At 63.1% G+C, this 55,634-nt stretch carries 58 protein-coding genes, 1 pseudogene and 1 riboswitch (2 of these 60 cut by a window edge); of the genes and pseudogenes, 21 read left to right on the top strand and 38 right to left on the bottom strand.

Features of this window, described 5'->3' with window-relative positions:
• The 3 genes in view from resB to ACP8LP_RS01760 are tightly spaced (each overlapping or abutting the next) and all read left to right on the top strand, a layout consistent with a single transcriptional unit that may run on beyond the window.
• A protein-coding gene (gene resB / locus ACP8LP_RS01750; RefSeq protein WP_252908282.1) for a cytochrome c biogenesis protein ResB crosses the window boundary here: on the top strand, window positions 1–323 show its 3' end. Its footprint begins 1,279 nt before the window's first position; 323 of the gene's 1,602 nt are visible here — the last part of the coding sequence; its start codon lies beyond the left edge, outside the window; it ends in the stop codon at window positions 321–323.
• Window positions 320–1,213, top strand: a complete 894-nt coding sequence (gene ccsB, locus ACP8LP_RS01755) for a c-type cytochrome biogenesis protein CcsB (protein WP_063279224.1) — start codon at window positions 320–322, stop codon at window positions 1,211–1,213. Before resB ends, ccsB begins: the two co-directional genes overlap by 4 nt.
• Complete coding sequence (locus tag ACP8LP_RS01760) at window positions 1,200–2,663, top strand: GerMN domain-containing protein (protein ID WP_484483246.1); 1,464 nt, start codon at window positions 1,200–1,202, stop codon at window positions 2,661–2,663. Before ccsB ends, ACP8LP_RS01760 begins: the two co-directional genes overlap by 14 nt.
• 3 nt (window positions 2,664–2,666) lie before the next feature.
• On the opposite strand, the gene ACP8LP_RS01765 is transcribed toward ACP8LP_RS01760, so the two are convergent.
• From ACP8LP_RS01765 to ACP8LP_RS01780, 4 genes are all read right to left on the bottom strand, one after another.
• Window positions 2,667–3,461, bottom strand: coding sequence for an SDR family NAD(P)-dependent oxidoreductase (locus tag ACP8LP_RS01765; protein WP_252908285.1), 795 nt, complete (start codon window positions 3,459–3,461; stop codon window positions 2,667–2,669).
• A gap of 23 nt (window positions 3,462–3,484) precedes the next feature.
• The gene (gene ilvA / locus ACP8LP_RS01770; protein ID WP_484483247.1) at window positions 3,485–5,008 is read right to left on the bottom strand and encodes a threonine ammonia-lyase, biosynthetic; all 1,524 of its coding nucleotides are present in this window, start codon (window positions 5,006–5,008) and stop codon (window positions 3,485–3,487) included.
• Window positions 5,009–5,019: 11 nt separating this feature from the next.
• Complete coding sequence (gene ilvD / locus ACP8LP_RS01775; RefSeq protein ID WP_147612083.1) at window positions 5,020–6,897, bottom strand: dihydroxy-acid dehydratase; 1,878 nt, start codon at window positions 6,895–6,897, stop codon at window positions 5,020–5,022.
• Window positions 6,898–7,087: 190 nt separating this feature from the next.
• On the bottom strand, window positions 7,088–7,531 hold the full coding sequence (locus ACP8LP_RS01780) for a hypothetical protein (RefSeq protein WP_051128992.1): 444 nt from the start codon (window positions 7,529–7,531) through the stop codon (window positions 7,088–7,090).
• A 578-nt stretch (window positions 7,532–8,109) separates the two neighbouring features.
• On the opposite strand from ACP8LP_RS01780, the gene ACP8LP_RS01785 reads away from it, so the two are divergent.
• The gene (locus tag ACP8LP_RS01785) at window positions 8,110–9,510 is read left to right on the top strand and encodes a mycothione reductase (RefSeq protein ID WP_202711753.1); all 1,401 of its coding nucleotides are present in this window, start codon (window positions 8,110–8,112) and stop codon (window positions 9,508–9,510) included.
• Window positions 9,511–9,628: 118 nt separating this feature from the next.
• On the opposite strand, the gene ACP8LP_RS01790 is transcribed toward ACP8LP_RS01785, so the two are convergent.
• The 15 genes from ACP8LP_RS01790 to ACP8LP_RS01860 form a co-directional block, all read right to left on the bottom strand.
• Window positions 9,629–10,399, bottom strand: coding sequence for a class I SAM-dependent methyltransferase (locus ACP8LP_RS01790; protein WP_016666947.1), 771 nt, complete (start codon window positions 10,397–10,399; stop codon window positions 9,629–9,631).
• A complete protein-coding gene (locus ACP8LP_RS01795; RefSeq protein ID WP_455768623.1) occupies window positions 10,396–11,415 on the bottom strand; it encodes an ABC transporter substrate-binding protein in 1,020 nt (339 codons plus the stop codon). The genes ACP8LP_RS01790 and ACP8LP_RS01795 overlap by 4 nt, the downstream gene beginning before the upstream one ends.
• 11 nt (window positions 11,416–11,426) lie before the next feature.
• A complete protein-coding gene (locus ACP8LP_RS01800) occupies window positions 11,427–12,185 on the bottom strand; it encodes an ABC transporter ATP-binding protein (RefSeq protein ID WP_016666949.1) in 759 nt (252 codons plus the stop codon).
• Window positions 12,182–13,207: a FecCD family ABC transporter permease gene (locus tag ACP8LP_RS01805; RefSeq protein ID WP_138237467.1), complete on the bottom strand. Its 1,026-nt coding sequence runs from the start codon at window positions 13,205–13,207 to the stop codon at window positions 12,182–12,184. The genes ACP8LP_RS01800 and ACP8LP_RS01805 overlap by 4 nt, the downstream gene beginning before the upstream one ends.
• A gap of 38 nt (window positions 13,208–13,245) precedes the next feature.
• Window positions 13,246–13,404, bottom strand: a riboswitch (cobalamin riboswitch).
• Window positions 13,405–13,552: 148 nt separating this feature from the next.
• Complete coding sequence (locus ACP8LP_RS01810; RefSeq protein ID WP_138237466.1) at window positions 13,553–14,359, bottom strand: ABC transporter ATP-binding protein; 807 nt, start codon at window positions 14,357–14,359, stop codon at window positions 13,553–13,555.
• Window positions 14,356–15,378, bottom strand: coding sequence for a FecCD family ABC transporter permease (locus ACP8LP_RS01815; RefSeq protein ID WP_138237465.1), 1,023 nt, complete (start codon window positions 15,376–15,378; stop codon window positions 14,356–14,358). The genes ACP8LP_RS01810 and ACP8LP_RS01815 overlap by 4 nt, the downstream gene beginning before the upstream one ends.
• A complete protein-coding gene (locus ACP8LP_RS01820) occupies window positions 15,375–16,370 on the bottom strand; it encodes a FecCD family ABC transporter permease (protein ID WP_138237464.1) in 996 nt (331 codons plus the stop codon). Before ACP8LP_RS01820 ends, ACP8LP_RS01815 begins: the two co-directional genes overlap by 4 nt.
• The gene (locus tag ACP8LP_RS01825) at window positions 16,367–17,431 is read right to left on the bottom strand and encodes an ABC transporter substrate-binding protein (RefSeq protein WP_016666953.1); all 1,065 of its coding nucleotides are present in this window, start codon (window positions 17,429–17,431) and stop codon (window positions 16,367–16,369) included. The genes ACP8LP_RS01820 and ACP8LP_RS01825 overlap by 4 nt, the downstream gene beginning before the upstream one ends.
• 174 nt (window positions 17,432–17,605) lie before the next feature.
• Window positions 17,606–18,382 carry a phosphate ABC transporter ATP-binding protein PstB gene (gene pstB, locus ACP8LP_RS01830; RefSeq protein ID WP_016666954.1) on the bottom strand — a complete coding sequence of 259 codons (777 nt, stop codon included), beginning with the start codon at window positions 18,380–18,382 and terminating at the stop codon, window positions 17,606–17,608.
• Between the two features lie 18 nt (window positions 18,383–18,400).
• On the bottom strand, window positions 18,401–19,333 hold the full coding sequence (gene pstA / locus ACP8LP_RS01835; RefSeq protein WP_016666955.1) for a phosphate ABC transporter permease PstA: 933 nt from the start codon (window positions 19,331–19,333) through the stop codon (window positions 18,401–18,403).
• On the bottom strand, window positions 19,330–20,334 hold the full coding sequence (pstC, locus tag ACP8LP_RS01840; protein WP_016666956.1) for a phosphate ABC transporter permease subunit PstC: 1,005 nt from the start codon (window positions 20,332–20,334) through the stop codon (window positions 19,330–19,332). Before pstC ends, pstA begins: the two co-directional genes overlap by 4 nt.
• Window positions 20,335–20,440: 106 nt before the next feature.
• Window positions 20,441–21,592 carry a phosphate ABC transporter substrate-binding protein PstS gene (gene pstS / locus ACP8LP_RS01845; protein ID WP_016666957.1) on the bottom strand — a complete coding sequence of 384 codons (1,152 nt, stop codon included), beginning with the start codon at window positions 21,590–21,592 and terminating at the stop codon, window positions 20,441–20,443.
• Window positions 21,593–21,763: 171 nt separating this feature from the next.
• Window positions 21,764–22,714 carry an NUDIX hydrolase gene (locus tag ACP8LP_RS01850; RefSeq protein ID WP_063279216.1) on the bottom strand — a complete coding sequence of 317 codons (951 nt, stop codon included), beginning with the start codon at window positions 22,712–22,714 and terminating at the stop codon, window positions 21,764–21,766.
• Between the two features lie 6 nt (window positions 22,715–22,720).
• Window positions 22,721–24,826 (bottom strand): RNA degradosome polyphosphate kinase, encoded by a 2,106-nt coding sequence (locus tag ACP8LP_RS01855; RefSeq protein ID WP_016666959.1) that lies wholly within the window; start codon window positions 24,824–24,826, stop codon window positions 22,721–22,723.
• 124 nt (window positions 24,827–24,950) lie between these two features.
• Window positions 24,951–25,595 carry a winged helix-turn-helix transcriptional regulator gene (locus tag ACP8LP_RS01860; RefSeq protein WP_249360329.1) on the bottom strand — a complete coding sequence of 215 codons (645 nt, stop codon included), beginning with the start codon at window positions 25,593–25,595 and terminating at the stop codon, window positions 24,951–24,953.
• 101 nt (window positions 25,596–25,696) lie between these two features.
• On the opposite strand from ACP8LP_RS01860, the gene ACP8LP_RS01865 reads away from it, so the two are divergent.
• A complete protein-coding gene (locus tag ACP8LP_RS01865; RefSeq protein WP_417033797.1) occupies window positions 25,697–26,590 on the top strand; it encodes an NADase-type glycan-binding domain-containing protein in 894 nt (297 codons plus the stop codon).
• A 9-nt stretch (window positions 26,591–26,599) separates the two neighbouring features.
• Here the strand turns inward: ACP8LP_RS01865 and dtd are convergent, their stop codons facing one another.
• Complete coding sequence (dtd, locus tag ACP8LP_RS01870) at window positions 26,600–27,037, bottom strand: D-aminoacyl-tRNA deacylase (protein ID WP_063279213.1); 438 nt, start codon at window positions 27,035–27,037, stop codon at window positions 26,600–26,602.
• Between the two features lie 193 nt (window positions 27,038–27,230).
• Between dtd and ACP8LP_RS01875 the strand changes: the two genes are divergently transcribed.
• From ACP8LP_RS01875 to ACP8LP_RS01885, 3 genes are read left to right on the top strand one after another with little or no spacing between them, the layout of a single operon-like run.
• A complete protein-coding gene (locus tag ACP8LP_RS01875; protein WP_016666963.1) occupies window positions 27,231–27,731 on the top strand; it encodes a nitrobindin family protein in 501 nt (166 codons plus the stop codon).
• Window position 27,732: 1 nt separating this feature from the next.
• Complete coding sequence (ygfZ, locus tag ACP8LP_RS01880; RefSeq protein WP_016666964.1) at window positions 27,733–28,677, top strand: CAF17-like 4Fe-4S cluster assembly/insertion protein YgfZ; 945 nt, start codon at window positions 27,733–27,735, stop codon at window positions 28,675–28,677.
• 41 nt (window positions 28,678–28,718) lie between these two features.
• Complete coding sequence (locus ACP8LP_RS01885) at window positions 28,719–30,104, top strand: sugar transferase (protein WP_016666965.1); 1,386 nt, start codon at window positions 28,719–28,721, stop codon at window positions 30,102–30,104.
• Window positions 30,105–30,129: 25 nt separating this feature from the next.
• Here the strand turns inward: ACP8LP_RS01885 and ACP8LP_RS01890 are convergent, their stop codons facing one another.
• The 3 genes from ACP8LP_RS01890 to ACP8LP_RS01900 all read right to left on the bottom strand — a co-directional run bounded on the left by ACP8LP_RS01890 (window position 30,130) and on the right by ACP8LP_RS01900 (window position 32,955).
• Window positions 30,130–30,867 (bottom strand): SDR family oxidoreductase, encoded by a 738-nt coding sequence (locus tag ACP8LP_RS01890; RefSeq protein ID WP_036976450.1) that lies wholly within the window; start codon window positions 30,865–30,867, stop codon window positions 30,130–30,132.
• Window positions 30,868–31,009: 142 nt separating this feature from the next.
• A complete protein-coding gene (gene ptsP, locus ACP8LP_RS01895) occupies window positions 31,010–32,683 on the bottom strand; it encodes a phosphoenolpyruvate--protein phosphotransferase (RefSeq protein ID WP_063279212.1) in 1,674 nt (557 codons plus the stop codon).
• 5 nt (window positions 32,684–32,688) lie between these two features.
• Window positions 32,689–32,955, bottom strand: coding sequence for an HPr family phosphocarrier protein (locus tag ACP8LP_RS01900; protein ID WP_016666968.1), 267 nt, complete (start codon window positions 32,953–32,955; stop codon window positions 32,689–32,691).
• A 349-nt stretch (window positions 32,956–33,304) separates the two neighbouring features.
• On the opposite strand from ACP8LP_RS01900, the gene srlA reads away from it, so the two are divergent.
• From srlA to ACP8LP_RS01930, 6 genes are all read left to right on the top strand, one after another.
• Window positions 33,305–33,901, top strand: a complete 597-nt coding sequence (gene srlA, locus ACP8LP_RS01905; RefSeq protein ID WP_036976452.1) for a PTS glucitol/sorbitol transporter subunit IIC — start codon at window positions 33,305–33,307, stop codon at window positions 33,899–33,901.
• On the top strand, window positions 33,898–34,932 hold the full coding sequence (srlE, locus tag ACP8LP_RS01910; RefSeq protein WP_016666970.1) for a PTS glucitol/sorbitol transporter subunit IIB: 1,035 nt from the start codon (window positions 33,898–33,900) through the stop codon (window positions 34,930–34,932). Before srlA ends, srlE begins: the two co-directional genes overlap by 4 nt.
• Window positions 34,933–34,991: 59 nt before the next feature.
• Window positions 34,992–35,375 (top strand): PTS glucitol/sorbitol transporter subunit IIA, encoded by a 384-nt coding sequence (locus ACP8LP_RS01915; protein WP_016666971.1) that lies wholly within the window; start codon window positions 34,992–34,994, stop codon window positions 35,373–35,375.
• A 1-nt stretch (window position 35,376) separates the two neighbouring features.
• Window positions 35,377–35,805 carry a transcriptional regulator GutM gene (locus ACP8LP_RS01920; protein ID WP_252908289.1) on the top strand — a complete coding sequence of 143 codons (429 nt, stop codon included), beginning with the start codon at window positions 35,377–35,379 and terminating at the stop codon, window positions 35,803–35,805.
• A 60-nt stretch (window positions 35,806–35,865) separates the two neighbouring features.
• The gene (locus ACP8LP_RS01925) at window positions 35,866–37,164 is read left to right on the top strand and encodes an NAD(P)H-dependent oxidoreductase (protein ID WP_016666973.1); all 1,299 of its coding nucleotides are present in this window, start codon (window positions 35,866–35,868) and stop codon (window positions 37,162–37,164) included.
• Between the two features lie 304 nt (window positions 37,165–37,468).
• Window positions 37,469–38,425 carry a sugar-binding transcriptional regulator gene (locus tag ACP8LP_RS01930; RefSeq protein WP_016666975.1) on the top strand — a complete coding sequence of 319 codons (957 nt, stop codon included), beginning with the start codon at window positions 37,469–37,471 and terminating at the stop codon, window positions 38,423–38,425.
• Window positions 38,426–38,490: 65 nt separating this feature from the next.
• Here ACP8LP_RS01930 and ACP8LP_RS01935 read toward each other — a convergent pair whose 3' ends face one another.
• The 3 genes from ACP8LP_RS01935 to ACP8LP_RS01945 are packed head-to-tail and all read right to left on the bottom strand — an operon-like array spanning window position 38,491 to window position 40,592.
• Entirely contained in the window at window positions 38,491–39,333 is an 843-nt protein-coding gene (locus ACP8LP_RS01935; RefSeq protein ID WP_063279211.1) for a class II fructose-bisphosphate aldolase, read from the bottom strand.
• A gap of 4 nt (window positions 39,334–39,337) precedes the next feature.
• Window positions 39,338–39,871, bottom strand: a complete 534-nt coding sequence (locus ACP8LP_RS01940) for a YjbQ family protein (protein WP_016666977.1) — start codon at window positions 39,869–39,871, stop codon at window positions 39,338–39,340.
• Window positions 39,872–39,902: 31 nt separating this feature from the next.
• On the bottom strand, window positions 39,903–40,592 hold the full coding sequence (locus ACP8LP_RS01945) for a triose-phosphate isomerase (RefSeq protein ID WP_016666978.1): 690 nt from the start codon (window positions 40,590–40,592) through the stop codon (window positions 39,903–39,905).
• A 237-nt stretch (window positions 40,593–40,829) separates the two neighbouring features.
• Between ACP8LP_RS01945 and ispD the strand changes: the two genes are divergently transcribed.
• Together ispD and ispF are read left to right on the top strand one after the other, a co-directional pair.
• Complete coding sequence (ispD, locus tag ACP8LP_RS01950; RefSeq protein ID WP_016666979.1) at window positions 40,830–41,645, top strand: 2-C-methyl-D-erythritol 4-phosphate cytidylyltransferase; 816 nt, start codon at window positions 40,830–40,832, stop codon at window positions 41,643–41,645.
• Entirely contained in the window at window positions 41,645–42,127 is a 483-nt protein-coding gene (gene ispF / locus ACP8LP_RS01955) for a 2-C-methyl-D-erythritol 2,4-cyclodiphosphate synthase (protein WP_015583259.1), read from the top strand. The genes ispD and ispF overlap by 1 nt, the downstream gene beginning before the upstream one ends.
• On the opposite strand, the gene ACP8LP_RS01960 is transcribed toward ispF, so the two are convergent.
• The gene (locus ACP8LP_RS01960; protein WP_065674297.1) at window positions 42,105–42,500 is read right to left on the bottom strand and encodes a PTS glucitol/sorbitol transporter subunit IIA; all 396 of its coding nucleotides are present in this window, start codon (window positions 42,498–42,500) and stop codon (window positions 42,105–42,107) included. The genes ispF and ACP8LP_RS01960 overlap by 23 nt on opposite strands.
• Window positions 42,501–42,698: 198 nt before the next feature.
• Here ACP8LP_RS01960 and ACP8LP_RS01965 point away from each other — a divergent pair, with 198 nt between their 5' ends.
• On the top strand, window positions 42,699–42,995 hold the full coding sequence (locus tag ACP8LP_RS01965; RefSeq protein ID WP_015583258.1) for a PTS sugar transporter subunit IIB: 297 nt from the start codon (window positions 42,699–42,701) through the stop codon (window positions 42,993–42,995).
• Between the two features lie 85 nt (window positions 42,996–43,080).
• Here the strand turns inward: ACP8LP_RS01965 and ACP8LP_RS01970 are convergent, their stop codons facing one another.
• Window positions 43,081–43,566 (bottom strand): CarD family transcriptional regulator, encoded by a 486-nt coding sequence (locus ACP8LP_RS01970; protein WP_004810600.1) that lies wholly within the window; start codon window positions 43,564–43,566, stop codon window positions 43,081–43,083.
• Between the two features lie 196 nt (window positions 43,567–43,762).
• Between ACP8LP_RS01970 and ACP8LP_RS01975 the strand changes: the two genes are divergently transcribed.
• Window positions 43,763–43,993, top strand: a complete 231-nt coding sequence (locus ACP8LP_RS01975) for a hypothetical protein (RefSeq protein WP_016666981.1) — start codon at window positions 43,763–43,765, stop codon at window positions 43,991–43,993.
• Window positions 43,994–44,029: 36 nt separating this feature from the next.
• Window positions 44,030–44,615 (top strand): annotated as a pseudogene (locus ACP8LP_RS01980) (hypothetical protein).
• 73 nt (window positions 44,616–44,688) lie between these two features.
• Here ACP8LP_RS01980 and ACP8LP_RS01985 read toward each other — a convergent pair.
• Complete coding sequence (locus tag ACP8LP_RS01985) at window positions 44,689–45,369, bottom strand: response regulator transcription factor (protein WP_016666983.1); 681 nt, start codon at window positions 45,367–45,369, stop codon at window positions 44,689–44,691.
• Window positions 45,366–46,547: a sensor histidine kinase gene (locus ACP8LP_RS01990; protein ID WP_484483248.1), complete on the bottom strand. Its 1,182-nt coding sequence runs from the start codon at window positions 46,545–46,547 to the stop codon at window positions 45,366–45,368. The genes ACP8LP_RS01985 and ACP8LP_RS01990 overlap by 4 nt, the downstream gene beginning before the upstream one ends.
• A gap of 160 nt (window positions 46,548–46,707) precedes the next feature.
• Here ACP8LP_RS01990 and phoU point away from each other — a divergent pair, with 160 nt between their 5' ends.
• A complete protein-coding gene (gene phoU / locus ACP8LP_RS01995) occupies window positions 46,708–47,376 on the top strand; it encodes a phosphate signaling complex protein PhoU (RefSeq protein WP_004810611.1) in 669 nt (222 codons plus the stop codon).
• Between the two features lie 152 nt (window positions 47,377–47,528).
• Here phoU and ACP8LP_RS02000 read toward each other — a convergent pair whose 3' ends face one another.
• On the bottom strand, window positions 47,529–47,717 hold the full coding sequence (locus tag ACP8LP_RS02000) for a hypothetical protein (RefSeq protein WP_147612111.1): 189 nt from the start codon (window positions 47,715–47,717) through the stop codon (window positions 47,529–47,531).
• 46 nt (window positions 47,718–47,763) lie between these two features.
• On the opposite strand from ACP8LP_RS02000, the gene ACP8LP_RS02005 reads away from it, so the two are divergent.
• Window positions 47,764–48,597: a polysaccharide deacetylase family protein gene (locus ACP8LP_RS02005; RefSeq protein WP_484483249.1), complete on the top strand. Its 834-nt coding sequence runs from the start codon at window positions 47,764–47,766 to the stop codon at window positions 48,595–48,597.
• 92 nt (window positions 48,598–48,689) lie between these two features.
• Here the strand turns inward: ACP8LP_RS02005 and ACP8LP_RS02010 are convergent, their stop codons facing one another.
• From ACP8LP_RS02010 to ACP8LP_RS02040, 7 genes are all read right to left on the bottom strand, one after another.
• Window positions 48,690–49,439, bottom strand: a complete 750-nt coding sequence (locus tag ACP8LP_RS02010; RefSeq protein ID WP_334354761.1) for a phosphoglyceromutase — start codon at window positions 49,437–49,439, stop codon at window positions 48,690–48,692.
• Between the two features lie 33 nt (window positions 49,440–49,472).
• On the bottom strand, window positions 49,473–49,937 hold the full coding sequence (locus ACP8LP_RS02015) for a PTS sugar transporter subunit IIA (RefSeq protein ID WP_016666987.1): 465 nt from the start codon (window positions 49,935–49,937) through the stop codon (window positions 49,473–49,475).
• On the bottom strand, window positions 49,930–50,235 hold the full coding sequence (locus ACP8LP_RS02020; RefSeq protein ID WP_015583254.1) for a PTS sugar transporter subunit IIB: 306 nt from the start codon (window positions 50,233–50,235) through the stop codon (window positions 49,930–49,932). The genes ACP8LP_RS02015 and ACP8LP_RS02020 overlap by 8 nt, the downstream gene beginning before the upstream one ends.
• Before the next feature lie 204 nt (window positions 50,236–50,439).
• Window positions 50,440–51,432 (bottom strand): asparaginase, encoded by a 993-nt coding sequence (locus tag ACP8LP_RS02025; RefSeq protein ID WP_484483250.1) that lies wholly within the window; start codon window positions 51,430–51,432, stop codon window positions 50,440–50,442.
• Between the two features lie 3 nt (window positions 51,433–51,435).
• Entirely contained in the window at window positions 51,436–52,875 is a 1,440-nt protein-coding gene (locus ACP8LP_RS02030; protein ID WP_016666989.1) for an amino acid permease, read from the bottom strand.
• 398 nt (window positions 52,876–53,273) lie between these two features.
• Window positions 53,274–54,749, bottom strand: a complete 1,476-nt coding sequence (locus ACP8LP_RS02035) for a glycine hydroxymethyltransferase (RefSeq protein ID WP_484483251.1) — start codon at window positions 54,747–54,749, stop codon at window positions 53,274–53,276.
• 125 nt (window positions 54,750–54,874) lie between these two features.
• Window positions 54,875–55,634, bottom strand: the 3' portion of a protein-coding gene (locus ACP8LP_RS02040) for a sugar kinase (protein ID WP_016666991.1). It continues 341 nt past the right edge of the window; only the last 760 of its 1,101 coding nucleotides appear in the window; the start codon falls outside the window, past its right edge — the gene reads right to left on this strand; the stop codon is at window positions 54,875–54,877.

Genomic DNA, 55,634 nt, shown 5'->3' on the forward strand with positions numbered 1-55,634 from the left:
GATACAAGCTGCCCGACGGCAGAGGATCGATCCAGTTCAACGGCTGGCAGCGCTGGGCCAAGATCCAGGTGTCCCAGACCCCTGGTCTACCGCTGACCTTCCTGTCCGTGCTGCTCTCAGTGGCCGGTCTGTGCTTGAGTCTGTTCTCACGGTCGCGACGGGTGTGGATGAGAATGACGCCCGTCGAGGAGGGCTTGAAGGTGGAAATCGGTGGCCTGGACCGCAGTGACTCCCGATCCGGTGCGGTGGACGATGTAAACTCTCTGCTGGCTGCGGTACACGGAGATAGCATGTCAGGCGACATCAAGGAGGCCCAGTCGTGAGTGTGGAGAATCTGTCGGCCGTCGGTATCGTCACCGCGGCGGTGCTCTACATGCTTGCCTTCCTGGCTCACGTCGTGGAATGGGCCAGTGTGCGCGGGGTCGAGCACCCCAGCCACAAGGCGCGGCTGCGATCCGAGACGTGGGGGAGGATGGGCCTCAACCTCACCGTCCTGGGTGCCATCTGCGCGACCATCGGCGTCGTCTGCCGCGGTATCGCGGCACATCGGTTGCCCTGGGGCAACATGTACGAGTTCGTCACCTCGGCGCTGCTCTTCGTCGTCATCGCGTACCTTGTCCTCGTCGCCGTCCGTCAGGTCAGGTGGATGGGCATTGCCGTCACCCTGTTGCTGGCTGTTGGTAACGGCCTGGCAGCCACCGTGTTCTACGTGGCTGTCGCGCCGCTGGTCCCGGCCCTGCATTCGGTGTGGTTCGTCATCCACATTGTCGCGGCTTGTATTGCTGCTGCTGCGCTCAACGTCGGTGCTATTGCCTCGATCATGTATCTCATCTCGATGAACGCCCGGGCGAAGGCTGAGCGGACTGGAATTCCCGTCAGGGGATTGCTCGCCAAGCTTCCTTCCCCGGAGTCCATGGACACCCTGGCCTACCGTGCACATGCCATCGGCTTTCCGATCTGGACCTTCACCATCGCGGCCGGCTCAATCTGGGCTGACTACGCATGGGGCCGGTTCTGGGGATGGGATCCCAAGGAGACCTGGTCCCTGGTGACCTGGGTGGTCTACGCGGCCTACATGCACGCCCGCTCCACAGCCGGATGGCGCGGACGCCCGGCTGCCGTCATCGCGATCATCGGTGTGGCCTGTTTCTGGTTCAACTTCATCGGTGTCAACCTGATCTTCAACGGCTTGCATTCGTATGCCGGCATCTGACATGAAGGGTTCCTTCTCCGAATCCCGCGATGATTGGCTTCCCCAGCTCTACCAAGAGAAGTGGGACGCCTTCGTCAGGTTGGCCACCCTGTTGCTGGCAGACCAGCGGGCGGCCGAGGATGCCGTCGTCGCAGCCTTTGTCACCAGTTACCGGCGCGATCCGCGGTTGCATTCCCACCAGCATGCTGTGTCGTATCTGCGCACCGCCGTCGTGAACAAGGTCAGGGGTCGACAACCGGCAGAACGAGACACAACTCCTCCCCAAGCCCCCGACGAGTTGGCGTACTGGTGTCTGCGGGGGCTGCCGGCCCGACAGCGTGAGGTGCTGGTCCTCAAATTCGCGACAGCAGATCTGTCAGACGACGAGATCGCCGAGACCCTGGGCATGAGCGTCAATGGCGTTCACAACAACGAGACGAAGGGTCTGACTGCCATCGGTGAGACGCTGCGGCCTGGTTCCCACACGAACCCCGGCCATGCCGATCCCAGGGTCGAGGCGGTCGTGCGCTCGGCCCTGGAAACCATCATGGAGTCGATCCGTCCGAACTCCGGCTATGACGCCATCACCTCTCAGATTTCCCGGAAACCGCGTCGTGGCCTTCCCGCCAACTGGATCGTCGCCCTGGCCTGTCTGGTGGCACTGGGACTTGGCATTCTGTCTCCCCTGCTGGGCTCGAATCACAATTCGACGACGAGTGATTCGGAGGCGGCACCGGCTGCCCGAACCCCGCAGGCCAGCGACCAGTCCCTGCCGACCGTTCAGACTGGGTTGGATGTCTTCTACCTGGGCCGTGACGACGGGCTCATCCACCGTGAGCTGCGTGACCTGCCGACCCTCGGCGACCTGTTGGGAACGGCAGTTGGGGCGGTTCTCAACGTCGCGCCCCTCGACCCGAATTACACATCCGGGTGGGCAGCTGGCCAGGTGAACCGGGCATCGGTCAAAGGAAAACGCATCACCATCGACCTGTCGGCATCCGCCTTCAGCCAGTTCAAGAATGGCGAACAGGTGCAAAGGGCCATCCAGCAGCTCGTCGTGACCGCCACGGCGGCCGTCGGTGACCGCACCGGTGACAAGTCGGTGCGCATCCTCGTTGATGGTTCGCCGAACCTGCCGATCATTGGCAAGCCCGCCACGGATTTTGTCGACGAAGGTCTTGCTCAGTGCGCCCGGGTGTGGGTCGACACGCCACAGGCCGGTGCCGATGTGTCGTCGGGCAAGATGACCATCAGTGGTTTCGCCCAGCCGACGGTTTCCGTCATGACATACGAAGTGAGATCTCCCAAGGGCGGTCACATGGTCACCAGCGGGCAGATCAACATCTCCGCCACCGACGGTGACAACTGGCGCCCGTGGAGCGCCACCGTCATCATGCCCAAGGGGGAATATGACGTGGTGATCCGGGAAGGGAACCGCATCGCTGACGAGAAGGTTGTGACGGCGAAGTAGCCGTCAGATCTTGAGGTACTTCTCCGCCTCAGTCATCACCAGACGCGGTGGCAGGTGTGGAGCCAACCGTGCGACGGCGCGGTTGATGAATCCGTCGATGGCGTAGGGACGATGACGGGCCAGAGCGTCGAAGGCAGTACGCACCACATCGTCGGGCTGACGACGCATTCCAGCTCCCATCCTCGGCACACCGGCGACGTCGAAGAATCCGGTCTCCGTCGGGCCAGGACAGACCGCCGTGACTCGCACCCCGGTGCCGTTGGTCTCGGCCCACAGCGCCTTCGTGAAGGACAGCACGAAAGACTTCGATGCCGCATAGGTGGCGAACTGGGGGATGGGCTGGAAGGCAGCGGTGGAGGCGACATTGATGATCGACCCCTGCTTGGCCGCGATCATGCCCGGCAGCAGCAGACCGCACAGATGGACGACGGCCTCACAGTTGACCTCCACCTGAGAGGTCTGACGAACCGGGTCGGTCTCGGCGATCCGGCCAGCTGCACCGAACCCAGCGTTGTTGATGAGGGTGTCGACGATGATGCCGCGCCCGGCGATGTCCTCCACCAGGGTCAACCGCTCGGATGCCGAGGCGATGTCGCAGGGACGGACGATGGTGCGGATCCCGTATCGGGTGGTGAGTTTGGTGGCAAGGTCGTCGAGGGCGTCTTGACGGCGTCCGGTCAGGACGAGGTTGGCTCCGCAGCTGGCCAGGTGACGGCTGAATGCCTGCCCCAGACCACCACTGGCCCCGCTCACCAGTGCCCACGGGCGTTCGTCGCGAGTCGCATCCTTCTCAGTCATGTCACAAGTCTTCCACGTAGCTCTCAACGCTCCCGGAGGAACATCTGATACGAGGGGGAGTCCGAGACGTCACTCCACGGGCACCCGATGTCGTCGAGGTGAGACGACAGGTCCGGGTCGTCAGCCGCACCCTCGAACCCGGCCAGCACGCGACCGGTGTCCATTGCGAAGGAACGGTAGTGGAACAGGGAGATGTTCCACCGGGTGCCCAGGGTGGTGAGGAAGTGGGTCAGTGCTCCTGGCGACTCGGGGAAGACGAAGGAGACGACCTTCTCCCCGACGGAACGTGACGGGTGCCCACCGACCATGTAACGGACATGGGTCTTGGCCGCCTCGTCGTCGGACAGATCGACGACTCGGTGTCCGGCACTGCTCAGGATCTCGACGATCTCGGAACGTTCGTTGCGATGGGCTAACTGCACGCCGACGAAGATGGCCGCGGAGTCGTCGTCAGCAAGTCGATAATTGAACCCGGTGACCATGCGGCCACCTAACAGTCGGCAGAAGTCCAGGAAGGCTCCCGGACGCTCGTCGATGATGACTCCGAACATCCCCTCGCGACGCCCACCGATCTCGGCGCGTTCTGCGATGTGACGCAGCGACCCGAAGTTGAGGTTCGCCCCGCTGAGGACGGTAGCGAGCTGCTCTCCGTGGATGTCGTGGGCGCGGACGTACTTCTTGAGCCCGGCCAGCGCGACGGCACCGGCCGGCTCGGCGACGGCACGCACGTCGTCGAAGAGATCCTTGACGGCAGCACTGATCTCGTCGGAGTCGACGGTGACGACGTCGTCGAGATGGTCCTTGAGGATGCGGAAAGTCTCGTCACCGATCCGGGCAACGGCAACACCCTCGGCGAACAGCGAGACCCGATCCAGGGTGACGGGTTCACCGGCCTCCATTGCGGCTGCCAGACAAGCCGACTCAGCTGGCTCCACACCGATGATCTTGACCTGGGGCATGAGCTGCTTGACGAGGACGGCGATCCCTGCGGCAAGACCACCACCACCGACCGGTACGAAGATCCGGTTGACGTCCGCTGCGTCCTGGATGAGCTCCAGGCCGATGGTTCCCTGACCAGCGATGACCATCGGGTCGTCGAAGGGGGCGACGTAGGTCAGTCCCTCGTTCTCGGCCAGTTCGAGGGCGTGAGCCTTGGCTTCGTCGAAGGAATCCCCGGCCAGGACCACCTCGCCGCCGAGCTGGCGCACCGCGTCAACCTTGATCGTCGGAGTGGGTCTCGGCATGACGATCTTGGCCTTGACCGCGAGCCGGGCACTCGAGAGGGCGACGCCCTGGGCGTGGTTGCCGGCCGACGCCGTCACCACCCCGGCGCAACGTTCCCCCTCGGTGAGGTTGCGCATCCGGTTGTAGGCGCCGCGGATCTTGAAGGAGTGGACTGCCTGACGGTCCTCCCTCTTCACCAGCACGGTGTTGTCGAGGCGTTTGGAGACGTTGGGCATCGGTTCGAGCGGGGTCTTCTCGGCCACCTCGTAGACCGGTGCTCGCAGGACGGCTCGCAGATATTCCTGGTCACTCCTGACGGACATTGGCGATCCCCTCAGTCAGCCACCGGACGGACCTGGGACAGGTCACGTACTCCACCGCGATCGGCGGAGGAGGCGAGCATCCCGTAGGCGCGCAGGGCGGTGGAAACGTGACGCGAACGGGCAGCGTGTGGCGTCCAGGCGTCGATTCCGCGGGCTTCCTCCTCCTCGCGGCGACGGGCCAGCTCGGAGTCATCGACGTCAAGGCTGATGGTGCGGTTGGGGATGTCGATACTGATGGTGTCCCCGTCGCGGGCCAGGCCGATGAGACCACCGGAGGCGGCCTCGGGGGAGACGTGACCGATTGACAGGCCCGACGTGCCACCGGAGAACCGGCCGTCGGTGAGCAGGGCGCACTCCTTGCCCAGGTGCATCGACTTCAGGTAGCTCGTCGGGTACAACATCTCCTGCATACCGGGGCCACCCTTGGGGCCCTCGTGGCGGATGATGACGACGTCCCCGGCCCTGACCTCCTTGCCCAGGATGCCGGTGACGGCGTCGTCTTGGGACTCGTAGACGACGGCAGGCCCGGAGAAGGTGAGGATTGACTCGTCGACGCCGGCGGTCTTGACGATGCAGCCGCGCTCGGCGATGTTGCCGAACAGCACTGCCAGGCCGCCGTCGGCGGAGTAGGCGTGCTCGATGTCGCGGATGCAGCCGTTCGTACGGTCGGTGTCGAGGCTCTCCCAGCGCGAGGACTGGGAGAACATCTCGGTGGTGCGCACCCCGCCCGGGGCGGCCGCATAAAGCGTGCGGACGTCCTCGCCGGGGGCGGACATGAGGTCGTGACTGGCAATCTCGACGGCCATCGTCGTCGGGCTGCCGTCGGGGGACCACACCGTCGAGGTGGCGGTGTCGAGCAGGCCGCCACGATCCAGCTCGGCGAGGATGCTGAGCACACCGCCGGCGCGGTGGACGTCCTCCACGTGGAACACGGTGGTCGACGGTGCCACCTTGCACAGGTGGGGAACCTTGCGTGACAGGGAGTCGATGTCAGCCATGGTGAAGTCGACCTCGCCCTCCTGGGCGGCGGCCAGCAGGTGCAGGACGGTGTTCGTCGAACCTCCCATCGCGATGTCAAGGCTCATGGCGTTGTTGAACGCCGCCTTGGTGGCGATGGAGCGTGGGAGGACGGAGGCGTCGTCCTCGTCGTACCAGCGCTTGGCCAGGGAGACGACGGTGCGTCCGGCTGTCTTGAAGAGTTTGCGACGATCCGAGTGGGTGGCCAACAGGGAACCGTTGCCGGGCAGGGAGAGGCCGAGGGCCTCCGTCAGGCAGTTCATCGAGTTGGCGGTGAACATGCCCGAACACGACCCGCAGGTCGGGCAGGCATTGGCCTCCATGATCTCGACGTCGGAGTCGGCCGCGGTCTCGTCACCGGCGGCGATCATGGCGTCGATGAGGTCGAGCTTGTGCTCCCCGTCGGTCAAAGTCGCCTTCCCAGCCTCCATCGGGCCACCGGAGACGAAGACGGTCGGGATGTTGAGGCGCATGGCGGCCATCAACATGCCGGGGGTGATCTTGTCGCAGTTGGAGATGCACACGAGGGCGTCGGCACAGTGAGCGTTGACCATGTACTCCACGGAGTCGGCGATGAGCTCACGGCTGGGCAGGGAGTAGAGCATGCCGTCGTGGCCCATGGCGATGCCGTCGTCGACGGCAATGGTGTTGAACTCCTTGGGGACGCCACCGGCGGCGCGGACCTGCTCGGCGACGATCATGCCGACGTCACGCAGTCCGACGTGTCCGGGGACGAACTGGGTGAAGGAGTTCGCGATCGCCACGATGGGATGTCCGAATTCATCGTCCTTGGTACCGGTGGCACGCCAGAGAGCGCGGGCTCCGGCCATGGCGCGTCCGGTGGTGCTGGTGGCGGATCTCAGCGTGGGCATCGTGTTCCCCCTCGGCAATTGCGTACACATGACGACGCCCTCCATCCGGAAGAGGAAGGAGGGCGCGCGGTTGGATTCCGGTGCGTGGTCAGACCGCGCGCCGGGTAATGAGACTCCAACCGTTCATCATGGGTGTGACGCTAGCAATGATCAGAAAGATGAAACGCCGGCCCATATCCTGAGACGCTGCTCAGGGGTGCAAGTGCTCCATGAACGGCATGATCGGTGTGAGCAGACCGGTGCTCATCCAGAACATACCGAAGGCCATCGCGAAATCAGCCAGGCCGGAGAGGCGAATCGCCAGTGGCTCGGTGGCCACCACATGGCAGGTGGGAACCTTGCGTGGATTCTCGGCCTTGCCGCTGATGGCTCGACACAGGCCGGCAATGGCCAGGGCCAGCAGGGCGACCATGAGAGGGATCCCGACGACGGCGAAGTCATGCATCGCGGCATTCATGGCCGTCTGCATTCCATGGTCCATGCTGCCGTTCATACCGTGGCCCATACCGCCATGGTTCATGCCGTGATCCATTCCGCCGTGATTCATGGTTCCCATGCCGGAGTGCTTGGACGCCGTCATGACGGAGGACATCTTGCGCATCGCGGCGAGGTGCCAGACCATCGCGGCGAACATGGCGGCATGACCCCATGACGACCACGAGGACCGCCAGGCGGCCATGAAGACCATCCAGGCCGTACAGATGGCGAAGATGACGACCGGGGTGGTTGGTCCGCCAATGGCGGAGACGAGGGGTTTCCACCATGACTTGGGCACCATGAGGATCATGGTGACCGCCATCACGACGTGTACCCATGTGGAGATCTTCGTGACGACGGTGGGCGCCTTGATAGCGTCCCGCACCGACCACACGAGTGACCATGCAAAGAGGATGAGAAGCCCGACGAAGGTGACGGGCGTTGAGGTGAGGGTGAACATTCCGCTCCTGGGTTGGGATCCGGCATCGTGCCAAATCGCGGCATGTCACCGGACCCGCAGGGGAGCCAGTGGGCAGCCCCGGGGTGGGTTCTACGAACATGTCCCCGAGGGGACGGGACCGCGGGGGATGGTCCGGTGAATCCGGCGGATCCTGGGTGCGATCTGGCGATCACCATACATGCCAGATGCGAGAATCAGGGATCCGTAAGGTTGTCATGCGACGCCGGCGGCGGGTTGAGGCGATCCGTCATAGCTCGGGATGACAGACTGGGGGCATGGAGCACTACGACATCGTCGTCATTGGTTCGGGCTCAGGAAACACGATCCTGGACGAGGAATTTGCCGACCGACGCGCCGCCATCATCGACTCGGGCACTTTCGGGGGTACCTGCCTCAATGTCGGCTGCATACCGACGAAGATGTTCGTGCTCCCGGCGGACCTTGCGACCTCGCCGTCCGAGGCAGCCAAGCTGGGGGTCAGGCTGCAGTTCCGCGGGGCATCCTTCACCTCCATTCGTGACCGAATCTTCGGACGCATTGATCCCATTTCTCGAAGTGGGCTTGAGTACCGCCAGGGGCTGGAGAACATCGACGTCTACACCGACGAGGCGAAGTTCGTCGATCCCCACACCATCGAGGTCGGGGACACTCGCATCACTGCGGACCAGATCGTCCTGGCGGCAGGGTCGCGCCCGCGTGTCCCTGATGTCCTCGGTCTCGACGACCCGAGCCTGGCGGGGTCGATCCACACCTCCGACACCATCATGAGGTTGGAGGAGTTGCCCCACCGTCTGGTGATTCTCGGTGGTGGATTCATTGCCGCCGAGTTCGCCCACATCTTCTCCGCGCTGGGATCCAGCGTCACTGTCATCAATCGGTCCGGGAGGATGCTGCGTCATGAGGACCAGGAGATCTCGCAGCGGTTCACCGATCAGATTGGTCACCGCGTGAGGCTGCGGATGTCCGAGGGCTTGGTGGGCATCGATCGTGATCCTGGTGGTCACCTCGTGGTCTTGACGGTTGACGGTGACGGGGTCGACTACGACTATCCGGCCGACGTCGTCCTCAATGCCATGGGTCGGGTGCCCAACGGTGACCGTCTCAACCTTCCAGCTGCCGGGGTTGACGTCGATGACGATGGATTCGTGGTCGTCGATGAGCACCAGCGGACCAATATCGAACACATCTGGGCCCTCGGCGACGTCTGCTCGCACTGGGAGCTCAAGCACGTCGCCAACCACGAGGCCCGAGTGGTGCGCCACAATCTGCTACACCCTGATGACCTGGCCAGTTCTGATCATCGATTCGTGCCTCATGCGGTGTTCTCGGACCCGCAGGTCGCCTCGGTGGGTGCGAGCGAACAGAGTCTGTTGCAGTCCGAGATCCCGTACACCAAGTACGTCCAGGAGTACGCGGACGTCGCCTATGGCTGGGCGATGGAGGACGAGGGACACTGTGTCAAGCTGTTGGGTGACCCGGGGACGAGGACGCTGCTGGGCGCCCACATCATCGGCCCGCAGGCATCGACCCTCATCCAGACCTGCATTCAGGGGATGAGCGCCGGCCAGACAGTCGGGGAGATGGCGCGGGGACAGTACTGGATACACCCGGCACTGCCTGAGGTCGTGGAGAACGCCCTGCTTGGCCTTGACAAGGAGTTTGACCGACTCGGGTGATGCTGAGGGTGACATCGGGGGCGGTTCTTGGTCAGCCCCTGGGATGGGAGCGAGGGCGACAGTAACCCTTGACCAGAGCAGAACGGTGGGCGGGGGGTACCCCCGCCCACCTCCAGCGTCACATCGGCATCCGCCCCATCAGAATCCGGTCGTCGAACCACTGCCAGACCTGAGCAGTCTCGGTGAATCCGGCCGCGCGCATTGAGGCGAGATGGAACTCGGCGCTGACCTTCCGAGAGATGTCCTTGTCCGCCCAACGGCGTCGGAACTCCTCGGCCTCGGACTCCCATCCAGGCATGGCCAAGGCTGCGTCCCACCATTCCTGCCAGGACATTGCCCCGTCGTCTCGCATCTGAGCCTCGGTGCGGTCTCGTTCTGCCGGGGCCAATTCAGCCAGGAAAGGCTCAGTGGCCTTGTCGAAGAAGAGATGATCGGCATTGAGCAGGATCCCGCCAGGGGTCAGCACCGAGGCGATGTCCTGGTGCACCCTCGTCAACTCATCGGGCTCGAACCAGTGCAGGGCCGTCGCGCTGACAGCGGCATCAAAGGGTTCCTCAGCCCACCGGGCCGCCCATCCGGGCTCCCGTAGGTCGACATCGACGATCTCAATTCGATCCGGGTGTGGCGTCGTCTCGCGGAACAACCGCATGAGCACCGGGTCGCGATCGATCCCCACACAGCTGGCGTCACCAAATCTCTGTGTGACGGCGTTTGACAAGGATCCAGGTCCACAGCACACGTCGAGGACGCGCAATGGGTGGTCGAGTTTCTTGGCCAGCCCGGCCAGGATGTCCATCATGCAGCGGGTGCGATTCTCGCGGAACTCGATGTACATCTTCTGCTGGGCGTCCCATGCCTGTAGAAGTTGTCGTGGTGTCAGTGAGGTCACTTTTCCGCCATGAGCTCGTGCAGCTTCTCGACGCCCGTGATGGACGACGGGGACGGTGGATCAATCAGAGAGAACGGCAGCACGACAACGTGACCATTCTTGACGGCGTCGAGTTCCTTGGCTCCCTTGAAGCCGAGGAATGTTGACTCAACCTTCGAGGCATCTCCGGTACCGGCAAGTAGCACTATCCATTTCGGGTTCTTGTGCAACACGTCCTCCATGGAGGCGTCGAAGACGCGTTTGGAGTTGTTGCCGTAGAGGTTCTTCAATCCGTTCGCGTCCAGAATGGGCTGAACCATGCTGGACGATCCGTAGGTGTAGAACTCGGTGCTACCAGGAGTGATGTACAGGGCAGCTGCACCGTCCTTGGTACCCGATCCTGCCTGGGACTCGATCTTCTTGATCTTGCCCTCGAGGTTTTTGTTGACCTCCTTGGCCTTGTCCGCGACGTTGAAGATGTTTCCGATTTTCGTCACCTCCTGGGTGACGAGGGAGAAGGTGGCCGGTGATGCGGGAGCCTTGTCAGGACACATGGCGTCAGGGCTGTACGTCTTGACTCCGGCCTTGCGCAGAGCTGCGCGGTCGACGCCGGTGTCGTAGCCGATGACCAGATCCGCATGCTGGTTGAGGATGGTCTCGGTGGACACCTTCGCGCCGCCGGTGTCGAGCTCCTGGGAGGCGATCTGCGGAATGGCCTTGATCTTGGCAAGCGTGCCGGCGTCAAAGGCGTCTTCCTTGATCTGCCCGGCGCGACCAATGACGTGGTCAAGTACGCCGAGGGCAGCCATGGTCGAGGCATCGATGTCTCCCAGCATGATGACCCGCTTGGGGGAATCGGTGAAGCTGAGCTTCTCGGTGCAGCTCAAGACCGTCCTGGGCAGTGCCGAGGACGCCGAGGCCGACGGAGAGGACTTATCGGTTGAGGAACCAGCGCAGGCGCTCATGGACAGGGCGCACAGTCCCGCGAGGGTTGCCGCCGCTGCGCGAGTCGTGCGGCGGGTGCGGAGGGCTGACATGGTGTTCTCCTTCATCGTGGTGGGTTGAACAGAAGATGGATGTGTCCGTCGTGGGAAATGCGGTCCACGTCGACCCGGTAGATTCGCGACAGCAGATCGGGTTGCAGGACCTCCTCACAAGGGCCGGAGGCGACGAGGCGGCCTTGATCAAGCAACACCAGTCGGTCGCATGCTCGAGCTGCCAGGTTGAGGTCATGGAGCACGATCACGGTGGTGGCGTCAATGGTTTTGACGAGGTCGAGCAGGGCGAACTGATGGCCGATGTCGAGGTGATTGGTGGGCTCGTCGAGCAGCAGATGGCCGGCCTGCTGGGCGATGGCTCGGGCGACGAGAACCCTCTGACGTTCCCCGCCGGACAACTGGGTGACGAGTCGATCCGCGAGACCTGTCAGGTCCGTTCTCGTCAGGGCATTGTCGACGATGTCACGATCGGTCGCATCCCCGTATCCCATGAGCGATCGGTGGGGGAGTCGTCCCAGGGAGACGGTGTCGCGAACCGTCAGCGGCAGGGCTTGATCGGGAATCTGAGAGACGACGGCGACCTCGCGCGCAATCTCGCGGCGATTCATGGCTGAGAGATCATGGTCGCTGACGGTGACTCGTCCGGAGGCAATCGCGACGTTGCGGTACAGCGCAGACAACAAGGTTGACTTTCCTGCGCCATTGGGGCCGACGACCCCGATGGTCACGCCCTGATCCGCTGAAAGATCGACGCCGTCGAGGACAACCCGCTGTCCTCGGTGAATGACTAAGTCGGAAGCGGTGATCATGCCATCGCCTCCCGTCGCACCAACACGAGGAGGAACGGCGCGCCGAGCAGACCCGTGATGACTCCGATGGGCAGTTCGGCTGGGCTGAACACGGTGCGTGAGAAGGTGTCGGCCCACATCAGGAAGATGGCTCCGGCTATCGCTGAGGAGACCACCAACCGACGGTGGCCATGACCGATGAAGGATCGCATGAGGTGGGGGATGACCAGTCCGACGAAACCGATGCCGCCGGAGATAGCCACCGCCGTGGCCACCCCAGCCGATACGGGGACGAGAAGCAGCACACGGATGACGGTCGGGTCGATCCCGACCGCGGTGGCCGTGGAATCCCCAGACGCCAACGCGTCGAGCCATGGGGCACATGCCCACAGCAGTACAGTCAGAACGATCGCGACGACAACGTTCGTCCATCCCTGCCCCCAGCTGGCTCGAGACAGGTCACCGAGGGTCCAGAACATCACCGCGCGTGCAGTCTCGGCCGAGTCGGAGGAGAAGATGATGAAATTGGTGACGGCTTGAAAGATGAATCCCACCGCGAGACCGGCGAGGACGAGACGCAGCGTCGACGAGTTCCGGCCGCCGCCCATGAACAGCACGATCGCGGTCGACAGCAGCGCTCCCAGGAAGGCCATGCCGGCTACTGCGAATGATGAGGTGACGCCGACGATGATGATCGCCGCGGCAGCTCCCGAGGAGGCTCCCGCGCTCACACCAAGTACGTAGGGCTCAGCGAGGGGGTTGCGAACCACGGCTTGGAGGGCGACTCCGGCGACACCGAGGGTCGCGCCGACGCCGAGCCCGGTGACGATGCGAGGCATGCGGTTCTGCCAGACGATCGCGTCGGTAATGGAGTCCCAGGTCACGTGAATGGGAATGCCACAATGGTCGGCGAGTACCCCCAAGACCTGACCGATGGGTACCGGTGCGGCACCAAAGGCAATCGAGAGTACCGGCGTGAGCACGAGGAGAGTCACGAGTAGGAAGAAGTGAGCCGGGGTACGGCGGTGAAGGAGTCGAGCCAAGGGAAAGCCGTCCTCGTCAGGGCCGAATCGCGCGGCCGTCGGTCAGATACGGTCCAGGAGGTTTTCGGACTTGGCCTCAACCGAACGGGCGCCTTCCCGGTTTCCCAGTGGCTTGTCTGCCCGTTCGTCCGCCTTACCGCTGCGCGTCAGCCCCCGATTCACACGGGGTTCCCTACGCCGGACGCAATCATCTTAGCAGTGCCTCACAACTGGAATTCGGTTACCCTCACATCCCAGCGTTGTCCTGTCTCCAGTACCTCATGAAGACGATGTGGCGACGGTCGATGCCATACCCATCGGCGAGGGCCCGACGTCAGTGACGCACCATGGAGGGCTTCTCGCGAGTCAGCCGTCATCGACCCCCACGGTGTCGATCGGGATGACGATGGGCGTCCCGACATCCGGGGCATGGATGATGTGCGTGTGCACGCCAAAGACTTCTCGCATGACGTCGGCGGTGATGACCTCGGTCGGGGTTCCGTTCGCTCGAATCTCCCCGTCACGCATGGCCACTAACCAGTCGCAGTAGCGCGCCGCCATGTTGATGTCATGGAGCACCATGACGATCGTCACCCCGTCACGGCGGTTGAGGTCACGCAACAAGCTGAGAACGTCGATCTGATGGGCCAGATCAAGGTAGGTCGTCGGTTCGTCGAGGAAGAGCACGTCGGTGTTCTGGGCCAAGGCCATGGCGATCCACACTCGCTGGCGCTGACCTCCGGACAGCTCGTCAACCGGTCGTCGGGCCAGCTCGACGATTCCAGTGCGTTCCAGCGCCGACGCCACCGCCTGCTCATCGGCGGTGGTCCATCGTCCGAAAATTCCTTGGTGAGGAGCGCGTCCGCGCGCCACCAGATCTGCGACGGTGATCGTCGTCGGAGCTGTCGGGGACTGCGGCAACAACCCGACGACACGGGCGAGTTGCCGGGTCGGCACAGTGGGGAGCTCCTGACCGTCCAGGACGACCTGACCGCTGCTGGGGCGGATCAACCGTGTCATCGCCCGTAACAGGGTGGATTTGCCACAACCGTTCGGGCCAATGATTGCCCCGATCCTTCCGGTCGGGATGCTGAGGTCGAGGTGGTCCAGGACGGCGCGGTCTCCGTACCCAACCGATACCGCGTCGGCCTTCAGATGATGACTGGTTCTCACGCACTCTCCTTTCGAGACTGACGAGCCATGACGATGAGCAGGTACACCCCGCCCAGAATCCCGGTGACCAGCCCCACCGGATAGGTGTGTGACATGAGGTTGGCGCCGACGAAGTCGCACACCAGTACCAGGACCGATCCAGTGAGCGCGGAGGCCATGAGTGGGGCATCTCCTGGGCCACACAGTCGAAATGCAATCGGTCCGCACATCAGCGACACGAAGGCGATCGGTCCTGCAACGGCAGTGGCGCAGGCCAGCACGATGACCCCGACGATCATGAGCAGAGCACGAGTCCGCTCCACGTGTACCCCCAGCCCGGTGGCCAGGTCATCCCCCACGTCCATGGTCCCGAGGTGGCGAGAGTTGGCCAGCAGCACCGGTAGGCCGATGACAAGGACGACGGCGAGAGTGGCGGATTGGTCAGCGGAAGCCACGGCAAGGTTGCCCGCGAGCCAACGAGCAGCCCCAGCCGCATCATTGGGATCGGCGCGGACCATCAGCCACATCGTCCCTGCGGTCGCCATAGCCCCCGTCGCAATGCCCATGAGGATGAGCCGCTCGCCACCTGATGTGTCGTGGCGCGCAAGCCCGACGACGATGCCGGCCGTTACGATCGCTCCCGCGACGGCCAGACACGTCAGCTGCAGGCCGGACCATCCGAGCACGATGATTCCAGCTACCGCGGCAGTGTTGGCCCCGGCCGTGATCCCGATGACGTCAGGGCTTGCCAACGTGTTGCGCAGCAGGGCCTGGAACAATGCTCCGACAAGGCCAAATGCAGCGCCACAGAGAAGTCCGGCAATGGTGCGTGGGAGACGGAGGTCACCGATGATAAAGGATGCCGGGCCGACCTGCCCGCGGAGAGCGTCGACGACTTGTGACGGCGAGTACATCTGCTCGCCAAGGCACAGGCTGGCAATGAAAGCGGCGACAGTTGCCACCGACAAGATGGTCACGACCAGACCACGACGCAGGCGGCGGTGCCGTCGCCCTTGCCGCACGAGAGCAAACGCGCTCATCGTTGTCTCACCTCCCGGCAACGGATCAGGGCGATGAACACCGGAGCTCCGGTGATTGCGGTGACGATTCCCACCGCGACGTCGGCAGGCCGAGTGATGACGCGTCCCAGGACGTCGGACGCCAGCACCAGAACGGGTCCGCAGATGGCACACCATGCCAGCACCCGCCGATTGTCCGGGCCGACGACGGCCCGCACGGCGTGAGGGGCGATGAGCCCCACGAACCCGATGGGACCCGTCAGCGCTGTGGTTCCAGCTGCCAGCAGGACGGCGGCCACCGATGACGTCACCCGGACGACAGCCACTCGCGTCCCCAGGCCCGCTGCCAGGTCTTCTCCCAACGCGAGGGTGTTCAGGCCTGGGGCGCTGATGGCAGCCAGCACCACTCCGACGAGGAGCAGAGGAGACACCGTCGCGATCTGTCCCAGATTGGGTCCGCTGAGGGATCCTGCCTGCCAGGTTCGGAAGGATTGCAGCAGGTTCGGGTGAGGTAACAACACCATCTGAATGAAACCGGTGAGGACGGCGGTGACGATGGCTCCGGCCAGTGCCAGTCGGACGGGAGCTGGCCGGCTGCGGTATCCGGCTCCGATGAGCCAGACCAGGGCGGCAGCTGCGGCAGCCCCGGCAACGGCCAGCCAGACGTACTGGATTGGTGCCGTCAGGCCCAGGTGGGCGATACCGACGAGGACAGCGAGAGCGGCCCCGGAGTTGATGCCGAGAATTCCTGGATCGGCCAGGGGATTGCGGGTCAGCGCCTGCATGAGGACGCCGGAGAGTGCGAGGGCGGCTCCGGACACCAGGCCGAGGACCGTGCGTGGAACGCGTGAGCGGATGACCTCGGCGACAAAGGGGTCAGCGGACGGCTGTCTCAGGGTCGTCCACAGATCATGGAGCGGGATGGATCGTGAACCCACCATCACCGAGGCCGCGCACAGACAGGCGAGCAGGACGGTGACGACGAGCAGGGTCCATCCCCTCCGTGGTGTCACGCCTTCGCCTTCGTGGCCGCTTCGGCCAGTCGCTCGACGAGCGGTCCCACCTGACCGGGGATGGACAAGGCACTGGCAGACATCGATGCCGCGAGCGGGGAGTTGTCCTCGAGAACGGCCACTGCTCCCTTGCGCACAGCGGTGATCTTCGAGAGCAACGGGTGCTTGGCGAGCAGACCGGGAAGGGTTTTGGGATCTCCGTAGCAGACGATGAGGTCGACGTCATTGAACATGTCGGCCTTCTCCGCCGAAGCCGTGGTGTAGAACTGCTTCGACTCCGCCGACAGCTTCTGGATTGATGACGGCGCCTTGAAGCCGAGGTCGGTGAGGTAGTCAGCACGAGAGTCGCCCTTGGTGTAAACCGAGATCTCCGAGAGCTTCTTGACGTCGAAATAGAACATTCCGGCGGTGAGTCCCTTGACGTCGGGGTGCGCAGCCAAGGCGTCAGCGATCGACTTCTCGCAGGACGTGATGACCTCTTCGGCCTTGTCGGTCTTTCCGACGACCTCGGCGATGGTGCGCAGGTGGGTACGCCAGTTGATGCTCCACGCCTTTTCGAGGTAGGGAAGGGTGGGGGCGATCTTGGAGAGCTTGTCGTACTGCTCCTTGGTCATCCCGGAGTTGAGGCCGCTGACGAGATCAGGTTGGGTCGCTGCGATGGCGGCGGCGTCGGTGTCGCTGGTCTCGTCGTAGAGCTTGGGCGCCTTGTCGCCGGTCGCATTGAGCTTGGCCAGGGCATCAGCCACCCATGTGTGCATCCCCTTTCCGGAGGGATCGCCATAAGTGGCTTTCGGCATGCCGACGGGAACCAGTCCGATGGCCAGGACGGCATCCTGACCAGCCCACCCAGTGGTGGCAATGCGGGTTGCAGGAGACTTCGCCACAGTCTCGCCCCAGGCATGCTTGATCCTCACCGGGAACCCCTTGGTGGCTGACGAGTGCTGGTTCGCGCCACTGGGCGAGGTGTCAGTGTCCTTGCTGCAACCGGCCAGAGCTGCGGCGGCACCGAGGCCGAGAGACGATGCGAGGATGGTGCGCCTCGATATGGGGGACGGGAACATGAATTCTCCTTGGTACCGTGACAATGCCTTGTTAGGTTAGTCAACCCTGAGAAGGAAAATCCAGCAACGTAAGGACCATGTGTCATTGGGCGTACAACCCCTTGCCAGCAGGAGGAAGACGGCAAAGCCCCGGGGCGTGTTGCCTCGGGGCTTCGAGATAACGGGTGGGTCGACTCAGCCGAAACGACCGGAGATGTAATCCTCGGTGGCCTTCTCCTTCGGGTTGGAGAAGATCTTGTCGGTGCGGTCGATCTCGACGAGGCGGCCAGGTTCTCCCTGGGCCTTGAGGTTGAAGAAGGCGGTCTGGTCGGAGACACGAGCGGCCTGCTGCATGTTGTGGGTCACGATGACCACGGTGAAGCGCTCCTTGAGCTCTCCGACAAGGTCCTCGATGGCCAGGGTCGAGATCGGGTCCAGGGCCGAGCAGGGCTCGTCCATGAGTAGAACCTCCGGCTCGACGGCGATGGCGCGGGCGATGCACAGACGCTGCTGCTGACCACCAGACAGGGAGGCACCGGAGCGCTCCAGGCGATCCTTGACCTCGTCCCACAGGTTGGCGCCGCGCAGTGACTTCTCGCAGGCCTCGTCGAGCAGCTTGTTGTCGCGTACGCCATTGAGCTTCAGACCGGCCACGACGTTGTCGCGAATTGACATCGCCGGGAACGGGTTCGCTCGCTGGAAAACCATGCCGATATTGCGTCGCACGGCCACCGGGTCGACGCCCTTGCCGTAGAGATCGACGCCGTCGAGCTCCACCTTGCCGGTGCAGTAGGCACCGGGGATGACCTCGTGCATGCGGTTGAGGGTCCGCAGCACCGTCGACTTGCCACAACCGGACGGGCCGATGAAAGCCGTCACGGTACGGGGCTCGACGGTCAGGTTCACCGACTCAACGGCGTGGAAGGAGCCGTAGTAGATGTTGAGGTCCTTGACCTCGATCCGCTTTGCCATATTCAGCTCTCTTTCGTGTCACTTGCCCATGCGACGCATGTAGCGGCGGGAGATGCCACGGGCAATGAGGTTGAGTCCCATGACGAGGATGATCAGGGTGATCGCAGCGCCCCAGACGACCGGGGTGTCCACGCCGCCCTGGGTGTAGGCGTTCGTGATGACGGTTGGCAGGGTTGCGAAGTTCGGGGTCGACGGGTTGAAGGTCAACTCAGTGTTGAACTGCAGCAACACGATGAGCGGTGCCGTCTCTCCCATGACTCGGGCCAGGCCGAGCACGACGCCGGTAAGAATGCCGGTCATCGAGGTCGGCAGAACGACCTTCATGATCGTCTTCCACTTGGAGACGCCCAGGGCGAAGGAGGCCTCGCGCAACGAGTCCGGCACCAGCTTGAGCATCTCCTCGGTGGATCGCAGCACCGTCGGCACCATGAGGATCATGAGGGCCAGGGAGGATGCCCAGGCCGACTGAGTTCCGCCGAGGGTGGTGACGACCATGGCGAAGATGAACAGGGCCGCGACGATGGACGGTACACCCGTCAGGACGTCGACGGCGAAGCTGACGACCTTGGCGATCTTGGTGCCCCGCGCGTACTCCACCAGGAAGATGGCGGTCAGCAGAGCGATCGGCACGGAGATGATCGAGGTGATGAGACCGATCTCGATGGTTCCGACGAGGGCGTGGATGGCCCCCTGCTCGACGAGGTCCCAGGCCGGGTCCATCGAGTGGGTCCACCAGGAGGCATGGAAGAGGGAGCCGATACCGCGTCGGACGGCCGCGAACAACAACCAGACCAGCGGGATGACGGCAAGCAGGGTGGCGACGATCATGAAGACCGAGGCGCAACCGCTCTTCGTGGTCCGCTTGCCGGACGGACGGGAGAGGTCCAGCTTGCCGACCTCGGGCACCCCCTCGGAGTGTGCGGGGATGTGATCAGGGGTGGTGGCGCTCATCGCTTGACTCCCTTCGCCGCGATCAGGCGGGCAGCCGCGTTGACCACGAAGGTGATGACGAACAGGGCCAGGGCCGACGCCACCAGGGCACCCAACGAGGTGGGGTCGCTGATGGCCTCGGAGAAGTTACCGGCGATCTTCGAGGCGAAGGTCTCGCCGCCGACGAAGATCGACAGGTTGAGCTTCTGCTTGAGGGCCATGGGGCTGATCGTCTGCAGGATCAGGGTGACGGCCAGTGTCTCGCCGAGGGCACGTCCCAGACCGAGCATGGCTCCAGAGATGATTCCGGAGCGGGAGTGGGGGAGCACTGCGAGCTTGATGACTTCCCAGCGCGTCGACCCCAGGGCCAGCGCAGCCTCGATCTGATCGTGCGGGGTCTGGGCCATGACGTCGCGGCTGACGGCGGTGATGATCGGCAGGATCATGATGGCCAGCACCAGGCTGGCGAGGTAGACCGTGCCGGTGGCGGAGGACCAGGCCGGGTCCTCCGAGAAGATCGGGATCCAGCCGAGTACCGCGATGATGGCGTGACGCAGACCATTGACGATGCCCGACGACCCGAAGACGATGCCGCCCCACAGGCCGAAGACGATCGAGGGCACAGCGGCCAGCAGATCGACGACGAAGGCGACGGGGCTGGCGAGTTTCTTGGGTGCCAACTGGGTGATGAACAGGGCGATGCCCACCGAGAGGGGAACTGCGATGAGCAGTGCGAGCAGGGACGAGATGACCGTCGTCCACAGCAAGGCCTGAATACCAAAGGCCGGTGGATTCTGGTCGGTCGTCCAGGCACGAGAGGTGAAGAAGTTGTCGGTGTTGGCCGACAGGGTCGGTGCCGCCGTCTTGATGAGGAAGATGAACATCAGGATGACGATGATGGCCAGCGCAATGGCGATGACCGACGAGGCGCCGGCGAAAATCCTGTCCCCGACCCGGGACACCGGCTTCATGCGAGACGCGGCTGTTGGCTTCCGCTGCGCCGTCGATGTGGTTTCAGCCATGGGCTTCCTTCGTCGCGTTCATGGTTGTTTTCGTGGGTTGGGGCGGGAGGGCGTCGTGCGTCCTCCCGCCCCAGAGCACCGGGACCAAATTACCCGGCGAAGTCGATCAGGAGAGAGCCTGAGCGGCGGTCAGAACCTTCGAGGCAACATCGGAAGGTAGCGGAGCGTAACCGAGGTCCTGGATCTTCTTCTGCTCCTTCTCGGAAGCGTAGAAGGAGAGGAAGTCCTTCAGGAGGGCGGTCTTTTCGGCATTCTGGCCCTTGGAGCAAGCGATCTCGTAAGTCACCAGAACGGCGGGGTACACGCCAGCCGGGGTGTCCTTGTACTGGAGCTCGAGCTGCAGGTCGTTGCCCTGGCCAGCGACCTTGGCGGCCGAGATGGCCTTACCAGCGGACTCACCGGTCAGCTTGACCGGGCCGTTGCCGTTGTCGATGGCAGCCATGTCGAGCTTGTTCTTGGTGGCGTAGGACCACTCGTCGTAGGAGATCGAGTTCTTGGTCTCCTTGACAGCCTGAGCGATGCCGGCCGACTTGTCAGCACCCTTGCCAGCGCCCTTCCAGGTCTTGGAGTGCTTCTCGGTCCAGATGTCACCAGCGGCCTTGTTGAGGAACTTGGTGAAGTTGTCAGTGGTGCCCGACTCGTCCTTGCGGTAGAAGACCTCGATTTGGGCGGACGGCAGCTTGGCGGAGGGATTCTCCTTCTTGATGGCCGGGTCGTCCCACTTCTTGATGGCGCCGGAGAAGATCTTGGCGAGGGTCGGGGTCGAGAGGGTCAGATCCTTGACCCCGTCAACGTTGTAGACCACGGCAATCGGGCCGGCAGCCATCGGGAGGTGCCACGGATCGGCGTTGCAGCGCTGCTTGGCCTTGTCAGGCTCGCCCTTGTCCTTGTTGAGGACGGAGTCGGAGCCGGCCCAGTCGGTCTGCTTGCCGATGAAGGACTTCACACCGGCGCCGGAGCCGGTGGGGGAGTAGTTGATGGTGGCCGAGGAGCAAGCGGCCTTGTAGTCAGAGATGACCTGGTTGATGGCGTTCAGCTGAGCCGAGGAGCCAGCGCCGGAAATGTTGCCACCGGGGCAGGCCGGCTTGAACGAGGCGGCGTCAGCGTTGTTCGCCGAGCTGGCGGAGGAAGCAGCAGCCGAAGTGGCCTCGGATGACGAGGCAGAGCTGGAGCCCTTGTCGCCGTTGGCGCCACAAGCGGTGAGGGAGATGGCGCCAATAGCAGCCAGGGCAGTGATTTTGGCGAGACGGTTCGTCACGGCACATCCTTTTCGAGTGATCTCCTGGAGCCGCCGTTGCGGTCCTTGGTACAGGGATGACGCTAGGGTTTGAAAATGTCGCAACAACCGCGTCAAGGTGAACGCAAGATGAATACCGGCGGCATCCCGATTGAAGGGAGTCACTCAGGGGCCCGAAGGTGACCTCCTGTGTCAGTATTTTGAGGAGTACCACTCCTGGCTGATTGTGTGTCCCGCCTCATCCAGGTGAACGATCAGGCATTCTGCGGTTGACATGGGGTGATTCGCCCCACCGAGGGCGTCCCGCATGGTCGGTAGGACTGGTCGGTGGCCGCACACCGCGACTGGACGTGACGGGTCGGAGAGGGCACGACCAGCGATTTTTCTCATGGCGGACACGGTCTTGGCTGAATCGGCCGCGTGAGCCTCCTCGCTCAGCGCGTCGATCGCGACGATGTCGGCCCCAATGTTCTCGGCGTACGGCTTGAGGGTTTGCATGCATCGAGTGGACGACGAGCTGACAAGGTGAGACACCCCAAAGGCGCCGAGCAGGTCAATCAACGCCCTGGCCTGACGACGGCCACGCCTTTCCAACGGACGCTTGGCGTCCGTGGCCGTCTTCTTCTTGCGAGAACTCCATTCCTTGCGCGACACGGCCTTGCCATGGCGCACCAGGATGATCGTCGAGGTCGACGGTAGCTCGAGGGCTTCCTTGAGGACTTGGACGTCAGTGGGATAACTGAGTTGTTCCAGAGCTTGGTCCGTGGGCATCCAAAAAGCACCGTCAATCTCTTCCGGGCTGGCGGTTGCCTCCTCGATTGATCCGCCGACGGCAACCCCAAGCCACCATGACACCACCTTTGCGCGTCTCTTCGGTTTGCCGCTGGCAGTGGAGTACTTGACGGTGTACTCGGTGGGTTGCAGGGGCATCGACAACCGAATGTCGATTCCGGTTTCCTCGGCCACCTCGCGGACGGCGGTGATGGGGAGATCCTCTCCCCGTTCGACCTTTCCCTTGGGCAGGGAGAGGTCGTCATAGTCGGGACGATGGACGACGAGCACCTCGCGGGCGCCCTCGGTGCCGTCGATGTCACGAAACACGACGGCACCAGCGGCCTGGATAGGCCCCTTGTGCCCTCCCATCTCGGCTCATCGCCTCCTGTCGCGGGTTCGTCGGATGAGTTCTTCCTGAAGGTCGGCCAGCACCGTGCCGTCGGGCCCGCGGGAGACCTCGGTCCAGGTGCGGTCCTGCAGGTGCCAGGACACCGTCCCCGGGTCGAAGGCCCTCACGAACAACTCTTCGACCTCTGCCACGTGTTGCTTGTTCGACAACCCGACGAGGGCTTCCACGCGGCGGTCGAGGTTGCGGTGCATGAGATCGGCCGACCCAATGGCGACCATCGGACGACCACCGTTGGCGAACCAGAAGACACGAGAGTGTTCGAGGAACCGTCCCAACACCGAGACGACGCGAATGTTCTCGCTCAAACCGGGCACCCCAGGACGGATGGCGCAGATGCCGCGTACCCACAGGTCCACCGGCACCCCGGCGCGAGAGGCCCGGTAGAGGGCGTCAATGACGCGCTCGTCGACGATCGAGTTGACCTTGATCTTCACACCGGCAGGCAGACCAGCCTTCTTGTTCTCGATTTCGTGCTCGATGGCGTCGATGATGCCGCTGCGGATGCTCTCAGGGGCCACCAGCAGTCGGCGGTAACGCTTCTCGGCGGTCATCCCGGACAGGTGGTTGAAGAGCCTCGCGACGTCCTCGGTAATGATCGGATTGGACGTCAGCAGTCCCAGGTCCTCGTACTGACGAGCGGTCTTGGGGTTGTAGTTGCCAGTGCCGATGTGGGCGTAACGACGCAGTCCCTCGCCCTCGTCACGGATGGCCATAGCCAGCTTGCAATGGGTCTTGAGGCCGACCATGCCGTAGACGACGTGGACTCCGGCACGTTCCAGTACCCGCGCCCAGGTGATGTTGGCCTGCTCGTCGAATCTGGCCTTGATCTCCACGACGGCCAACACCTGCTTGCCGGCCTCAGCGGCGTCAACGAGGGCGTCGATGATGGGGGAGTCGCCAGAGGTGCGGTACAGGGTCTGCTTGATGGCCAAGACCTGAGGATCGTGGGCGGCCTGCTCGATGAACCTCTGCACGCTGGTGGCGAAGGAGTCGTACGGGTGGTGCACCAGGACGTCACGACGACGAATGGCCGCAAACATGTCTGCCGGGCGAGCTGTCTCGACCTCGGCCAGGTGCGGATGGGTGATGGGCAGGAAGTTCGGGTAGGACAGGTCGTCACGGTCGACGTCGGCCAGGGAGAACAGGCCGGTGAGATCAAGTGGGGAAGGAAGCCGGAAGACCTCCTTGTCCTTGATGTCGAGCTCACGGGTGAGCAGGGTGAGCATCTCGTCGGTGATGTCGTCCTGCACCTCGAGGCGTACCGGGGGACGTCCCACCTTGCGGCGCAGCAGCTCCTTCTCGAGGGCGAAGAGCAGGTTTTCGGCGTCGTCCTCCTCGACCTCGAGGTCCTCGTTGCGTGTGACGCGGAAGGTGGTGTGCTGCAGCACATGCATGCCGGTGAACAACTGGTCCAGGTGACGGCTGATGATCTCCTCGAGGGGGAGGAATCGTCCTGCACCCAGGTTGACCAGACGAGGTAGCACCGACGGCACCTTGACCCGGGCGAACTGCTCGGCCCCGGTGATGGGGTTGGCCAGCATGACGGCCAGGTTGATCGACAGGCCGCGGATGTAGGGGAAGGGGTGCGACGGATCGACGGCCAGCGGGGTGAGAATCGGGAAGATCCGCTCCGAGAAGAGGGTGCGCATCCGGCCCTTCTCGTCGTCGGTCAGCTCCGACCAGCGCAGGATCTCGATGCCCTCGGCGGCCAGGCCTGGACGGACTTCCTCGGCGAAGACGCGGGATTGCTCAGCGACAAGCTCGTGGGTCCGAGCGAGGATCGCGTCATGGAGTTCGCGCGGCAGCAGACCGGCAACTGATGGGACGGCGACCCCGGCGTCGATACGGCGTTTGAGGCCAGCGACGCGCACCATGAAGAACTCGTCAAGATTGGACGAGAAGATGGCCAGGAACTTCGCCCGTTCCAGCAGTGGAATGCGCTCGGCATCTCGGGCAAGATCCAGCACCCGCTCGTTGAAGGCGAGCCATGACAGCTCGCGATCGCTGTACCGATCCTCCGGCAGCTCGTCGGTAGGAGTCGGGGACACTCCGGGGTTGGACTTCTTGGCCATGGACACACTCCTTGGAGACCTGTCCGCCCGCGACGTGGTGGGCGTAGCAGGACACAATCTATCTGACGATAGCTGTCCACGGCGGATGCAACCCGGCGTCCGCTCCGAGAACATGCGAATGAACTCAGCGTTCAGCCTGGAATCGGTACCCGACAGATCGCACCGTCTGGATGTGTCCCTCGTACTCCGGGCCGACCTTGGCTCGCAGACGACGGATGTGTACGTCAACAGTTCGGGTGCCGCCGTAATAGTCGTATCCCCACACGTCCGACAGCAAGATGTCGCGAGTGAGCACTCTCCCGGGGTGACCGACGAGGTATTTCAAGAGCTCGAACTCGGTATAGGTGAGGTCGAGATCCTTGCCTCCGACGGTGGCGGTGTAACCGTCCTCGTCAACGGTGAACGGTCCCGCGACAAGCTGGTTGGTCACCTGGACGGTGAACAGGCAGCGCAGTCGGGTCTCTGCCTCGAGTGGGGTGGCCGAGTCACAGAGGAAATCGTCCATCCCCCAGTCGGGACTGATGACCGACAGGGTGTCCGGGCCAGCGAGCAAGAGGATCGGGACTCGTCTCTCATGACATGACAGCCGCAGGCACGCCTCCCGGGCCTTGGCAGGTTCGTGATGGCAGTCGACCAGGACGATGTCGACTCCCTCCAGATGGGACAGACATTCCTGTATGTCGTCGTAGCGGATGATGCTGTGTGGAAGCAGTTCCAGGGCCTGGGGAAGCGGGGCGTCCAGGGGACCAAGCAGGGACAGTCGTGCCATCCGGATGCCCTCCATGTCGTCTAAGAGCCAGAGCCGTGATGCACCCCATCATCCCACGGCCATCTAGGCCGTCTCATGATGTCAGCACTACCATGGCTGGAGTGACGAGGATGCCTGACGAGTGGTTCCGTCCGGACGAGGAGAAGTCCGGACCGGATGAGCCTCGCCGTGCGGACGAGTCCGAACCGTCGTCCGAGTCGTCAGATTCAGCCCCGCGGCACGCTGCCACAGGGGACAGTTCTGCCAGCACGACGACAAGTGGGTCGGTTCGTGTCATCAACGATGACACTGGACCAAGCGTCGTCGTCGGTCACGCCCGCGTCACCGGAGCGGCCGCAGCTGTACGGCGGCATCGGTTCCCCGTCTGGACATTGATGGTCGCGGCAGCCCTCGTCGTCGGTTTGGTGCTGGGCACCTTCATCACCCAGTCCCGCGACGGTACCGGCGCGGTCAAGGCGGCGCCGACCCAGTCCTCGCCTGCGGCGACGATCTCGGCAGCGATGCCCTACCAGGGTCCGGGCAGGCCCATTCGTGGTCTCAAGGCGACGGCCTCGTGCGTGTCCGATCCGGCCGTCGACTCCGAACATCACCTGGTGAGGTACGACTCCGAGTACGTGGTCGACGACAAACCGCAGACGGCCTGGCGATGCAATGGATCCGGCGAAGGTCAACAGATCACCCTGACCATGCCGCGGCCGTCCCGGATAGTGGGGGTCGGATTGATCAACGGCTATGCCAAGGTCTACGGCGACGTCAACCTGTATCCGCAGTACCGGCGGGTGCGGACGGTGCGCTGGAAGCTGCCGGACGGCACGTGGTTCGACCAGGATTTCACCGATGACGATGAGTCGATCCAGAAGGTCATGATCCCCCCACACGCCGTCAAGGGGGACATCACTCTGACCATCATTGCCACGACCGAGCCGGGGCTGCTTGGGGAGCCAACTCGCGACTCCGTCCTCATCTCCTCAGTCCAGGTTTACGAGGAGGGCTGACAGGCAGGTTCAGCGCCAGTCGTCGGTGTCGATGAGGATCGTCATCGGGCCGTCGTTGACCAGGCTGACCTTCATGTCGGCGCCGAAAACACCGGTCTCGACATGCGCACCCAGCCCGCGCAAGTGGGAAACGAAGTGGTCGATCAGAGGCTCCGAGACGGGGCCGGGCGCGGCCGCGTTCCACGACGGCCGACGCCCCTTCCGCGTGCTTGCATAGAGGGTGAACTGGCTGACGACAAGGACCGGAGCATCGATGTCGCTGGCTGACTTCTCGTCATCAAGGATACGCAGACCCCAGATCTTCTCGGCGAGTTTCTCGGCGTCGGCAGCGGTGTCGGTGCCGGTCACTCCCACCAGCACGACGAGTCCGGGACTGGGCAGGGCTCCGACCGCTTGGCCCTCGACGGTGACCTCTGCACTGTTTGCTCTCTGAATGACGACTCGCACGGAATCGAGTCTACGGAGCGAACCTCGTAGAATCAGTGTGTGGCTGTAGCTGATCTCGTGGTTCTGGTGACTGTCGCCGTGATAGGCGCCGTGTTGCCGCTCGTTGCTGTGACGCGAGTTCTCGTTGCAGCCTGGCGCGGCTGAATCCGCAGCTTTCAGTACCTGACGAAACTCCTACCCGACACGAGGACCCATGCCCTTCCAGATTCCTGACGACCTGAATCGTGATCTCATGCCCGTGGCCTGGATGATCGGCCACTGGGAAGGTGAAGGACACGGCAGCACCCCCGAGGACGGTGAGTTCAGCTTCGGGTGTCAGGTCGACTTCACCGAGAACGGCGGGGATTACCTGCACTACATCTGCCAGACCTTCACCACGAACCCCGACGGCACCCCGGCTGCTCCGCTGCGTATGGAGACCGGTTTCTGGCGTCCCAACGTCGACACCCGCAAGATTGACGTCCTGATGGTCGCCCCGGAGGGCTGGGCCGAGGTCTGGACCGGAAACATCGACGGAGCCAAGATCGAGCTCGTTACCGACGCCGTCGCCCGCACCGAGGACGCCCTGGTGCCCTACACCGGTGGTCAGCGTCTCTACGGCCAGGTCGAGGGAGACCTGCTGTGGACCTTCGATCGTGCGACCACGGAAGCTCCGCTGCAGCCCTACATGTGGGCTCGCCTCAAGAGGGCCTGAGATGGCTGCCCCCGTGCTGCTGACCGACGGACCCGACGCCGGTCTGGTCTCTCACGTTGCCAATCCAGTCGCCGAGCAGCGGTTGATGACTGACGGTGGCGGATGGTTGGAGCTGTCCAACCGTGAGGTATTCACGGTCACCGGAGCTGACCGACTGGGATGGTTGCACTCGTTGACCTCCCAATACCTCGACGGTCTGGAGCCTGGGCTCACGACGACGAGTCTGGTGCTGTCACCGACCGGTCACGTTGAGCATGTCATGCACGGTGTTGACGACGGCGAAACCTTCTGGGGTTGGACCGAGCCTGGACGGGGAGCCGATCTGGTCGCCTGGCTGGACTCGATGCGTTTCATGATGCGCGTCGAGGTGGTTCTGCGACCGGACATGACCGTTCGCTGGTTCGCCTCGCGGGTTACGACGCCGACGGATGCCGTCATCCTTGATTCCGAGGTGGCTGGTGGACACGAAGTCATCCTCCCGTCTGATACTCCCGCCCCCGACGAGGTCGAACAGGTCGGTGTGCTGGCATGGGAGGCGCTGCGCATCGCCGCTGGGATTCCTCGTATCGGCATCGACACGGACGAGCGCACCATCCCCAACGAGATCGGCCTGTACGGTACCCATCTCGACAAGGGGTGTTACCGCGGTCAGGAGACCGTCGCCCGGGTGTACAACCTGGGACGTCCGCCGCGGCGGCTGACCTTGCTGCAGCTTGACGGCTCCCGCGCCGAGCTTCCGGCCATCGGCTCTGAGGTCCACGCCGGTGGGCGTCGTGTCGGTGTCATGGGATCGTCTGCAACTCATCATGTTGACGGCCCCATTGGCCTTGCCCTGGTGCGTCGCGGAGTCGATGTGAACCTGGATATGGAGATTGACGGGATCGCTGCTGGTCAGGAACCACTTGTCGACCCGGAGGTCGGCTTGCATGTTCGCCCGGTAGTGTGAGCCCGTGCCCCCTGTAATCAGCAGGGTCGAGGAGGAAATACGTGAAGACGGATTATTTCAACCGCACGCAGAAATTGGTGACGGTCCTTGTTGACGTCATCGTCTTCGTGGCTGGAATTTTCCTGTCGTTCTGGATGCGTTTCGGGATGGTTATTCCGCAGCGTAATTTGGACGACGGAAAAGCTGCACTGATGGCGTCGGTGATCGCATTCCTCATTGTCAACGTTCTGTCTGGCGTTTATGTTCTGTACAACAAGACGCTCCTTGACATTGGGATCATCACTGTCGTGGACCAGGTCATGGTGACGATCATCATCATGGCGCTGACCTTCTTCGGGCGCTGGTTCGCCTTCCCGCGCTCGGTCCTCCTCATCAACCTGCTGGTCGGGATAGTTCTGCTGTTCCTGTGGCGCAGCATCGAGTTTGTTGCCTATCGCCGCTTGCGAGGGGCTAAACGGGTGATGCTGCTCGGTCCGCCGGAGATGCTCAATCGGGCCGTCATGAACTACATGGCCAACAAGGCGACCCGTCATCGCCTCACCCATGTGGTGCGTGGTCACTACCTGGGGCAGATTCGGACTCATATTGATGAATTCGACACCGCCCATGTCTCCGATGACATTCCTGCTTCCGAGCGAGTTGCCATTTACGACTTGCTGCTGAGCGAGGACAAAGAGATCTTCATGTCGACCTCGTTCGAGCACATGATGCTCATCAATCCGACGATCATGTCGATCGAGGACGAGACGATTATTGCTGCCAGTCCGTTCAAGATCCCGGCAGAAATGGATATCGTCAAGCGGTTCTTCGACATCATTCTGTCGCTGATCGCCCTGGTGATCCTCTCTCCCCTCATGCTCATCACGGCGATCCTGGTGAAGGCCAGCTCTCCCGGCCCGGTGTTCTACCGTCAGACCCGTATCACCAAGGACGGCAAGGAATTCAAGATCCTCAAGTTCCGCTCCATGGGGGTGACGGCCGAGAAGGAGTCCGGCCCGATGCTGGCCACCTCCGATGACCCACGCGTCACCCCGGTCGGCAAGTACCTGCGCAGCCTGCGTATCGACGAGATCCCGCAGCTCATCAACGTGCTCATCGGCGACATGTCGATCGTCGGACCGCGCCCGGAGCGCCCCTTCTTCGTCGATCAGTTCCAGGAGCAGAACGCCCACTACAAGTTGCGCCACAACGTGCGTGCCGGCATTACGGGGTACGCGCAGGTCTACGGCAAGTACGCCTCGGACTTCGCCGCCAAGCTCAACTTCGATCTCATCTACATCAAGCAGTACTCACTCATCCTTGACGTCAAGATCATGATCCAGACGATCAAGATCCTCTTCGACAAGGTGTCCTCGCGAGGCGTTGACGAGACGGCCGAGCCGGACGAGAACATTCACCTGCCCGCCGAGGTTCAGCAGCTCGACTGACGGGCAGGGAACACTTTCCCCCGAATCAGGACTTGCGGGCAACCTTGTACTGGGCAGCCTGAGCGCGAGGCCGGACGATCATGCGGTCGATGTTGACGTGGCTGGGAAGCCCGGAAATCCACCGCACGCACTCGGCAATGTCCTCGGCCCTCAGGGGAGAGTCGACGCCTTGGTAGACCTTGTCGGCCATGGCCTGATCGCCGTGGAAACGGACGAGGGAGAATTCCTCGGTGCGTACCATGCCGGGGCTCACCTCGCATACCCGCACCGGGTGGCCACACAGCTCCAGCCGTAGCGCCTCGACGACGGCGCGCTCACCGGACTTCGCTGCACAGTATCCGGCGCCACCCTCATAGCCCCACTCAGCAGCGGTGGAGGTAATCGTGACGATGGTTCCCTCAGCGACCTCGAGAGCCGGTAGAAGAGCCTTGGTGACCCGTCCCATGCCCAGCACATTGGTTTGATACATCGTCATCCAGGCGTCGAGGTCAGCCTCGGTGACCGGTTCCTGACCGACGGCACCGCCAGCATTGTTGACGAGGAGGTCAAGCTTGCCGCCAGTGGTCTCGACGAGATTGGTGACCGACTCGTCGCTGGTGACATCGCAGACCACTGCCTTTCCGCCGATCTCGGCGGCAAGGGCCTCGATGCGTTCGACGCGGCGAGCCGCACAGATGACATGCCAGCCATCCTTGGCCAAGGCGCGTGCCGTGGCCGCGCCGATTCCCGAACTTGCTCCTGTGACCACTGCAGTCTTTGTCATGGCCCCATTGTCCCTGCCGGACAAGGGCATGCGAAAGCCCCTGTCCGCCGTGAACTGTTCCTCAGAAGAAGGAATTGACTCCTCAGTCCAACTTCTGGAGGACAAGTTCAACGGGACAGGGGCTTCACGACAACAGACAACGTCAGCTGACGAGGACCTCGACGCTCGGGTCTGCCAGCTCCAGAGCAGCCTTGCGGGCCTCCTCGGGGCTGGACGCAGCCAGCGCGGCCTCGGCGATCTGGCGGCACTGATCCAGGCTGTGGCGCGACAAGGTGGCCTTGACAGCGGTGATCTTGCCGGCGGCCATCGACAACGAACGCACGCCAACACCGACGAGAACCAGAGCCAACAGGGGATCGCCGGCAGCCTCACCGCACACTCCGATGAGACGCTCGCCCGCTCCATCACAAGTGGCCTTGACCAACTGGATGACGGCAGGCTGCCACGGCGTCAGGAGCTCGGCCAACTCGCCCTGCAGGCGGTCAGCCGCCATGGCGTACTGGGTGAGGTCATTGGTGCCGATGGACGCGAAGTCCACCGTCTCCAGTACCTGGGCCGAACGCAGGGCCGTCGAGGGCACCTCGACCATGATGCCGACCGTCTTGATCCCGGCGGCGCGGGCACGCGAGGAGAACCACTCGGCCTCAGCCTTCGTGGCGACCATCGGAGCCATGACGTAGGGATCACGACCAGTCTGCTCAGCAGCTTTGGCGAGAGCTTCGAGCTGGGCGTCGATGAGGTCGGTGCGCACCTGGGACAGGCGTAGACCACGGCGTCCCAAGGCCGGGTTCTCCTCCGGGCCGAGGTCGGCGAAGGCCAGCGGCTTGTCGGCGCCAGCGTCGAGGGTGCGGAAGACAACCTTGGCTCCCTCGTCGAAGGTCTTGAGCACGGTGGCATAGGCCTCCGCCTGTTCGTTGACGGTCGGAGCATCTTGACGGTCGAGGAAGAGGAATTCGGTGCGGAACAGACCAACTCCCTCGGCGCCCTTCTTCTTCGCCGTGGGGGCGTCGGACGGGCTGCCGATGTTGGCCAGGACCAGGACGCGCTCACCGTCTGACAGCGTGGCGTCGCCATCAGGGGTGGACGCCAGCACCTCGGCGCGACGGTTCGCTCGTGAGATCAGCTCGGCGACGGCGGCCTCATCGGGCTCGACGAGAACGGCTCCGGTGACTCCGTCGAGGGCCAGGGGGGTGCCGTCCTCGATCGCGCGAGCCTCGCTGCATCGGACCACGGCCGGGATACCGATCTGGGAGGCCAGGATTGCGGTGTGGCTCGTCGGTCCGCCAGCAGCGGTGATGAGGCCGCGGACCAGATCAGGATTGAGGGTCGCGGTGTCGGCCGGGGCGAGGTCCTCGGCGACGAGGATCACGGGCGAGTCAAACGACGGGACGCCGGGCTCAGGCAGGCCTTGCATGACCGCGACGGCGCGGTCACGGACGTTGCGCAGGTCGGTGACGCGCTCGGCGAGATAGCCGCCGGCAGCACTCAGTTGGGCGCAGAAGTCGTCGAAGGCGGCCCAGAGAGCGTGGGCAGGTCCATGTCCGCCAGTCAGGTGGGACTTGACGCTGGTGAGCAGTCCCGGGTCGCGGGCCATCATCGCGGTGGCCTGCAGGACGGCGAGAGCCGATGGATCGGCGTGCAGGGAGCGCTCGTCGAGACGATCGGCGACCTTGTTCAGCGCCGACTCGATTCGGGCCATGTCGGCCTCGGTGCCCTGACTGGGATCAGAAGTGGGCAGTCCTGGGGCGGGGGAGACGAGAAGGGCATGTGCTTGTCCGACTCCGGCCGAGACCCCGAGCCCCGAGAGGGTCCGCATAGGTATCAGGCCTCCGGGTCGATCTGCAGGTTGGCGACGAGGGCGTCGAGCACCTCATCGGCATTGTCGCCCTCGGCGGTGAGCTCGACGGTCTCGCCGTGCTTGGCGCCAAGACCCATCACGGACAGGATCGAGCGAGCATCCACCGGCTCCTCGCCAGGGCGGCCGATCTTGACGGCCAGGCCGGACTTCGAGGCGGCCTGGACGAACATGGCGGCGGGACGGGCATGCAGGCCACTCGCGGCTGCAATGGTGGTGGTGCGACTCGGCATGGTGTGCCTCCTTGGTGGGGTGAAACGTCAGGGTCGACGATAGCCGACGACAGGAACGCATTTTAAGCCGCCCTCGGCGCGTGTGTGCGGGAGTTGTGACGAGATGGCTGACGCCGTGATCGGCGAACCTGCATCTCACTCGGGTAAAATTGCGCAATTTATCTCGAAAGGTATTGCTCGAGCTCGTGCGCTGTGGCACGATGGCAGTAATGCAAAACGAACCGGTAGAGCTGCAAATTATTGCAGTTCCTTGAGACGAAGGAGTCTCCAGATGGTAACGACGGCAGGGGCTGGTGTACTCGCGCACGGTGCCCTGTTGGTGCCATTAGATGCTGGATCCAATCCGGTAATGAAGGGCATCACTTGGGCTGCCACTCACTTCATAGGTCTGTTCAACGCGTCGGCAAAGAGCTTCGTGGACATGGCCACGGGGATCATTCCGCTGCTCCTTGTCCTGCTCACGTTCATGTATGCGGTGACAACGTGGATTGGTGAGGAGAGAGTCACCCATGCGGTCCAGTGGGCCGGCAAACATGCCGTGACGCGGTACACGATCATTCCCTTGATCGCGACGATCATGCTGACCAATCCAATGTGTTACACGTTTGGGCGCTTTCTTCCAGAGCGGTACAAGCCTGCGTACTACGACGCCACCGTGTCATTTGTGCATCCAGTAACAGCATTCTTCCCGCATGCAAACGGCGGAGAACTCTTTGTCTGGACAGGAGTTGCCGCTGGAGTCATGAAGGTGGACAACGGCGCCTACGCGCGCCTGGCAGCCCTTTACTTCCTCGTTGGTCTTGTGGTCATCTGCATCCGCGGAATGGTTACCCAATGGATCACCAACATTCTCATCAAGAGAGGTGGTCACACCGAGACGTTCAAGCGATATGACGTCGAATACGCAGCTGGCCACGTCCAGGGCCCTGAGGGGAGCCCGGCATGAGTACCGAACAGGCTGTCCGTGTCAACAAGGGGCCGGGAGGTTGGGGTCCCGGACTGACACTCCAGGTCAACGGTGAGCGCAGTGTCGTGCTGTCCGTGACCGGTGGTGAGATCCACCCGGTGGCCCGCAAGATCGCTGAACTTACCGGCGCGGAGGCCATCAACGGCTTCAACACGTCGGTGCCAGAGGATCGCATCATGTGCGCCGTCATCAACTGTGGCGGCACCGCAAGGTCGGGGATATACCCCAAGAAGCGGATCCCGACCGTCAATGTCTATGCCGGGTCCCCAGGTGGGCCACTGGCCACGTTCATGACCGAGGACATCTTCGTGTCGGCAGTCGGGCTCAACCAGGTTCAGCCCATCGATCCGACGTCCGTTGTCAACAGTCACGAGGAGTCGACCGAGAAGGGAGCCACGGCAGCGGCCTCCACCGCTGTCGCCGCGGACACCACGACGCGGACGAGTGGAGGGCCCAGCGCCGAGGCGACGCCCAAGAAAAAGGGGTTCTCTGCGTGGGTGGTTCGCTTTGGCACCGCCATCGGAAGCATCATCACGACCCTCCTCAACTCCGGTCGCGAGTCCATCAAACTGTGCCTCAACACAGTGTTGCCCTTCATCTGTTACGTGGCGCTCCTCATCGGGTTCGTCAACTACACCGGGCTGGCGAACTGGATTGCCCGGGGCGTCTCACCGCTCGCGGCGAATCCCTTGGGCCTGATCCTCCTGGGACTTATCACGGCCCTGCCGTTCCTGTCACCATTCCTTGGGCCGGGAGCAGCCATCGCCCAGATCATCGGCGTCCTCATGGGGACGCAGATCGCGCAAGGAGCCCTGCCAGTTCAGTATGCGCTGCCGACGCTCTTCGCGATCGACGGCCAGGTCGGATGCGACTTCGTCCCGGTCGGTCTGGGACTGGGAGAGGCGCAGACGGAAACCGTCGACGTCGGTGTCCCGGCGGTCCTGTTCTCCCGGCTCATCACTTCACCCGTGGCGGTCGCCCTGGCATATGTCGTCAGCTTCCTCATCTGAGGCGGCCAGAACGACCAACGCCAATCCTGACAACACCAACGATGACAAGGAGGTCAATCATGTCGACAACGCTGTGGAACTCGACCGTCGACAGTATCGGCGCTGATGCGGCCGAGATGCTGGAAGCAGGAGTCGTCATCCTGTTCGGGTCGCCGGTCCCTGATGAGCTCGCAGAGGTGAGCCTGGTGCATGGCCTGGGGGGTGACCGGGCGGTGCCACCATCGGAGGATGTGGTCCCCGGTGACCGGGTCAGGCTCGGGGCCGCCGAGTACGTGATCGATGAGGTCGGGTCGGAGGCCAATCCGAACTTGGCGAGCTTGGGACACGTCGTCGTCTACGTCAACAGTCCGGATCAGCCCCTGTTGCCTGGAGCCGTCAAGGCCTCGGGCCCGGAGCTGCCCACGATGTCTGTGGGCAACCCGATCGCTTTCGTGCGTGGGTGAGGTGACGACCGTGGAATGGCAGTTCGCACTGTTCCTGGGTGTCGCACTCATGCTCTGCGGCGTGATGTCGGTGCATCAATCACGTACTTTCCAACGGGCGGTCCGACGTGCCGCCGCCGAGTACTCAACTGGGGATCACGTCCTCGTGACCGGGAGGGGCAGGGGAAGGCTGCGTGGAGCCATCGTCCTACTCGTCGTGGAGCGGGCTACCAAGCGTGTCGTCTCGGCCAAGGTCATGTCGGGATCGACGGTGCTGGCGCGACTGCGAGGAGTGGACCAGCTCCTGGGACCACTTGACGACATCGCCACGAGGACACGTGACAAGCAGGTGAGGCGAGCCCTGGCTCAGGCGACCGAGCAGTTCGACAACGTCGCTGGCACCTCGTCGCCCAAGATGATCCAACGCATTTCGGTCCCCGTCGTGGCTTGAGACACCGACGCACCACACACATCCGTCATCAACACACCTTGTTCGGAGAGGAAGATAGTTATGGGATACACCACAAGACTGCTGGACAGGCAGGCCAAGCTGGGACGACCGGTGAGGGTCGGTATCGTCGGCGCCGGGCAGATGGGGCGAGGTCTCATCGCGCAGGTGCACTTGGCCGAGGGCCTGGAAGTCGTCGCGGTGGCGGACATCGACGTCGACCGGGCGACTGGCGCCCTCAAGGCTGCCGGGTGCGACGACGTCGTGGTCGCTCAGAACGTTGATGAGGCTGCGCAGCTCATCGAGGATGGTCGGTCGGTTGCCATCGACGACGGCCTCACCATGCCGAAGCTGCCGGTCGACTTCGTACTCGAGGTCTCCGGCGTCCCCGAGGTCGCGGCCCAGGTCGCTTACGCCGCCATCGTCAACGACAAGGACGTCGGTCTGATGACCGTCGAGGCGGACGTCACTGTCGGTCTCCTGCTGTCCTCGATGGCCAACTCCGGGAACTCGGTGTACACCGTCTGCCGCGGTGACGAGCCCATCGAGTGCGTCAAACTCATCGAATACGCCGAGGACCTCGGTTTGGACGTCGTCGCCGCGGGCAAGGGCAAGAACAATCCGAACCGTCCCACCGATGTGCCCGAGGACGTCATGGACGAGGCGCATCGCAAGAAGATGAATCCCAAGATGTTGTGCTCGTTCACTGACGGCACCAAGACGCAGATCGAGATGTGCGCTCTTTCCAATGCTTCGGGTTTCAAGGTCGAGGTACCGGGCATGCACGGAATTGAGTGTGACGTCGACGACCTCGCCAAGAAGCTCGTCCCGGCCACGGACGGGGGCATCATCGAGGGCAAGGAGAAGGTCGTTGAGTACGTCACCGGTGACGTCGCCCCCGGCGTGTTCGCCATCGTGAGGTCCGACAGCCCGGTGGTCACCGAGGAGCTGCAGTACCTCCACCTCGGCGACGGCCCGTACTTCGCCCTTTATCGTCCGTTCCACCTCGCGTCGATCGAGGCCGACCTGTCCATCGGCGAGGCCGTGCTGGATCGCAGCGCGTCGTTCCAGTCAAAGACGTGGACCTCCGAGGTCACGGCCCGGGCCAAGACCGATCTCAAGGCCGGTACGACGCTGGAAGGTATCGGTGGGCACCACGTCCATGGGTGGACGATCGACGCAGCGGATGCGCGGGACAAGCACGCGGTCCCGATTGGTGTCGTGGCCGGATGTGTGCTCAAGCGTGACGTTCCGGCTGGAACGATCCTGACCGAGGACGACGTTGAGATCGACGAGACCCGTCCCATCGTGGCAATGCGCCGTCTGCAGGACGCCCTGTTGGACAACGGCACGATCGGCTGACCAGCGGTCTGGCTGGCGGGGCAGGGGAGAGTCGGCCCCTGCCCCGCCCTTGAGCGACTGGGAGCGAAAGAGCTCAGGAATGCTCTCCATGCGTTGTCACGCCCCCGATGACATCAGCCTGGAAGAGGTCTGGGAGTCGATGACCCGAGTGATGACGATGGGACACGAAGATCGTAGGCAGGGTGGTTGGCGGCTGTTCGACTGACGAACGAGATCTCCAGGGAGGTATGGGGCACCTCGTGATGGGGGGAGGGGCTATTCTCCAGTCACAACAAGAGGGCGATGATGAGTGACGGGAGAAACCATGGCTGGCAGGCGTGACCTGGGTACCCTCGTCGAAGTTGCCAAGATGTACTACCTCGACGGTATCAACCAGTCCCGTATCGCCAAGACACTGGGAATCTCCACCTCGTCGGTGTCCCGAATGCTCAACCAGGCCCGTGAGACCGGTCTGGTGACAGTCGCGATCAATGATCCTCGTGAGGGAGTGGGCCGTAGGGAGGACCTCGAGGAGGCCCTCGCAGCCCGCTTCTGCCTGGAGTCGGCGTACGTCGCAGCCCACCGTCCCGGGGTCGCTCCGATGGATCTCGTGGCTCGGCTCGCCGCGGAGGTCGTCAACGGACGGCTCTCCCAGGTCAGTTCAATCGGGCTCAGTTGGGGCCGGACGGTCAGCGCCTTCGCCCACTGCTTCGAGCGGCCACGCTCCATGACCCCGTTGGACATCTACCCGCTTTCCGGTGGCATGTCAGTCAAGGACTCTGACGTCTCGGGGAACGCCTCGGTGCAGGCCCTGGCCCGACGCTGCGGTGGTAAGGCCCATCGGATCGACGCCCCGGTCATCGTTTCGTCGGCGCAGGTCTGTGCGGCCATGCTGGCCGAGCCGATTGTGTTGGAGGCCCTGCGTGACGCGGCGTCGTGTGAACTTGCTGTTGTCGGTATCGGCAGCATGGGTGTTCACTGGTCGGCGACGCTGTCACTGGCTTCCGTGCTGTCACCGGCAGAGATGGCCGAGGTGAGGGCCGCTGGAATAGCTGGCGACGTGTGCGGACGAACACTCAATGATGACGGCGAGGCGGTCCGCACGTCGGTCGACGACCACCTCATCGGCCTGACTCTCGACGAGTTGCGGGACATACCAGAGGTCATCGGGATTGCTGCGGGCGCCGAGAAGTCACGAGGCGTTGCCGGGGTCCTGCGGTCCGGGATTGTGCAGTCGGTCGTCGTCGACGAGCAGCTTGCGGATGTGGTCCTGTCGACCTGACCACACCAGGACGTGAGCGTGGGCCGGAACCCATCAGGGCACCGACCCACGTACGGTGAATGGCCTCAGCTCGCGGTCAGGGCGGTGGCGAACGCCTCGACGTCCTTCTCGATCGCATGGGACGCACGGGCGGCGACGTCGGAGAAGACGAGGACCTCCGGATCGTCTGTGAGCATCGTCCTCGTGGCATCCAAGGCTGCCTTGACCGAGTACGTGTAGTAGTTGATCTTGCGAACACCGTGCCGGATCGACTGCTGGTACTCCTCGATCGACAGGCCCGACCCGCCGTGCATGACGATCGGGACGCCTGTGATCTCGCGAAGTTGTGTGATGAGACCGAGGTTCAGGTGGGGTTCGCGGTGGTACAGGCCGTGAACTGTGCCGAAGGCCGCTGCGAGGGCGGTGACCCCGGTGCGTTTCACGAATTCGCCGGCTACCGCAGGGTCGGTGAAGAGTGCGGAGTCCGCCGCCCCTTGGCTGGGATCGCCGTTCTCATTGCCGGTCATGACCCCGAGTTCACCCTCCACACCGTGCGGGCCCACAAGTTCTACGGCTGCGCTGGTGATCGCGATGTTTTCCTCGAACGAGAGACGGGACCCGTCCAGCATGAATGAGTTGAAGCCGACGTCGAGTCCCTTCTGGAGGTAGTCGAGGTCTTCACCGTGGTCAACGTGGACCACGCAGGGCACACTGGACCGTCGGGCCAGTGCGACCATGGCTGGGCCAATGTCCTCGATCCGGTTGATGCCCTCGTGACTTTGCGCGTGGGCGAGGATGATCGGGGTGTCGTGGCGTTCGGCGACGCGTATCGCCGCGGTGAGCGACTCGAAGATGGGTGTGTTCACCGCTGCGACAGCGAGGTGGTGCTGTTCGGCCCACGTCAGGGCCTCTGACAGTTCGACGAGCATGGTGTCACTCCCCGATCACGGCCACCTTGACCTTGCGATCACGCTCTCGGTTGGGGTCCCAGTCCACGAAGTAGATGTAACCGACGGCGCCGATCTGGGGCTCGCCATCCTCGATGACGAAGGTCTGCGACGCGCCGATGAGGGTTCCTCGCAGGTGTGCCTCGGTGTTGAGGAGGCTCCCGAGGTCCGGGACGAGAATGGTGTCACCGGTGGCATGGCCGGCATCGGTCATCGCCTCGACGGCCTCCACGTGGGCTGGACCAGGATGGTAATACTGGTTGTTCGTCATGCACCTGGGGAAGATTTTGTCCAGCCCCTCGTTGAGGTCGGCCTGGAGGTACTCGTCGCCCGCGAAGTCGACGTCGTGGCAGTACTCCTCGAAGAAGACCGAGCACGTCGTGTGGGTCGATGCAACGGTGCAGATGCCGTTCTTGATGCCCGACTCGGTGATGATCCTGCGGACGTCATTGGTGATCTCGAAGTAGGTCGGGCGTCCGGCCTTGGAACGGACCTGGATGGTGTCTGTGTGGACTGTCATGATGGTACCTTTCTAGTTGTGAAGGTGTGGATCAGCTGTTGCGACGGTTCTTCTCGGCCTTGAGCGGGATGAGCATGTCGGTGATGCGTTCTCGCCAATCGGGTGCGCAGACGATTCCCGACGTTCCGCCCGATGCATCTGCGCCCAGTGACAGCACTCGGGCGACATCGTGCCCGGAAGAAACTCCAGCGCCCTGGAGAACCATGATGGATGGATTGACCTCCTTGACTGCGAGAGTCGAGTCTGCGATGTAGTCGTCTGCCGTAAGTGCGCCTTTACCGATCTGCGCAGTGGGTTCACAGATCATGACGTCGGGGCCCATTTCTGCGACGACGCGACACTGCACGAGGGTGTCTGCGCAGACAACCGTGAGAAGCCCGACTTCGCGGGCGCGCGTGATACTGGCATCCAGGTCCGCCAGGGTCAGCGGGTGCTCAGCGTGATTCAGTACGACCGCCTTGGCACCTGCTGCCACCAAGGACTCGGGAAGGACATGTCCCATTCCCCGGCCCGGCGTGATCGGGTCCATGTGTTGGGCTGCCACGATGATGTGGTTCGTCTTCTCGGCGATAAGACGGAGGTCGGTGTGCTGGGCGGTCACCATGATGTCAACACCGTGGGTGGCTGACAGTTCGTCTGCCAACATCGCCATGCGAAGCATCTCGTCGCCGAAGAGGTATGCCTTGGGGTTGATGATGAGGAAAGGTGCCTGTCGGATCATGACGCGCCTCCGTTGGTGCATAAACTTGCAGTTGCAGTGGGTAAAATTGCTACATGGCAATTTTGACATGCTCGGATCCAAGGTGCAAGAGGTTGCGCAACAGATGGTGATGATCCCGTACTGTGGGTCGGGCGGAGAACTCGCGTGCGTTGGTGGTCCGAAGAAGGTCACACATCTGATTCGGTGACGTCGCGACCGTCACCCTTCCCGGTCGTCGCGACCGCTATTGTTCGATCCATGACACCTACACAATCCGTCACCGCTACGCACCCACGAGTGGCGGTTGTCGTTGCAGCCGGTCTGGGAACACGGTTCGGTGGTCCTGTCCCCAAGCAAGTCACCTCGTTGACCGGGAAGGCCGTTGTCGCGGTTGCGGTGGAGTCCCTGGCCGCTGGAGGTTGCGACGAGGTCGTCGTGGTGGTGAAAGAGGGTATGCACAACCATCTGCAACTGGCTTTGGCTGCCTCTCCCATCCCTGTTCACTTCGTGACCGGAGGGGACACTCGTCAGGATTCGGTGCGCAATGGGCTGCGATACATCGCCGACGATGAGCATCTCAGTCAGGCCACCACTGTTCTCATTCATGATGCCGTCCGCCCGTTGGTTCCCGCCTACATCGTCGAGGATGTCATTGGTGCGGTCGAGGCCGGGGCTGTCGCGGTGACACCTGTCGTCGAGGTCACCGACACCATTCGGCAGATCGACGGTGAGGGTTCCCGCGTCATCGACCGTTCCGCTCTTCGCGCGGTCCAGACTCCGCAAGGGTTTGATCGCGCCGTCATCACGGAGTGTCATGAGCAGTTGTCCCGTGATGGTGGGACGGTTACCGATGACATTTCGTGTTGTGAGCGTTACGGTCATCGCGCCACCTTGGTGGAAGGATCCCGAATGTCGCTCAAGATCACCGAGCCGGTCGATCTCGACATTGCTGAGGTCCTGGCCAAGGCTGCGGCTGGAGCCGGTCACCACTCCGGTCGTCGAGTTGGCCGGATGTTGCGGGCTGTCACCCCGAGCAACGTCGCCGACAAGTTGGGTCACGGGGGCAAGGAATGATGGAGATCCGGACCGGTATTGGGGCCGATGTCCATCAGCTGAGTGAAGGTGTGCCGATGCACATTGCTGGCCTTCACTTCCCCGACGAGAAGGTCGGTTTGGCTGGCCATTCCGACGGTGACGTCGCCTGCCACGCCATTTGTGACGCCTTGCTCTCCGCGACCGGCCTGGGGGATGTTGGCTCCGTCTTCGGAACCTCGGACCCGCAATGGGCCGGAGCTGCCGGAGTGGCGCTACTGGGCCATGTCGTTGAGCTCGTCACTGCCGAGGGATGGGCGGTCCAGAACGCAGCGGTGCAGATCGTGGGGCAGCGTCCGCGCATGGCGGCCCGGCGCGCTGAGGCGGTAGCCACGCTGACGCAGACCGTCGGTGCTCCAGTGTCAGTGTCCGCGACGACGACCGATCATCTCGGATTCACCGGCCGCGGTGAAGGGGTGGCAGCGATCGCGTCAGCCCTTGTCACTCGGCAGGCTCGATCGTGAGGATCGCGCCCTGGCTGGGCAGCTGCGGCTGCGGCCCGGAAACCTTGATGGCTCCGGCGAGCAGCGACTGGTCGGGGGAGTTGAAGTACAACACGACATGGCCGAGGTCACCGAGGTTTGAGGTGGCTGACTCTCCGACCTCATCGATCGTGTAACGGGTACCAGCGATGTTGAGGACGTCGCCAGGAACGATTTCGCGCTTGGGCGTCATGGGGGAGCGGCCGCCGCGGTTGTGGAGCACGCAGATGTCGGACAGAGCATCAGGTACAGGTTCGCCGAACAGGACGATGACGCCGGTGTCCAGCATGTCCTGAGCTCCCTTGCCGACGCGGAGCACCACGGCATTCCACAGTGTGCTGGACGTAGTCGCCATGGCGGACCCTCCTCGAGACGGGCGCTGTGCCCTTGACGGCACGGTACCATCCCGTCCAGTCTCCCAAAGACCCGTGATCACCACGGGGCCCACCCCCACCGAAGGGGCATGGACGGGATACGTTTAACATCGTGGAGGAATCCCTTGGTGGGCCACATCCAAGGGCAACGAGGTTTCCCTGAGGGAGGGGTGGTCACCATGATCGAGAAGAAGATTCTCGTCTGCTGTGGCACCGGTATCGCGACGTCGGTACAGGTCGCCAACAAGCTTCAGCGGCTGCTGCGTGAGCGTGGAGTCAATGCCAAGATGGAGCACTGTCGCGTCGCAGAAGTGCCGAGGGTCATCGAGGAATTCACCCCTGACGCAATCGTCTCGACGACTGCAGTGAAGCAGCCCAACGAGAATGTCAAGATGTTTCGCGGTGTTGCATTCCTGACCGGCGTTGATGAAGGACAGTTGGCTGACGAGATTGCAGACGCGCTGAAGTCGTCGTGATCCTGCGGTGGCACCTCGGGACATGAGCAATGGGGGTTCACCAAATTTCTGGTGAACCCCCATTTCACGATTAGAGTGAACAGCCTCAGGAGGCGAGAACCTCGTCGAGCATCTCCTCGGCTTTGTCGTCCTCCACCTTCTTGGCGAGGGCAAGCTCGGAGACCAGGATCTGACGAGCCTTCGAGAGCATCCGCTTCTCACCAGCCGACAGGCCACGGTCGCGCTCGCGGCGCCACAAGTCGCGAACAACCTCGGCGACCTTGAGGACGTTGCCGGAGTGGAGCTTCTCGAGGTTGGCCTTGTAGCGACGAGACCAGTTGGACGGCTCCTCGACGTTGGTCTTGCGAAGAACCTCGAAAACCTTCTCAAGGCCCTCGTCGTCGACGACGTCACGAACGCCGACAAGATCAAGATTGCTGGCTGGCACTCGCACAACCAAATCGTTCTGTCCAAGAATTCTCAGAACGAGGTAGAGCTTTTCCTCGCCCTTGATAGTGCGAGTCTCGACGTCCTCGATCACAGCAGCGCCATGATTCGGGTAGACAACGGTTTCACCAACGTTGAAAGTCATTTGTGCGGCCCCTTTCGGGGCTTAATTCTATCACATAATGATTGTTGAAGTCAATTATTGATTCGCGTGGGCGTCCGAAATGGTGCTACGGTCTGCCCCTCACTGTCGGGCCGTCGGGATTGCGGAAGTCCCTCGGATCTGGCCTTGGGAAGTGGGAACGGTCTGGTCCCGCTTCGCCGTGTGGGGATGAGATGCGATGATTGTGGAAAAGAGACCGGCCAACGCCCGATCGCTGACGCCGTGGCCCTCCTGGCCCGGAAATGTTCGCAATGACGAGGTTATCTATGCATTCACCACAGCGACCGGAATTACGAAATTGTTACATGAGATCAATATCGACATTGACAAGAATATTCGCATTCTCATGTCCGAGATCTTGAATTTCTCTTGGGTGTTCTCCAAGGAGGTCCTCGACGCCGTCGACTGAAATAGTGTTTTCGAGAGGTCTGCTCACTCGTCGACCGTGCTGGAACCGATCGGCACCCCCGGTGACGCCAGTTCAGCTAAACTCAGCAGCGATCATGCACCCCGGAAGAGGAGATTCCACGATGATCGACCGTCGCCGGACGACTGCTGCCCTTGCTGCCGTCGGGGTTCTTGGGTTGGCGGCTTGTGGCGCCGATCCCAAGGTCCTCACCAGTTACACCCCTGCGGCCGGTGTCAGCGGCGAGTCCGACACCGTCAAGGTGCAGAACCTGTTGCTCATCAATGGTGACGGTCAGGCTCGTGTCTCCGCCGCCGTCACTTCCAGCAAGAACGACAAGGTTGTCGGAATCACTGGTCAGCCGCTCAAGTCGGACAACTCCCTGGCAGGGCAGTCCTTCACCGTGACTCCGGTCGGTGTCGATCTTCCGGCTCACGCCTCGGTCAATCTCACCAAGTCCGATCTTCAGGCTCCCGTCGAGGGACTCTCGGACGGCTTGTTGGCCAAGGTGACGATCAAGTTCGCGAACTCTGCACCGATCACCCTGGATGCACCGGTCGTGCCGTCCACCCACCCGGATTTCGAGAAGTATGCTCCCTCGGGGTCCCCGTCGACCCAGTCCTGACGGGTTCTTTGAACATACGACGCGGCCCCCGGTCAAAACCGGGGGCCGCGCTTGTCGTTTCGTGGAGACCGTATCAGGCCTGGAACTTGTAGCCGAGTCCACGCACGGTGATGATCCGCGCCGGATGCGAGGGATCCTCCTCGATCTTCGCGCGCAACCTCTTGACGTGGACGTCTAGGGTCTTGGTGTCGCCGACGTAGTCGACTCCCCAGACTCGGTCGATGAGGGACGCGCGGGTCATGACACGCCCGGCATTGCGCAGCAGCACCTCGAGCAGGTCGAACTCCTTGAGGGCGAGGCGCACGGTCTTTCCGTTGACGCTGACCTCGTGGCGCTCGACGTCCATCCGCACCCCGTTCTCCTCGAGGACGTCGGGGGAGACCTCGATCTCCGGGCCTCCTCGGCGAGTGACGGCGCGGATGCGTGCTACCAGTTCGCGGTGACTGAAGGGTTTGGTGACGTAGTCGTCAGCTCCCAGCTCCAGACCGACGACCTTGTCGATCTCGGAATCCCTGGCCGTCACCATGATGATCCCGACGTTGCCACGCTGACGCAGCTGCCGGCAGACCTCGGTCCCCGGGATTCCCGGCATCATGAGGTCAAGCAGGACGATGTCGGCGCCATTGCGGGAGTAGCTTTCCAGTCCGTCGGCACCATTGGCCGCGGTGTCGACCTCAAATCCCTCCTTGCGCAGCATGAAGGCGGTGGCCTCGCGGTAGGACTCCTCGTCCTCGATGATGAGTACGCGGGTCATGACTCCTCCTGATCGGATTCGTTGTAGTGGTCGGCGTCAAGGGTGGGTAGTCGAAGGGTGAATGTGGACCCCTGGCCCAGTTTGCTCCACACGTCGACGGATCCCCCGTGCGCCTGGCAGGTGTGCTTGACCAGCGACAACCCCAGGCCGGTTCCACCGTTTTCCCGGGATCGGGAGTAGTCAACCCGGTAAAACCGTTCGAAGATGCGTTCCTGGTCGGCCTCGCCGATGCCAATTCCGTTGTCGGCCACCGCAATCTCGATGACGTCGGTGTCGACGTCATGGACTCGTCTGGCCGAGACCGCCACCCGCGCCTTCGGCTCGGAGTACACGATCGCATTCTGAACGAGATTGGCGATGGCCTCGGTGAGCTGACTCTGGTCCCCGAGAACCCACAGGTCGTCGTCGCAGCGGGCCACCAGGGAGACCTCCCGGGTGGTCGCGAGCTCACGATGACGAGAGACGGCCTCGTCGATGATGTCGGCAACGGGCACTGGTTCGGCGCGAAGCAGGGGTTCGTCCGCCTGCAATCGGGACAAGTCGATGATCTGTGTCACGAGGGCGGACAGCCTCGTTGACTCCGCGGTCAGGCGCTGGGAGAAATGGCGGACGGCATCGGGGTCATCGGCGGCACCCTCGATGGCTTCGGCGAGGATGGAGACGGCGCCGATGGGGGTCTTCAATTCATGAGAGACGTTGGCGACGAAGTCCCTGCGGGTTTCGGCAAGCCTGATGTGTCGGGAGCTGTCCTCCGCAGAGATGATCGCGTTGCCGTGCCCGTCAAGAGGTCCCACGCGCACGGTGAGGATGAGGTTGGCTCCGGTGGATGCCCGCTTCAACTCCATGGTGTCGACAATGTCGCGGTCCTCTCGTCGCGCGGTGCGGACCAAATTGAGGAGGGCGGCGTCGGCGATTCGTGAGCCGCGCACGAGTTCCATTGACCGGGCGCCCACGGTGGTGTGTAGCACCTCGTCATGGGGGCCGACGATGACGGCCGCTTCAGTGGCCAGGTCGAGTGCTCGGGCGAGAGTTGGATCGACCTCAAGGGCCTCAACGTCGGCGGCGAGGGTGTCAACGGGGTGACGAGATGATTCCACCGCTTGAATGATGAGGACCGTCAATCCGGCGCCGACAACTGCACCAATGATCGCTGCCAGAACCATGCCCACGCTTTGCATAATAGGGGGAAGGTCGTCATCCTCGTCACCCGCACGTCACAAAGTGATGCCGTGATCACTGGTCGTTCACCCAAGGTTCACTGTCTTGCCACTCGGGGGAAATGTCCTGGTCGATAGGGTCGATAGGCTTGACGAGACCCCACTACGGAAGGACACCGGCATGCGTGAGAGCTACCACGACGAGCTCAATGCCACCAGCGGCAGGATCTTGACGATGGCCGAGTTGGTTCGGGTTGCCGTCAAGGACGCCACTGAGGCTCTCATTGGTGCGGACCTGACCACCGCTGAGCGCGTCATCTCCGATGACTCGAAGGTCGACGCCCTGAACGAGGAGATCGAACGTCGTTGCTTCGACCTGCTTGCCCGTCAGGCTCCGGTCGCCGGCGAGCTGCGCACGGTCGTCGCGGTCCTGCGGATGTGCTACGAGCTGGCCCGCATGGGAGATCTTGCTGCCCACGTCGCGAAGATCGCCCGTCTTCGCTTCCCCGAGGTCGCCGTGCCTCCGCAGGTCGCCGATCAGTTCGTCGAGATGTCGAGGATCGCGGATTCCATGATCGCGAAAGCCGAGAAGACGCTGGCGGATCGTGACGCGCAGGCCGCGGAGTTCTTGGCGTCCGAGGATTCCAAGATGGATGAGTTGCGGCGCGACCAGTTCCGCCTGCTCCTGGGCGATGACTGGACCTACGGCGTCGAGAGCGCGGTCGACACGGCGTTGCTCGGTCGCTACTACGAACGCATCGCCGATCACGCGGTTGCCGTCGGCTCCCGAGTCATCTACATCGTCACCGGCAAGGCGCCGGCTGGCGAGGACTGGCCCAGCGCATACTGATCACATCGACACGTCACGACCCCCACGCCGGTGTGTTCCGTCGGCGAAATGGGGGTGTCGTGTTTCGAATTGGGATCGCTTGTACTCAGTACGTACAATCGAGGGGCCCAACTCGCCGTGGTACACGGCTGATTATTGTCAGTGAGGTCTTGTCACATGGCTTTTGCCTTCCGCAGAAAAACGATGGCTGGAGCTGTCGTTCTCGTCACCACCGTTTCGATGGCCATCGCCGGATGTGCCACGAACGATCCGGAGTCTGCCAACTCCCCGTCGAAGTCGGCTGCCAGCGCGGCCCAGTCCTCGAAGGCGCCGGCATCCAAGTCTCCCGCGGCCAAGCCCAGCGTCTCGAGTGGCGCGAGTGCGCCAGCGGGAATGCCGAGTGGTCCGGTGCCTGCCGGCAAGTACGGCGTCGGTGCCGCTGTGACGAAGCCGGATTGCACGGAGCCCCCGTCTAGCTACTCGTCCTTCAAGGCCCCCGGCACCGTCGTCAAGGACATTGACGGTCTGGAGCCCGGCACGAACCATGGAACGGCTGCCGACAAGTACGCCTACCCGGCTGCTGTTGTGAATCAGTGGCTGAAGAAGCCCTCCACCCAGCCGAAGAACAAGAAGATCGTCTTCGTGACCTTCGACGACGGTCCGACGACCAAGTTCACCGGTGAGCAGCTCGACAACCTTGAGAAGGCCGGTGCCCGCGCGACCTTCTTCATGATCGCCCCGCAGCTGCGTGACGTGAACAAGGAGATGCTCAGCCGTTCGCTCAAGATGGGCAACGCCCTAGCTGTGCACTCCTACTCGCACGACTACAATTACCTCTACCCCGGCGACGCCGCCAACGCCAAGCACATCAGCTGTGACTGGGACTGGGCCACTGCCCAGTCGCGGGCAATCCTGGGATCGAGCTACTTCTCCTCGGCCTTCCGCTACCCGGGCGGTCACATGTCCTGGACCAAGCTGTCCCAGGCTGACCAGGCTCTGGCCAAGCGCGGCGTTGCCTGGATCGACTGGAACGCCATGAGCGGCGACGCTGACGTCCAGCGTCCCAAGACCGTCGACGGTTACCTGAAGATGGTCAAGAAGACCATCAACGAGTCTGGTGACCCGAATGTCGTCGTCATCCTCAACCACGACACCTACGGAAAGCAGATGACGGCCGAAGCCATGCCGTCCATCCTCAAGTGGCTCAAGAGCGAGGGCTACGAGTTCGGTGTGATCTCCTGATCCCACCTTCATCTGCACATGGAGCGGCGCCCCAGAGATCATCTCCGGGGCGCCGCTCCATGTGGTTCCAGGACTTGGATGCCGTCACGAACTCACTTGTTTCCCTGGTTGGCGACGGCCTTGGCGCCGGCGGCAGCAGCCTCCGGGTCGAGGTAACGGCCGCCCTTGGTGACGGGCTTGAGGTTGTCGTCAAGCTCGTAGAGCAGCGGGATACCGGTTGGAATGTTGAGTCCGGCGATGTCCTCGTCGCTGATCTCGTCGAGGTGCTTGACGAGGGCGCGCAGGGAGTTGCCGTGGGCAGCCACCAGCACTGTCTTACCGGCCTTGAGGTCGGCAGCGATGTCGGAGGTGAAGTACGGCACCATGCGGGCCACGACGTCCTTGAGGCACTCGGCGACGGGACGCTCGGCCTCCGGGATGTCGGCATAGCGCGGGTCATTGAACTGGCTGTACTCGCCATTGTGCTCGAGGTCCGGCGGACGGACGTCGTAGGAACGGCGCCAGGCCATGAACTGGTCGTTGCCGTACTTCTCCTTGGTCTCGGCCTTGTTCAGGCCCTGCAGAGCGCCGTAGTGACGCTCGTTGAGGCGCCAGGAGCGACGCACCGGGATCCAATGACGATCACAGCCGTCCAGGGCCAGGTAGGCGGTGTGGATGGCGCGACGCAGAAGAGAGGTGTGGACGACGTCGGGGAGGAGGTTCTCCTTCTTGAGCAGGTCAGCGGCGTGGCGGGCCTCGCCCTCGCCCTTCTCATTGAGATCAACGTCCACCCAGCCGGTGAAGAGGTTCTTGGAGTTCCACTCGCTCTCGCCGTGGCGGAGCAGGATGAGCTTTGCAGTCATGTTTCCACCATAGTGCGCGTCGGTGACGTAGCGTCAGTCGGCTGGCTCGATGGAGTCCAACACCTTCTGCAGAGCAGATCGGACATCGGCCTCGTCGCCGTCCAGGAGGAGCTGGCAGTACGACGGTTCCTGCAGCAGGTCGATCACAGCGCCGAGCATCCGGACCTGGTTGTGCGGGGCGGTCACCAGAGGCCAGATGCTCAGCCGGGCGTCGAGCGCTCGTTCGGGGTCGTCCATGGCGTGGAACACGGTCTTGTGAGCGTTGCGGCACAGGAGGAGACCGGGAGCGACGACATGGTCCGGGTCGACGTGGGGGATCGCGACCTGTATGTGCCCGAAATCCAACCCAGTGGGATAAGTGGCCTCCCGGGCCTCGGCCGCGGACAGGAATGACGCCTTCACAAGCCCTTCATCGGCAAGCCGGGAACTGATAGCGGCGAACAGTTCGTGGGACGTCTCGACGCCCAAGTTCGCGATGATGAGACGTGGCTCAGTCATTCAGCGCCTTGAGGTCGTCGGCGATCTGGTCGGCGAGTTCGTCGGCACCTACCCCGGTCAGCAGAGGGGTGCCTCGGTACACCTTGACCCCCTCGTCAGGGGGATTGATTGCAGTGGTGACGACGATGGCGTCCGGCTGGAAGGTCTCCACCTGGGCCGGGACGTTGGCCGTCTTGCACTCCTTCATCGTCGCGGCCACGCCTCGATCACGCAGCATCCGCTGCAACTTGTTGGCCACCTGGACGGAGGTGGCGATGCCAGTGCCGCAGCAGACCAGAACCTTCTTGTTGATGACCATCAACACCTCTCCTCGCGTAGATGATGAGTTCGCCTCGTCAGTCATTGTGGAATGTGGTGGTGGAGGGCAACGATGCCTTCGCTACCACCTGTGATGAATCCATCATTGTTCACGGGGGAGAGCACTGGCCAGCCGCAGCGTGAAATTTCACATCAATTCGCGACGAACGTGCAGTCGTCTCCGGTGTTGATGGGAAAGTGCGGTTCACATACTGATCTCCCCGGCGATGTCCGTCTCGACCCACCGTCCCAACTCCTTACCACACAGTCCCTGGGACAGCAGGAAGACGAGTTTGGCATAGAGAGCTTCGAGGGTCATGTCGTGGGCGCTGATGGCTCCTCCCTCGGTGAGGGCATGACTCGATTGGTATCGACCCAGCAACACGTCGGCCTGCATGCACTGGGAAGCGACGACGACGGGGGTGCCGGCGGAGATGACGTCAAGGATGACGTCGACCAGGCCGGGCTCATCGCTGGGGATGTTCCCGACCCCGAAGGCCCGCAGGATGACGGCCTCGGGCAATGGGTCGAGGACTGCGCGCAGGCGTGCAGCGCTGATTCCCGGGGAGAGATCGACGACAAGGACGTCGTGGCGTCGGTACGGCATCGGATCCAGCCAGCCGCAGCCGGTCGAGTCGTTCTCGACCCATTGCCACGGTGCTCCGGTGCGTGCTAGCTGGGGGACGGCGGGGGAGTCGAATCCGTTGTAGGCCCACGATGACAACTTGGTCACGCGATTTCCGCGCAGCAATTTGTGCCCGAAGAACACCGCGACGCTCCTCAGGCGGCCGCTGGTGACAGCTCTCAGCGCGCCCGTGACGTTGGGGGCGGCATCGGTCCCGACGACTCCCAGCGAGTATTGCGCCCCGGTGACGACGACTGGCTTGCCGAAATTGCTGAGGGCATAGGACAGTGCGGCCGAGGTGTAGGCCAGGGTGTCGGTGCCGTGCAGGACGACGAAGGAGTCGGCCTCTTCCCGATGTGCCCACAGATCGTCAACGATTCGACCCCAGTCGGCCGGAGTCGCATTGGCTGAGTCGATGAGATGCTCAAAGCTCAGGGTCTCAAACGTTCCGGCGAGTTCTGTGCCCGAGAGCAGCTGATCGAGCCATCCCGTCAGGTCGGCCCCCGGTGCCAGTCCGTCCGGGGTGGGGACCATGCCGAGAGTCCCCCCGGTGTAGAGGATGTGGGTACGCATGGCTCAAACCTCTGGGGAGTCCTTGACGGTCTTGTCAGACATAACATTGTCTCGCACGGCATACCAGCCTATGACCATCGCCATCACCACGAGGGCAAACAGAAGAAGTGTCCAGCGCCCCGACTGCGTCGTTATATTCGACAGGACGACGATGATGAGGAAGGCCAGGGAGACGTAATTCGTCATTGGCGCACCCGGCATGTGGTACTCGGGTCGCACTTCTTCTCCCCTCTTGACAAGGCGCAGGAACCGGGTATGGGTGAGGAGCACCATGCACCACGTCCCGGCGATACCGATGCCGGCCAGGTTCATGACGATTTCGAATGCGCTCTCAGGCAGGAAGGCGCTGAGAGCCACGCCAATGAGACCCAGCGACGCCGTAATGATGATCCCGCCAGCAGGAACCTGATGTCGGTTGAGTTTCGCGGCGATCTTCGGAGCCTCACCAGCCATTGCGAGGGACCGCAACGTGCGTCCGGTGGAGTAGAGGCCAGCGTTGAGCGAACTCAGGGCCGCGGTGAGCACGATGATCTGAATGACGTCGCCGGCGTGGGGAATACCGATCCCGGTGAAGAACGTCACGAACGGTGACTCATTGGCCGAGTAGGCGGTGTAGGGGAGGACGAGGGCCATGAGGACGACCGAGCCGACGTAGAAGACGAAGATTCGCAAGATCATCGAGTTGATCGCCTTGGGCAAGATTATTTCGGCGTCCTTCGTCTCGCCGGCGGCGACGCCGACCATCTCCGTGCCGCCGAAAGCAAAGATCACGCCAAGGGTCAGGGCGACGACTGGCGTCATGCCTCCGGGGAAGAACCCGCCATGGCTGGAGATGTTGTGGAATCCTGCAGTGTCGTGGTCGACCGGCGCTTCGGTGACGACGGCCCAGATCGCCGCGATCATGAACAGGACGATGGCCGTCACCTTGATGGCGGCAAACCAGAATTCCGCCTCGCCGAACATTTTGACGCTGAGCATGTTCAGGGTGAATACCACCGCCAGTGTGATGAGCGCGAGAACCCATTGTGGAACAGGCCGTAGCGCTTCCCAGTAGTGAAGGTACAAGGCCACCGCGGTGATGTCTGCCATGACGGTGACCGACCAATTGAGGAAGAAGAACCATCCCGTGACGTAAGCGCCCTTCTCGCCCATGAATTCACGGGCGTATGAGACGAAGGCGCCCGAGGATGGACGCCGAATAGCCATCTCACCCAATGCTCGAACCATGAGGAAGGCGAATATGCCGCAGACAGCGTAGCTGAGGGCCAGCCCAGGACCTCCCTGAGCCAGACGTCCGCCTGCTCCCAGGAAGAGTCCGGTGCCGATGGAACCGCCGATGGCGATCATCTGCAGGTGCCTGTTCCTCAGGGCCTTGTCGTAGCCAGCGTCACCCATGTCAACGGTGGTGCCGGTTGGCTTGGCGCTGGGATCACCTTCCTGCATAAAGAACCTCCTCGCGACGGGACCGTCTGGTCCGGTACGGGAATGTTAACGCCGGGACGGGGCGACTCATCATCTGGGGAGAAGTGGCTCCACAACGGGTCAGAAAGGCATGGGGCGGTGGAATAGTCAACGTAACCGTGTGGTAAGACCCCGCCTCAGAGGTACTCCCGGTCCTCCGGGGATGGGTCCACACGGGGGCAGTTTCGGAGAGTCCTTTCAATCTCCGACGAACCCAGTGTCCTGATGTCTTTTGCTCCATCAGAAGGCATCGACAAGAACTCGACGGCCCGTGTTCTTCTCGTGGAACACGGGCCGTCGAAAGATCGGTATCACATTGTGTGACAACTCCGTTGGGGGAAAATTCTGCCCAAAACCCCGGTGAGAGGACGTCAAAACCCTCAGGCCAGATCCAGCCCCGGATAGAGCGGGAAGTTCCCGAGCAGTTCGTCGGCGGCATCATGGACCTTCTGGGCCACGCCGTCGGCGATCCGGTACTTGGCCTTGCCCGGCTTGCCACTGGAAGCCGTCACCGGGGTGGTGGCCTTCAGAGCGGTGACGATGAGCTCAGCAACCTGATCGAATTCATCGGCCCCGAACCCACGCGAGGTCAGGGCCGGGGTGCCGATGCGCACGCCCGAGGTGTACCAGGCGCCATTCGGGTCGGCCGGGATGGAGTTGCGGTTGGTCACGACGCCGGAATCCAGCAGGGCAGCTTCGGCCTGCCGACCGGTCAGTCCGAAGCTCGTGGTGACGTCGAGCAGGTTGATGTGGTTGTCAGTGCCGTCGGTGACGAGTTTGACGCCGCGCTTCATGAGTCCCTCAGCCAGTGCCTTGGCATTGTCGGCGACACGTTGGGCGTAGTCGCGGAATGCCTGGGTGCGAGCCTCGGCCAGGGCGACGGCCTTGGCTGCCATGACGTGGGAGAGCGGGCCGCCGAGGACCATCGGGCAGCCACGATCGACGTCGGCGGCATACTCCTTGGTCGTCAGCACCATGCCGCCACGCGGGCCGCGCAAGGACTTGTGAGTCGTCGTCGTCACCACTTGGGCGTGGGGGACCGGGTCCTCGTCACCGGTGAAGACCCTGCCGGCCACCAGGCCGGCGAAGTGAGCCATGTCGACCATGAGGACGGCTCCGACCTCGTCGGCGATCTCGCGCATCTTCGCGAAGTTCACCCGGCGAGGGTAGGCGGAGTACCCGGCGACGACGACGAGGGGCTTGAACTCGCGGGCCAGCTCGGCGACCTTGTCGTAATCGAGCAGACCGGTCTGCGGGTCCGTTCCGTAGGAGCGCTGGTCGAACATCTTGCCCGAGATGTTCGGACGGAAACCGTGGGTGAGGTGGCCGCCGGTGTCCAGGCTCATGCCGATGGCGCGCTGGTCGTTGAAGCGGTGGCGCAGGGTGTCCCAGTCGGCCTGGGTGAGGTCGTTGACGGTGCGCGCTCCGAACTCCTCAAGGGCCGGGGTCTCGACGTGATGGGCGAGGATCGTCCAGTAGGCAGTGAGGTTGGCGTCAATACCGGAGTGCGGCTGCACGTAGGCATGCTCAGCGCCGAAGAGGGTGCAGGCATGCTCGGCAGCAATCGCCTCAACGGTGTCGACGTTCTGGCAGCCGGCGTAGAAGCGGTGACCGGCGGTGCCCTCGGCGTACTTGTCGGAGAACCAGGTACCCATGGTCGCAAGGACTGGCAGGGATGCGTAGTTCTCGGAGGCGATGAGCTTGAGGGAATGACGCTGGTCGGTCAGTTCGGCTCGGGTGGCCTCCGCAATCCGGGGCTCAACTTGTGCGATCGCGTCGAGCATGGTGCGGTAGGCCGGGGCCAGCTTCTCGGCGATGTCGCGGGCTGTGGGATCGACGGCACTAGGCTCACTCACGGATGGCTCCTGTCATGACGGGATGGTGAGCACGAATCTACCCGTCCCAGGACCTGCTCGTGGCTGGGGGCCAAAAAGAACGGCGAGCCCTTCGGGCTCGCCGTCCGATATGAGTCCGGTGCCAGTCAGCGCTTCACTCGGGCAGAACCTCCGGCAGCGAGATTCTCCACCTCGGAGCGGGTGGCCATGGAGGTGTCGCCAGGGGTGGTCATGGCCAGAGCGCCGTGGGCAGCCCCCCATTCGACGGCCTTCTGCAGGTCTCCAGTCTCCATGATTCCGGCCACCAGGCCAGCAGCGAAGGAGTCGCCGCCGCCAACGCGGTCGAGAATCTCCAAGTCGGGACGTTCGACCGAGCGCACCAGGCCGGTGTCCTTCGACCACTCGATGGCCGACCAGTCGTTGCGGCTGGCAGTGCACACCTGGCGCAAAGTGGTGGCGACGACGGAGATGTTCGGGAACTCCTCGACCACCTTGTCGATCATGTTGGCGTAGGAATCGACATCGAGGTTGGAGAGGTTCTCGTCGTTCCCCTCGACCTCGAAGCCGAGGCAGGCCGTGAAGTCCTCCTCGTTGCCGATCATGACGTCGACCAGGCTGGCCAGCTCGCGATTGACGCGGCGGGCCTCCTCCTGACCGCCGATCGACTTCCACAGGCTGGGTCGGTAGTTGAGGTCGTAGGAGATGATCGTCCCGTTTGCGTGGGCGGCCTCCATGACGGCCTTGGCAGTCTGGGCGCTGGTCTCCGACAGGGCGGTGTAGATGCCGCCGGTGTGCAGCCAGCGCACTCCCAATTCCCCGAAGAGGCGGTCGAGGTCGATGTCCTCGGCGCGCAGCTGGCTGGCAGCGGTGTGGCCGCGGTCCGAGACGCCGACGGCCCCGCGAACA

It is taken from the genome of Cutibacterium sp. LaCa_89, assembly GCF_058177555.1.

Coding starts and splice junctions, on each gene's coding strand:
- ACP8LP_RS01760 (WP_484483246.1), top strand. CDS start 1,200: ATGCCGGCATCTGACATGAAGGGTTCCTTCTCCGAATCCCGCGATGAT.
- ACP8LP_RS01765 (WP_252908285.1), bottom strand. CDS start 3,461: ATGACTGAGAAGGATGCGACTCGCGACGAACGCCCGTGGGCACTGGTG.
- ilvA (WP_484483247.1), bottom strand. CDS start 5,008: ATGTCCGTCAGGAGTGACCAGGAATATCTGCGAGCCGTCCTGCGAGCA.
- ilvD (WP_147612083.1), bottom strand. CDS start 6,897: ATGCCCACGCTGAGATCCGCCACCAGCACCACCGGACGCGCCATGGCC.
- ACP8LP_RS01780 (WP_051128992.1), bottom strand. CDS start 7,531: ATGTTCGCCGCGATGGTCTGGCACCTCGCCGCGATGCGCAAGATGTCC.
- ACP8LP_RS01785 (WP_202711753.1), top strand. CDS start 8,110: ATGGAGCACTACGACATCGTCGTCATTGGTTCGGGCTCAGGAAACACG.
- ACP8LP_RS01795 (WP_455768623.1), bottom strand. CDS start 11,415: ATGTCAGCCCTCCGCACCCGCCGCACGACTCGCGCAGCGGCGGCAACC.
- ACP8LP_RS01800 (WP_016666949.1), bottom strand. CDS start 12,185: ATGATCACCGCTTCCGACTTAGTCATTCACCGAGGACAGCGGGTTGTC.
- ACP8LP_RS01815 (WP_138237465.1), bottom strand. CDS start 15,378: ATGAGCGCGTTTGCTCTCGTGCGGCAAGGGCGACGGCACCGCCGCCTG.
- ACP8LP_RS01825 (WP_016666953.1), bottom strand. CDS start 17,431: ATGTTCCCGTCCCCCATATCGAGGCGCACCATCCTCGCATCGTCTCTC.
- pstB (WP_016666954.1), bottom strand. CDS start 18,382: ATGGCAAAGCGGATCGAGGTCAAGGACCTCAACATCTACTACGGCTCC.
- pstA (WP_016666955.1), bottom strand. CDS start 19,333: ATGAGCGCCACCACCCCTGATCACATCCCCGCACACTCCGAGGGGGTG.
- pstC (WP_016666956.1), bottom strand. CDS start 20,334: ATGGCTGAAACCACATCGACGGCGCAGCGGAAGCCAACAGCCGCGTCT.
- ACP8LP_RS01850 (WP_063279216.1), bottom strand. CDS start 22,714: ATGGGAGGGCACAAGGGGCCTATCCAGGCCGCTGGTGCCGTCGTGTTT.
- ACP8LP_RS01855 (WP_016666959.1), bottom strand. CDS start 24,826: ATGGCCAAGAAGTCCAACCCCGGAGTGTCCCCGACTCCTACCGACGAG.
- ACP8LP_RS01860 (WP_249360329.1), bottom strand. CDS start 25,595: ATGGCACGACTGTCCCTGCTTGGTCCCCTGGACGCCCCGCTTCCCCAG.
- ACP8LP_RS01875 (WP_016666963.1), top strand. CDS start 27,231: ATGCCCTTCCAGATTCCTGACGACCTGAATCGTGATCTCATGCCCGTG.
- ygfZ (WP_016666964.1), top strand. CDS start 27,733: ATGGCTGCCCCCGTGCTGCTGACCGACGGACCCGACGCCGGTCTGGTC.
- ACP8LP_RS01890 (WP_036976450.1), bottom strand. CDS start 30,867: ATGACAAAGACTGCAGTGGTCACAGGAGCAAGTTCGGGAATCGGCGCG.
- ptsP (WP_063279212.1), bottom strand. CDS start 32,683: ATGCGGACCCTCTCGGGGCTCGGGGTCTCGGCCGGAGTCGGACAAGCA.
- ACP8LP_RS01900 (WP_016666968.1), bottom strand. CDS start 32,955: ATGCCGAGTCGCACCACCACCATTGCAGCCGCGAGTGGCCTGCATGCC.
- srlA (WP_036976452.1), top strand. CDS start 33,305: ATGAAGGGCATCACTTGGGCTGCCACTCACTTCATAGGTCTGTTCAAC.
- srlE (WP_016666970.1), top strand. CDS start 33,898: ATGAGTACCGAACAGGCTGTCCGTGTCAACAAGGGGCCGGGAGGTTGG.
- ACP8LP_RS01915 (WP_016666971.1), top strand. CDS start 34,992: ATGTCGACAACGCTGTGGAACTCGACCGTCGACAGTATCGGCGCTGAT.
- ACP8LP_RS01925 (WP_016666973.1), top strand. CDS start 35,866: ATGGGATACACCACAAGACTGCTGGACAGGCAGGCCAAGCTGGGACGA.
- ACP8LP_RS01930 (WP_016666975.1), top strand. CDS start 37,469: ATGGCTGGCAGGCGTGACCTGGGTACCCTCGTCGAAGTTGCCAAGATG.
- ACP8LP_RS01935 (WP_063279211.1), bottom strand. CDS start 39,333: ATGCTCGTCGAACTGTCAGAGGCCCTGACGTGGGCCGAACAGCACCAC.
- ACP8LP_RS01940 (WP_016666977.1), bottom strand. CDS start 39,871: ATGACAGTCCACACAGACACCATCCAGGTCCGTTCCAAGGCCGGACGC.
- ACP8LP_RS01945 (WP_016666978.1), bottom strand. CDS start 40,592: ATGATCCGACAGGCACCTTTCCTCATCATCAACCCCAAGGCATACCTC.
- ispD (WP_016666979.1), top strand. CDS start 40,830: ATGACACCTACACAATCCGTCACCGCTACGCACCCACGAGTGGCGGTT.
- ispF (WP_015583259.1), top strand. CDS start 41,645: ATGGAGATCCGGACCGGTATTGGGGCCGATGTCCATCAGCTGAGTGAA.
- ACP8LP_RS01960 (WP_065674297.1), bottom strand. CDS start 42,500: ATGGCGACTACGTCCAGCACACTGTGGAATGCCGTGGTGCTCCGCGTC.
- ACP8LP_RS01965 (WP_015583258.1), top strand. CDS start 42,699: ATGATCGAGAAGAAGATTCTCGTCTGCTGTGGCACCGGTATCGCGACG.
- ACP8LP_RS01970 (WP_004810600.1), bottom strand. CDS start 43,566: ATGACTTTCAACGTTGGTGAAACCGTTGTCTACCCGAATCATGGCGCT.
- ACP8LP_RS01975 (WP_016666981.1), top strand. CDS start 43,763: ATGATTGTGGAAAAGAGACCGGCCAACGCCCGATCGCTGACGCCGTGG.
- ACP8LP_RS01985 (WP_016666983.1), bottom strand. CDS start 45,369: ATGACCCGCGTACTCATCATCGAGGACGAGGAGTCCTACCGCGAGGCC.
- ACP8LP_RS01990 (WP_484483248.1), bottom strand. CDS start 46,547: ATGCAAAGCGTGGGCATGGTTCTGGCAGCGATCATTGGTGCAGTTGTC.
- phoU (WP_004810611.1), top strand. CDS start 46,708: ATGCGTGAGAGCTACCACGACGAGCTCAATGCCACCAGCGGCAGGATC.
- ACP8LP_RS02010 (WP_334354761.1), bottom strand. CDS start 49,439: ATGACTGCAAAGCTCATCCTGCTCCGCCACGGCGAGAGCGAGTGGAAC.
- ACP8LP_RS02015 (WP_016666987.1), bottom strand. CDS start 49,937: ATGACTGAGCCACGTCTCATCATCGCGAACTTGGGCGTCGAGACGTCC.
- ACP8LP_RS02020 (WP_015583254.1), bottom strand. CDS start 50,235: ATGGTCATCAACAAGAAGGTTCTGGTCTGCTGCGGCACTGGCATCGCC.
- ACP8LP_RS02025 (WP_484483250.1), bottom strand. CDS start 51,432: ATGCGTACCCACATCCTCTACACCGGGGGGACTCTCGGCATGGTCCCC.
- ACP8LP_RS02030 (WP_016666989.1), bottom strand. CDS start 52,875: ATGCAGGAAGGTGATCCCAGCGCCAAGCCAACCGGCACCACCGTTGAC.